At 68.8% G+C, this 44439-nt stretch carries 42 protein-coding genes and 2 pseudogenes (1 of these 44 cut by a window edge); 24 read left to right on the top strand and 20 right to left on the bottom strand.

Annotation, left to right across the window (positions count from 1 at the left end; genetic code table 11):
• Positions 1-88: 88 nt before the first annotated feature.
• Positions 89-826, top strand: a pseudogene (locus tag ACF088_RS34695) (AMP-binding protein); the annotation flags it as partial.
• 101 nt (positions 827-927) lie between these two features.
• Here the strand turns inward: ACF088_RS34695 and ACF088_RS34690 are convergent.
• Both ACF088_RS34690 and ACF088_RS34685 read right to left on the bottom strand, forming a co-directional pair.
• On the bottom strand, positions 928-1332 hold the full coding sequence (locus ACF088_RS34690) for an ATP-binding protein (RefSeq protein ID WP_392379846.1): 405 nt from the start codon (positions 1330-1332) through the stop codon (positions 928-930).
• Positions 1329-1544, bottom strand: coding sequence for a hypothetical protein (locus ACF088_RS34685; protein WP_392379845.1), 216 nt, complete (start codon positions 1542-1544; stop codon positions 1329-1331). Before ACF088_RS34685 ends, ACF088_RS34690 begins: the two co-directional genes overlap by 4 nt.
• 112 nt (positions 1545-1656) lie before the next feature.
• On the opposite strand from ACF088_RS34685, the gene ACF088_RS34680 reads away from it, so the two are divergent.
• Together ACF088_RS34680 and ACF088_RS34675 are read left to right on the top strand one after the other, a co-directional pair.
• Complete coding sequence (locus ACF088_RS34680) at positions 1657-2514, top strand: helix-turn-helix transcriptional regulator (RefSeq protein WP_392379844.1); 858 nt, start codon at positions 1657-1659, stop codon at positions 2512-2514.
• Entirely contained in the window at positions 2495-2710 is a 216-nt protein-coding gene (locus tag ACF088_RS34675; RefSeq protein ID WP_392379843.1) for a DUF397 domain-containing protein, read from the top strand. The genes ACF088_RS34680 and ACF088_RS34675 overlap by 20 nt, the downstream gene beginning before the upstream one ends.
• Positions 2711-2760: 50 nt before the next feature.
• Here the strand turns inward: ACF088_RS34675 and ACF088_RS34670 are convergent, their stop codons facing one another.
• The 5 genes from ACF088_RS34670 to ACF088_RS34650 all read right to left on the bottom strand — a co-directional run bounded on the left by ACF088_RS34670 (position 2761) and on the right by ACF088_RS34650 (position 6209).
• Positions 2761-3072: a hypothetical protein gene (locus ACF088_RS34670; RefSeq protein ID WP_392379842.1), complete on the bottom strand. Its 312-nt coding sequence runs from the start codon at positions 3070-3072 to the stop codon at positions 2761-2763.
• A gap of 17 nt (positions 3073-3089) precedes the next feature.
• Positions 3090-3227: a hypothetical protein gene (locus ACF088_RS34665; protein ID WP_392379841.1), complete on the bottom strand. Its 138-nt coding sequence runs from the start codon at positions 3225-3227 to the stop codon at positions 3090-3092.
• Positions 3228-3464: 237 nt separating this feature from the next.
• Complete coding sequence (locus ACF088_RS34660) at positions 3465-3902, bottom strand: hypothetical protein (RefSeq protein WP_392379840.1); 438 nt, start codon at positions 3900-3902, stop codon at positions 3465-3467.
• Positions 3903-3963: 61 nt separating this feature from the next.
• The gene (locus ACF088_RS34655) at positions 3964-5754 is read right to left on the bottom strand and encodes an alpha/beta hydrolase (RefSeq protein WP_392379839.1); all 1791 of its coding nucleotides are present in this window, start codon (positions 5752-5754) and stop codon (positions 3964-3966) included.
• Positions 5755-5762: 8 nt separating this feature from the next.
• Positions 5763-6209, bottom strand: a complete 447-nt coding sequence (locus ACF088_RS34650) for a hypothetical protein (RefSeq protein WP_392379838.1) — start codon at positions 6207-6209, stop codon at positions 5763-5765.
• A gap of 385 nt (positions 6210-6594) precedes the next feature.
• Here ACF088_RS34650 and ACF088_RS34645 point away from each other — a divergent pair, with 385 nt between their 5' ends.
• The 5 genes from ACF088_RS34645 to ACF088_RS34625 all read left to right on the top strand — a co-directional run bounded on the left by ACF088_RS34645 (position 6595) and on the right by ACF088_RS34625 (position 10457).
• The gene (locus ACF088_RS34645) at positions 6595-7044 is read left to right on the top strand and encodes a hypothetical protein (protein ID WP_392379837.1); all 450 of its coding nucleotides are present in this window, start codon (positions 6595-6597) and stop codon (positions 7042-7044) included.
• Entirely contained in the window at positions 7044-8834 is a 1791-nt protein-coding gene (locus tag ACF088_RS34640) for an alpha/beta hydrolase (RefSeq protein ID WP_392379836.1), read from the top strand. Before ACF088_RS34645 ends, ACF088_RS34640 begins: the two co-directional genes overlap by 1 nt.
• Before the next feature lie 70 nt (positions 8835-8904).
• Positions 8905-9396 (top strand): hypothetical protein, encoded by a 492-nt coding sequence (locus tag ACF088_RS34635; protein ID WP_392379835.1) that lies wholly within the window; start codon positions 8905-8907, stop codon positions 9394-9396.
• Entirely contained in the window at positions 9302-9799 is a 498-nt protein-coding gene (locus tag ACF088_RS34630; protein ID WP_392379834.1) for an alpha/beta hydrolase, read from the top strand. Before ACF088_RS34635 ends, ACF088_RS34630 begins: the two co-directional genes overlap by 95 nt.
• A 61-nt stretch (positions 9800-9860) precedes the next feature.
• Positions 9861-10457 (top strand): hypothetical protein, encoded by a 597-nt coding sequence (locus ACF088_RS34625; protein WP_392379833.1) that lies wholly within the window; start codon positions 9861-9863, stop codon positions 10455-10457.
• 396 nt (positions 10458-10853) lie between these two features.
• Here ACF088_RS34625 and ACF088_RS34620 read toward each other — a convergent pair whose 3' ends face one another.
• From ACF088_RS34620 to mycP (ACF088_RS34610), 3 genes are all read right to left on the bottom strand, one after another.
• Positions 10854-11150, bottom strand: coding sequence for a WXG100 family type VII secretion target (locus ACF088_RS34620; protein WP_328386082.1), 297 nt, complete (start codon positions 11148-11150; stop codon positions 10854-10856).
• 85 nt (positions 11151-11235) lie between these two features.
• Entirely contained in the window at positions 11236-11598 is a 363-nt protein-coding gene (locus ACF088_RS34615) for a WXG100 family type VII secretion target (protein WP_392379832.1), read from the bottom strand.
• 161 nt (positions 11599-11759) lie between these two features.
• Positions 11760-12926, bottom strand: a complete 1167-nt coding sequence (gene mycP / locus ACF088_RS34610; RefSeq protein WP_392379831.1) for a type VII secretion-associated serine protease mycosin — start codon at positions 12924-12926, stop codon at positions 11760-11762.
• 1174 nt (positions 12927-14100) lie between these two features.
• Between mycP (ACF088_RS34610) and ACF088_RS34605 the strand changes: the two genes are divergently transcribed.
• On the top strand, positions 14101-14640 hold the full coding sequence (locus ACF088_RS34605; protein ID WP_392379830.1) for a hypothetical protein: 540 nt from the start codon (positions 14101-14103) through the stop codon (positions 14638-14640).
• A 38-nt stretch (positions 14641-14678) separates the two neighbouring features.
• Here the strand turns inward: ACF088_RS34605 and ACF088_RS34600 are convergent, their stop codons facing one another.
• The 4 genes from ACF088_RS34600 to eccD all read right to left on the bottom strand — a co-directional run bounded on the left by ACF088_RS34600 (position 14679) and on the right by eccD (position 19814).
• The gene (locus tag ACF088_RS34600; RefSeq protein WP_392379829.1) at positions 14679-15161 is read right to left on the bottom strand and encodes a hypothetical protein; all 483 of its coding nucleotides are present in this window, start codon (positions 15159-15161) and stop codon (positions 14679-14681) included.
• Between the two features lie 196 nt (positions 15162-15357).
• Positions 15358-16590: a type VII secretion-associated serine protease mycosin gene (mycP, locus tag ACF088_RS34595; protein WP_392379850.1), complete on the bottom strand. Its 1233-nt coding sequence runs from the start codon at positions 16588-16590 to the stop codon at positions 15358-15360.
• A 69-nt stretch (positions 16591-16659) separates the two neighbouring features.
• Positions 16660-18207 carry a type VII secretion protein EccB gene (gene eccB, locus ACF088_RS34590; RefSeq protein ID WP_392379828.1) on the bottom strand — a complete coding sequence of 516 codons (1548 nt, stop codon included), beginning with the start codon at positions 18205-18207 and terminating at the stop codon, positions 16660-16662.
• Between the two features lie 83 nt (positions 18208-18290).
• A complete protein-coding gene (gene eccD, locus ACF088_RS34585) occupies positions 18291-19814 on the bottom strand; it encodes a type VII secretion integral membrane protein EccD (RefSeq protein ID WP_392379827.1) in 1524 nt (507 codons plus the stop codon).
• A 115-nt stretch (positions 19815-19929) separates the two neighbouring features.
• Here eccD and eccCa point away from each other — a divergent pair, with 115 nt between their 5' ends.
• Entirely contained in the window at positions 19930-23904 is a 3975-nt protein-coding gene (gene eccCa / locus ACF088_RS34580; protein WP_392379826.1) for a type VII secretion protein EccCa, read from the top strand.
• A 368-nt stretch (positions 23905-24272) separates the two neighbouring features.
• On the opposite strand, the gene ACF088_RS34575 is transcribed toward eccCa, so the two are convergent.
• The gene (locus ACF088_RS34575; protein ID WP_003984261.1) at positions 24273-24476 is read right to left on the bottom strand and encodes a cold-shock protein; all 204 of its coding nucleotides are present in this window, start codon (positions 24474-24476) and stop codon (positions 24273-24275) included.
• Positions 24477-24725: 249 nt separating this feature from the next.
• Here ACF088_RS34575 and ACF088_RS34570 point away from each other — a divergent pair, with 249 nt between their 5' ends.
• Entirely contained in the window at positions 24726-25625 is a 900-nt protein-coding gene (locus tag ACF088_RS34570; protein ID WP_392379825.1) for a menaquinone biosynthetic enzyme MqnA/MqnD family protein, read from the top strand.
• Between the two features lie 79 nt (positions 25626-25704).
• On the opposite strand, the gene ACF088_RS34565 is transcribed toward ACF088_RS34570, so the two are convergent.
• Genes ACF088_RS34565 through ACF088_RS34555 form a run of 3 tightly spaced genes read right to left on the bottom strand, consistent with a single transcriptional unit; the run spans position 25705 to position 27105 of the window.
• Entirely contained in the window at positions 25705-26562 is an 858-nt protein-coding gene (locus ACF088_RS34565) for a class I SAM-dependent methyltransferase (RefSeq protein WP_392379824.1), read from the bottom strand.
• A gap of 20 nt (positions 26563-26582) precedes the next feature.
• On the bottom strand, positions 26583-26927 hold the full coding sequence (locus ACF088_RS34560) for a VOC family protein (RefSeq protein WP_392379823.1): 345 nt from the start codon (positions 26925-26927) through the stop codon (positions 26583-26585).
• A complete protein-coding gene (locus ACF088_RS34555; protein ID WP_392379822.1) occupies positions 26917-27105 on the bottom strand; it encodes a CopG family transcriptional regulator in 189 nt (62 codons plus the stop codon). The genes ACF088_RS34560 and ACF088_RS34555 overlap by 11 nt, the downstream gene beginning before the upstream one ends.
• A 237-nt stretch (positions 27106-27342) precedes the next feature.
• On the opposite strand from ACF088_RS34555, the gene ACF088_RS34550 reads away from it, so the two are divergent.
• The 4 genes from ACF088_RS34550 (at position 27343) to ACF088_RS34535 (ending at position 32314) form a co-directional block, all read left to right on the top strand.
• A complete protein-coding gene (locus ACF088_RS34550; RefSeq protein WP_392379821.1) occupies positions 27343-29340 on the top strand; it encodes a serine/threonine-protein kinase in 1998 nt (665 codons plus the stop codon).
• A 280-nt stretch (positions 29341-29620) separates the two neighbouring features.
• The gene (gene mqnC, locus ACF088_RS34545) at positions 29621-30820 is read left to right on the top strand and encodes a cyclic dehypoxanthinyl futalosine synthase (protein ID WP_392379820.1); all 1200 of its coding nucleotides are present in this window, start codon (positions 29621-29623) and stop codon (positions 30818-30820) included.
• A gap of 7 nt (positions 30821-30827) precedes the next feature.
• Complete coding sequence (locus ACF088_RS34540; RefSeq protein ID WP_392379819.1) at positions 30828-31469, top strand: hypothetical protein; 642 nt, start codon at positions 30828-30830, stop codon at positions 31467-31469.
• A gap of 143 nt (positions 31470-31612) precedes the next feature.
• On the top strand, positions 31613-32314 hold the full coding sequence (locus ACF088_RS34535) for a demethylmenaquinone methyltransferase (RefSeq protein ID WP_392379818.1): 702 nt from the start codon (positions 31613-31615) through the stop codon (positions 32312-32314).
• A 129-nt stretch (positions 32315-32443) separates the two neighbouring features.
• On the opposite strand, the gene ACF088_RS34530 is transcribed toward ACF088_RS34535, so the two are convergent.
• Entirely contained in the window at positions 32444-32953 is a 510-nt protein-coding gene (locus ACF088_RS34530; protein ID WP_392379817.1) for a GNAT family N-acetyltransferase, read from the bottom strand.
• Between ACF088_RS34530 and ACF088_RS34525 the strand changes: the two genes are divergently transcribed.
• Positions 32852-34396, top strand: a complete 1545-nt coding sequence (locus tag ACF088_RS34525) for a geranylgeranyl reductase family protein (RefSeq protein ID WP_392379816.1) — start codon at positions 32852-32854, stop codon at positions 34394-34396. The genes ACF088_RS34530 and ACF088_RS34525 overlap by 102 nt on opposite strands.
• Before the next feature lie 320 nt (positions 34397-34716).
• Positions 34717-34809: pseudogene (locus tag ACF088_RS34520) on the top strand (carboxymuconolactone decarboxylase family protein); the annotation flags it as partial.
• A 240-nt stretch (positions 34810-35049) separates the two neighbouring features.
• Here ACF088_RS34520 and ACF088_RS34515 read toward each other — a convergent pair.
• The gene (locus tag ACF088_RS34515; protein ID WP_392379815.1) at positions 35050-35850 is read right to left on the bottom strand and encodes a C40 family peptidase; all 801 of its coding nucleotides are present in this window, start codon (positions 35848-35850) and stop codon (positions 35050-35052) included.
• A gap of 726 nt (positions 35851-36576) precedes the next feature.
• On the opposite strand from ACF088_RS34515, the gene ACF088_RS34510 reads away from it, so the two are divergent.
• The 7 genes in view from ACF088_RS34510 to ACF088_RS34480 are tightly spaced (at most 35 nt apart) and all read left to right on the top strand, a layout consistent with a single transcriptional unit that may run on beyond the window.
• Positions 36577-36936: an NADH-quinone oxidoreductase subunit A gene (locus ACF088_RS34510; protein WP_006604811.1), complete on the top strand. Its 360-nt coding sequence runs from the start codon at positions 36577-36579 to the stop codon at positions 36934-36936.
• Positions 36937-36945: 9 nt separating this feature from the next.
• Positions 36946-37500 carry an NADH-quinone oxidoreductase subunit B family protein gene (locus ACF088_RS34505; protein WP_030074638.1) on the top strand — a complete coding sequence of 185 codons (555 nt, stop codon included), beginning with the start codon at positions 36946-36948 and terminating at the stop codon, positions 37498-37500.
• Complete coding sequence (locus ACF088_RS34500; RefSeq protein WP_392379814.1) at positions 37497-38261, top strand: NADH-quinone oxidoreductase subunit C; 765 nt, start codon at positions 37497-37499, stop codon at positions 38259-38261. Before ACF088_RS34505 ends, ACF088_RS34500 begins: the two co-directional genes overlap by 4 nt.
• Positions 38261-39637 carry an NADH-quinone oxidoreductase subunit D gene (locus ACF088_RS34495; protein ID WP_392379813.1) on the top strand — a complete coding sequence of 459 codons (1377 nt, stop codon included), beginning with the start codon at positions 38261-38263 and terminating at the stop codon, positions 39635-39637. The genes ACF088_RS34500 and ACF088_RS34495 overlap by 1 nt, the downstream gene beginning before the upstream one ends.
• A gap of 35 nt (positions 39638-39672) precedes the next feature.
• Positions 39673-40530 carry an NADH-quinone oxidoreductase subunit NuoE gene (nuoE, locus tag ACF088_RS34490; RefSeq protein WP_392379849.1) on the top strand — a complete coding sequence of 286 codons (858 nt, stop codon included), beginning with the start codon at positions 39673-39675 and terminating at the stop codon, positions 40528-40530.
• Positions 40530-41912, top strand: a complete 1383-nt coding sequence (gene nuoF / locus ACF088_RS34485; RefSeq protein WP_392379812.1) for an NADH-quinone oxidoreductase subunit NuoF — start codon at positions 40530-40532, stop codon at positions 41910-41912. Before nuoE ends, nuoF begins: the two co-directional genes overlap by 1 nt.
• Positions 41909-44439, top strand: the 5' portion of a protein-coding gene (locus ACF088_RS34480; RefSeq protein WP_392379811.1) for an NADH-quinone oxidoreductase subunit G. The gene runs 28 nt beyond the window's last position; 2531 of the gene's 2559 nt are visible here — the first part of the coding sequence; its start codon is at positions 41909-41911; its stop codon lies beyond the right edge, outside the window. Before nuoF ends, ACF088_RS34480 begins: the two co-directional genes overlap by 4 nt.

Below are 44439 nucleotides of genomic sequence, written 5' to 3'. Positions count from 1 at the left end.
CTACGAGAAGACCGCAACCATCTACCTGGCCGGCCTCCACATCGCAGGCATCTTCCTCTGGTCAGCCCGATGATCCAAACGAAACTGCCTAGGCCACCGCCTCGCCGCCTTCTACACCGGCGCCGGCATCGAGATCTTCGAGGGCTACGGGCTGACGGAGACGACGGCCGCGACGACCCTCACCCCACCCCTGCGTCCCCGCATCGGCACGGTCGGCTGGCCACTGCCCGGCAGCGCGGTACGCATCGCCGACGACGGCGAGATCCTGGTCCGCGGCGGGCATGTCTTCTCCGGCTACTGGGACGCCGCCCTCGGCGCGGCCCGTCCCGTCACCGACCAGGGCTGGCTCGCCACCGGCGACCTCGGTGCCCTCGACGCCGACGGCTACCTCACTATCACCGGCCGCAAGAAGGAGATCCTGGTGACGACGGGCGGCAAGAACGTTGCCCCCGCTCCCCTGGAGGACCGCCTCCGCTCGCACCCCCTCGTCGGCAAGTGCCTGGTCGTCGGCGACAACCGTCCCTACATCACCGCCCTGATCACTCTGGAACCGGACGGCCTCGCCCACTGGTGCCAGATGCACAAGAAGCAGAATCTGCCGCTGGAGCGCCTGGTCCACGACGAGACCCTGCTCGCCGACCTCCAGCGCGCCGTCGACGACGCCAACGAACTGGTCTCCCGCGCCGAATCCATCCGCCGGTTCGCCGTCCTCCCGGTGGATTTCACCGAGGAAACCGGGCATCTCACCCCGTCCCTGAAGCTCCGCCGCGCCGCTGTCACCCGCGACTTCGCCAAAGACATAGCCGGCCTTTACGAAAGCAGATGACCCCCGCTCTGGAGCCCGAGCCCTCGGCGCGTCAGACTGGAACCCCGTGTCACCTCTGTGGGGGAGGTGGCACGGGGTCTGACGTGCATTGTCGCGGCGTCCTACGGTCGGCCGACCTCGCACCAGACGGTCTTCCGGCCGTCCTCTTGCCGCACACCCCACCGCAGCGAGACGGCATCCATCAGCGCCAGGCCCCGCCCGCGCTCGTCGTCGCCGCCCGCCCGCAGCAGCACGGGCAGCGCCCGCGCGTCGGGATCGGTGACCTCCACCCGGGTACGGCCGCCGGCCATGCCGCTGATGCGGACGACGACCGGGGTGTCCTCCCCGACATGCCGGATCACGTTTCCCACTATTTCGCTGACACAGAGCTGGACCTCGGCGCACGGCCCGCCCAGGTGCTCGCGCACCGTGCGCCGGAGTACGGGCACTTCCTTGGGCAAGGCGAGCAGCTCCAGCGTGAGCGGCCCGGAAAACGGCCCGGAAAACGGCCCGGAAGACGTGCTCACCGCGCGGCCGCCTTACGAAGCGCCTCGGCCAGCTTGCGGGCGGTGGCCGTATTGCAGTTACCGAGCGCGACGAGCGGGACCGCGTAACTGCCGGCGAACCCCGGCAGGTCGACCCCGAGGGACGGCAGCGTGATCCCGTTCTCCTTGAGCGCGCTCCGCAGCAGCTCGGTGCAGTCCTGCACGTCGTCGTGGTGGTGGAGGGGGCTGGGCATGGGGCGTACGCCTTCCTGTGCGCATGGTGACGAAGTACTCACAGCGTGACGTCACCATGCGTAGCGTGGAAGGGGTTCTGACCCCACTGCGCGAACCGTGGAACGGTGAACCATGCCTGCACGCAAAGACGTTGACGGATCGGCGAGCGTCCCCGCCTTTTACGGCGCCGAGCTGCGCTGGAAGCGGGAGGCGGCGGGCCGCACTCTCCAGGAGACCGCCCACGGCAGCTTCTTCGGGCCGAGCTACCTGAGCGAGATCGAGCGCGCTACGCGGCGGATGCCGCTGGAACTGGCTCGGCACGTGGACCGGGTCTTGGGGACCGATGGGTTCTTCGAGCGGCGATGTGAGGACGTACGGAAGGCGAGGCGTGGTGCGCACGCCGAGTACTTCGCTCCGATTGCGGAGGCGGAGACGCGGGCTCGGGTCATCGAACGGTGGAGCAATGCGCTCATCCCCGGTCTGCTGCAGACCGGGGCGTACGCGCGGGCGGTCATCCACTCCACGCACCCCCTCGACCTGCCGGAGGAGGTCGAGGTGAAGGTCCGGGCCCGGTTGCAGCGGGCCAAGCTCTTCGACGCTCCGAAGAAGCTGGAGTACTGGGTCATCCTCCATGAGTCTCTGGTGCGAGGCGCGGACCCGCTTCTGGCGCCTTCGGAGATGGCCGAACAGCTCGACCAGATCGCCGGCTTGGTACGGCGTCGGCGGGTCTTTCCACAGATTCTGCCGTGTAATGCCCCGACTCGCCCTTTCATGGAACTGTCGCTCATGTTCATGGAGTTCGATGACGAGCCGCCGCTGATGTACACGGAGGGGCCCTACCACGGCCAGACCTTCGACGATCCGGCCCTCGTGCACCAGTACCGGAAGGCATACGATCGGCTCAGGGCCGCCGCACTGCCACCGGAGGCGTCCCTCGCCATCATCGAAGAAGCGGCTGAGGATTATCGAAATGGCCAGCAAAACCCTTGACTTGAGTGCCGCATGTTGGCGGAAGAGCAGCTACAGCAATGGTGACGGCGGCGAATGTCTGGAGGTCGCCGACGACTTCCCCGGCCTCGTCCCCGTACGGGACTCCAAGGTGCCCGAAGGCCCGGCCCTCATCGTTCGCGCCGGCGCCTGGAGCCGTTTCGTCACGGCCGTCAAAGCCGACTCGCTCGGCGTCTGAGGGCGCGCCCGGCAACATCACCCTGCCTCACCCGCACGGGCGCTCGGCTCTCACTGCGGGGGCAGGGCCACAGCCGTCTGCATCTCACACGAGTTGCACCAGAAGGCCCAGCCGTTGGCGTCCACGGATCGCGAGCCGCACGCGAGGCAAGGGTCGCCCACAAAGCTGGCCGCCACCCACGCGCCGGCCATCGCCGCCCGCCGCCCCGCGGTCGCGCACTCATCCGCATAGCAGGGGATACACAACCCGCCCTGCTCGCCGGGAAGTTTCATCGACCGTATCCCGCAGGTCGCGCACGGAAGCCGGCCGACGTACTGCGCGTCCAGGCCGACCGGCTTGCCGTTCCTGCTGAAGGCCGCCATGCCTGCCTCTGCCTCCTCTACGCCAGGACGGTTCCGGTGCCACCGCACCCGGAACACTGCGTGGTGACCGCATCGCCCATCGGCGTCTCCCACTCCACGGTGCCTTGGCCGCCACAGTCGGGGCAGGGCTTCTGCGGGGGCATGTGCTCGCTCATCTTGCCCAAGATAGGCCGCTCCATGTTGTCATGTGAGCACTTTCCGTGATCACTTCGCCCATGGTCGCCGCCCCGGCAGCAGCCGATCTCACGTCGACGCAAGATCGCAGATCGGTAGCGTCATGGGTCATTGTCGACGCGAGGCCGTCCGGGGGAGAGGCCGCGCCAGGCAGCCGACGCTCAGGCCGGCGCCCGCTGCGCTTCCTGCCCCGCTGCCTCGACGGCAGCGTCCAGAGGCTAATCAGGCTTATTGGTCCTGAAGCAAGCGGATTCGACCGTTACCGCAATCAGGGACGTGTGCTTACTGCCTGCTGGCTCCGCCAACAACCGCACCTTGACGGAGAACTCGTTCCCCTTGGAATTCGCGATGATCTCCGGAGTCTTTGCCGGGCTTTTATCCGGTCCGTCCTTCACGATTTTCCAACCATTTTTGGGGAGATTTCCCCTCAGTCGGTCCATGGCTTTTTTCATCTCTGCCACCGGAACGTCGTACAGACTCCAGGGGTGGCTGGCCCTGTACACGTCTCCGGAATACTCTGAACACGGTGCGATCGAGGGGCCAGGCTCGGTTACTTTCCCCCGCAAATCGATGAGCTTTAAGATCTTGTCGGACGAATTTCTGGTCTCTTCTTTGACGTCGGCGAGGTTGCGCAACTTAAGGTTTTCTTCATTCATTTGCGAACATCCTGCCATGAGTCCGCACGTCGCAATGACGCACACTGCTAGTGAAATTTTCCTATTCATGGGTTGTCCTCTCGTACCTCCCAGTGACAACGGCTGCCTGATTTTGCAAGCTAATCGAGTCTTTATCCCAGAACGCACTGTGATCTCCGGCGTCGCTTTCCAAGATGTTCCCGCCGAATTTCCGATCCGTGGGAATGATGCCATTCCCTCCGAGACCCACAGCGGAACCCCCGTACCGGACTGCGATGTCGTCAAGCCCACCCCCCATCGCCCACATGTGTTTGGGGTCGATGCCTAGGTCTGTGGCGCGGGCGGCCTGCATTCCGGGACTTCCCGCGACGAGGACATCACCTGCGGGTATGGTGGTCTGGTTTTGCATGGCAGTCTTGGCGGCGTCGCCGATCAGCGTACTGCCGTAACTGTGCCCGATCGCGGTGGTGTGACCAGCGTCGCCGGTCGAATACTGATGAGCCGTTCTATTACCTTCGAGGAACTGATGCAGCCCTAAGGCGCCCCTGTGTGCGTACTCGTCGACCGTAGCTTGGGCGAGATTGTTAGGGGCATCGTAATCAAGCCAGGTAATGGTCGATATTTCCTCGCCGGGAGTGATTTGATGGCTCTGTTTCCAGAGCCTTTCAGTCCGTCCGAGGTCCGAATGGTCCGCGTTCTCACCGATCGTTTCGATCTTCGTATTGGTGCCGGGCACGTAGATTGCGGTGTGATCGGCCGTGTCGGGGTTTCCGTTGGCAAGAATGATCCTTCCGTCGCCCTCGCCGTCCGGATCGAACCCCAGAAGATATGCCTCGGGCAGGCCGTCTTGTCCAGTCCGGTCGAAGCGGTCCTGAATGGCCCGCATTCCCTTCAGCTTCCCCTCCAGGCGCTCCTTCTCGTGGTGCCAGTCCAGCCATTTCTGGCTGTATTTCATGTCGCCGCGGGCCCCGACGCTCTCGAACTCGGGTGGCTCCGCTTTGGTGAGCGCAGCCAGCCTCACCTCGTACTGGCCACGCGTCTCCGCGAGAACCGTACGGTTGGCCTCGTCGCGTGCATCGGCGGGCAGGCCGTTCATCGCCCCGATGCTCGCGGGATGCAGGGAAATATAGGCATCCCGTTCATCCGCGGACAGGTGCTTCCACCACTCCGCGTTGTCCTGCGGGGCGCCGTGCTTGGGCGGTTCCTTGATGCTGTCCAGATAGTGCTCGGCGGCGTCGCTGACACCACCCGTGTCCTTCTTGGCGTCGACCCAGTCCGCGGCGGATACCGTCAGATCGTCGTCAGCCTTGAGGCTGCGCAGTTTGGGAGCCCACTTCTCGTCGGCCGTCGTGGCTTCTTCGAGGGCTGCGGTGATGCGGTCGGCGTAGGCCTGTGCCCGCGCGAAGTGGGGATTGGGGTCGAAGTTGGCCGCCTGCCGGTTGAGCGCCTTGGCTGTCTCGTCCGTGACGCCGTTCGCCGTGCCACCCGGCGGGGTCTTGCCCCGGTACTCGTCACCCGCTGCCGGGTAGGTGACCGACCCGTCCTTCTCCACGGTGAATTTCTCGCCCTCCGCATCCGCCACTGCAGCATCGAGCTTCTTCTTGGCGGTCTGCAGGTCGGCGGCAAGGGCGTTGAGCGCGGTACTGACGACGCCGCACTCCACCTGGGTGTAATGGAAGTCCTTTGCCAGCGTGCGGAGTTCGGTGAGAGCGGCCTCCGCTGCCTCGCCGGAGAGCGACTCCCGTAACTTGACGTTGATGCGCTGCTCAAGGGCGTCCTTGGCGGAGCTCGCCATATGGCTGGCGGCGCGATATCCGTCCGCGGCGTCCTCGAACTCGGCTGTCTTGAGGTTCTTGAGCGTCGAGTAGTCCATGGCTCAGGTCACTTCCCCTGCTGCCGGCCACCGACAGCGGGCGTGTCCTCGTACTGCTGGGAGAGCTTGCTGAACGAGCCCTTGACGGCTGCGTCGTTCCCGTACAGCTCCCCGCCCGCCTTCTCCATCCGAGCCTGGACTGCGCCGCACCGACCGCTCAGGGCCTCCAAGTACCGCTTCCAGGAGCGGAAGACATCCTGCTGTGCCGCAGCGCTCTGCACTCCGCTGCCGCCGGTGCTCAGATCCTGCTGCTCCTGTTCCAGCTTCGCCAGGGCCTTTTTGATGTCTCCCCGTAACGACTGGACCTCGCGCCCCGCCCTGTTCCACACGGATCGCTTGGACTTCAAGTCGCCGGAGCCGCCATCCGAACCGCCTTCGCCGGCGCTCGCGAGCTGTAATCCGCGCCCTTCGCCGGCCTCCCGCTTGAGCGCGGCCCATTCTTCGTCCCAAGACACAGCGTCCCCCGTCATCATCGCTGGCGATACGGCTGGAAATCCTACGGCGATGGACCACGCGGGACCTGCGTACGGATACTTATGCGCCATAAGGTCGCGCCGGATGGCCGTCACTCCCACGACGAGCAGCGTTGTCACGGCTCTCCGTTCGCCTGCCGCGACGTGGCGGATCGCGTCATCTGCTCTGGTGGCTGGGGTTCCTGGCGCCAGGAAGCGGTCCCATGTCGACAACGCGGAAGGCCGAAAGTGGTGATGTTGCCGACGCGCTGCCCCTTACCAGCGGTGGGGGAATGTGAGTACAGGTACTCACGCACTGTCCCCACCTCCCCTGCTAACTTCACAGCCCGTGTGAGGCCGACGCGTACATGGCTTGTCAGGGGGCGGAGTGACGTTCGAGGCGGAGTGGGCTGAAATCAAGCGGGAGAGTTCGGCCCGTATGAGCCTGGCCAGCGCAGGTGGAGAAGGCTGGAGCCTAGACGGCGGTACAGGGGATCTTCGTTCGTCCCGCCAGGCGTGGAGCAGGGGTGCGCAGGCCGTCGGGTCCCTCCGGGAAAACCTGAAGAGTGCTCTGAGCGCGCTGGAGAGCAGGCACGACGTCGGCGGGAGCGAAGCGGAAGGCCTGCGGAGTATTGCTTCGCATCTCAGCGCCTATCAGTCATGGCAGCGGCGGCTTGATCTGGTGAGCCGTGAATGCAACGAGTTGAAGGACAAGCTGCAGAAGACCGGCGACGCCTTCTACAAGACCGATGCAGCGATCGGCGAAGCCTTCCATGAACAGATGACCGTGCCGGTGAAGAGGCCGGGCGCCGGCACGCACGGCCGGGGGGAATTCTGATGGTGAGCATTTCCGAGCTGCGGAAGATCAAGCCTTCGGAGTTAGAGGAGGCTGCGGACGGGTGGCACAAGGTCAGCAGTGCCGCCGGCGATGCCAAGCGCCGGGTGGACAACGAGATCGTCGGTCGGCTGCAGCGCGATCTGACAGGTAAGGCCCCTACCGCTGCGCTGGATCGGCTGCGACGGCTGAGCCGAAACTTCCACTACACCCAGGTCGAGACCGGCCTGATCCGTACCGCATTGAATGGGCTTGCTTCGGAATTACGTGCGGCACAACGGAAGTTGAACGACGCAGTAGCCGATGCGGAGGCGGAAAAGTTCACGGTCAAGCCGGACGGCACGGTCCATTGGGTGTCTCAGCGAGTGAAGATGCCTTTCAATCCCGAGCAGACCACTCGGGCGGGTGGCCCGAAGGGGGTTCTCGCCTTCGATCCGCAACAGGCTAAGGCTCAGGAATACGCCGACCGAATCGGGGCCGCCATCGCAGACGCCACCGAAGCCGATGCCCACTACTCGCGGACTCTCGACCGGCTCAAGGCGGATAACGACCTCGAAGTCACCGACTCGGACTGGGCCGATGCGCAGCGCGACATGAGCACTCTCCGAAAGTCCTCTGGCAAGTATCTGCAGCGCGACGACATCCCCAAGGGAAAGTCTCCCACGGAGAATATCAAGTGGTGGCAGGGGCTTTCACCAGAAGAACAGGAAGAGTATTCCTCTCTCTTTCCGGCCGAGATCGGAGCTTTGGACGGTCTGCCTGCCACCGTCCGAGATGACGCGAACCGAACCGTCCTGGACGAGAGCCAGGCGCGCATGCGGCTGGAACTGGACCGCCTTGGTCCCGAGCCACCGGAGTATGACCCCGGGGATGGACACTCCGGGCCGTACGTCAGTAAGAAATGGGAGGAGTGGCACAAGAAGCATGATTTCTTGCAGGCCCAGCTCCACGGTATGGCGGCTATCCAGAAACGCTTCGAGCAGACCGGATTCGAGGGTCTTCCGCCTGCCTATCTCCTCGGTTTCGATGCGGAAGGAAAAGGGCGAGCGATCATCGCTACGGGAAACCCTGACACCGCCAAGCACACTGCGGTATACGTACCGGGTACCGGGGCAAGGCTGGCAGGCGCACAAGGCGATATCGGTCGGATGACTGATCTTTGGTACGACAGCCAGCAGTTTGCGGGTGGGGACGAGTTGTCCACGATAACCTGGATCGGCTATGACTCCCCTCGTAGCGCCTTTCCCGGTGACAAAGGCGACGCGGTACCCGAAGCGTCATCAGTGGACTGGGCAAATGATGCGGCCCCTCATCTGAATCGCTTCATGGAGGGGTTGCACACGGCACAAGGGGGGCCCGATGCCAGTCACACCACGCTGATCGGTCACAGCTATGGTTCAACTGTCATCGGTGATGCCTCACTCGGAGGCCCAATGGCCACGGACGACATCCTGGTCGCCGGCAGTCCCGGAATGCTGGTTCCCGAAGCAGAAGACCTCGGAATCGGCAAGGAACATGTCTGGTCGGAGGCCGCATCATCCGACAAGGACCAGGTTCCCCTGGGAGGGAAGATCGCCGGCCTGGGCGGCTGGAAGTGGGGAGCGCAGTACTGGCATGGCCTCCCCTACTCCTACGGCCCCCAGGAAGTCGTGCCGTCGGACGAGGCGTTCGGAGCTCATCGCATGTCCACTGATTCACCGGACCACAGCGGATATTGGAGGCGCGGCTCGGCCAGCCTGTGGAATCAGGCGGCTGTTGCCACTGGAAACTATGACAGGGTCAAATATGACTAGCCTGCGCACAGTGGGGTCGCGTAACCGTCTTCGCTCCCTTCCGCGACTTTTTGCGGTAGCCACCGCGCTCTTGACCATCACGATGACGGGATGTTCTGGCATGCACGACGATCGGGATGAGGCCTCTGTGCGAGATGTCCCCCTCGCTGAAGAAGACGGAAGGAGCCTCTCCAGCGAGATTTACGCCATGATGGGACTGAAGAACGCCAAGAGCACCGAGCCGGGCCCTCATGCTGCTTTGTGCGAAGGGGAGGATCCTGAGCGTTACTACATGGTCCGTCATGCCTGGGCAGTTCATGGCGTCCCTTTCGCGGACTTGGAACAGGCAATGGAACGGCTCAAGAAGGAGATGCCTGAAAAGGGCTGGAAGATTGTCAAGTATGGCCCGGATTCCAGTCCTGCCAAGACTCTGGAGCTCATGGCAGATTCAACGGAGAAGAAGTTTTCTGTGGCGATCCATCTCCTCGATGAGCGGAAGAAGAGTCGAGAATCCCGGATCGCTGTCAGCCTGGCGTCCACCTGCTATGAGGTCCCCGCCGGGAAAACCGTCACGGAGCGGTGACCTGGCCGCCAAGCATGATGATGGCACGCCCGCATTCAATGGATTCATTGATGGCCTCAAGGCGTCACGCGAATCAGGGACCGGCGGACACCTCACTGTGATTGGTCACTCCTATGGCTCCACCCTTATCTTATCCGCGGCCCGTAAAGGGGAATTGAATGCCGATGACGTAGTTTTCGGTGGGAGTCCCGGTGTTCGAGTGGGCGAAACGCTGGACCTGGACGTTCCCCAGGGACATGTGTGGAATGAAGAGGCAGACGGTGACCCTGTTCCAGATGTGGGTAAATGGGGTCATGGTGGAAGTCAATGGGAAATTGGAGGTGGCGCTCTCATTATGTCTAACGGGGATCTCTTCGGGGGCAACCAGATGATCGCTGATGCTACGGGGCGTGGCGACTATTGATAGTTCGGAAAGCATCCTACGGAGAGCCTTCAGAATCAGACAGTCGTTATACTTGGCCAGTATGAAGAGGTCAAGCATGCCCGTTAATATTCTCCCGATTCGACCGAAGCGCGCCAAGTGTTTTTTCGCCGTGCTGTCCGTGGAGGCCTGGATCATCTTGACGGGATGTTCAAGCGTGAAAGACTCCGGAAGCGAACCTGACTCCGTGCCGGATGCTCGCAATATCTCTGAAGTGAGGGGAGAGGCTCGAGAGATCTCAAGCGTCGTCCTCGATGTGATCGATCTGAAAGGCCAAGTGAGTAAACCCGGTCCGGGAGTCTTATCCTGTGCAGACAAGGATTCGGATAAGTCCTATGCGATCCACCATCCCTGGTCTCTTACGGGCGTCCCGGTCGAGGGAATGAAGAAGGCTATGGAACGCCTCAGGAACAACCTCCCGGGGAAAGGCTGGAGGATTGCCAGTTACGGCCCTGACGTAAGTCCCAGCAAGAGTATTGAGCTCGTGGCTGACTCCACGAAAAAGAAGTTCTCAATCCGCATCCGGCTCCTCGACCGAACCAAGAGAGCCGACCCCGGTTCTCTCAAAGCGCTGATCTCCGTGGACTTGACTTCGGCATGCTTCCAGGTGTCCAAGGGCAAGGCTGTGGATGAGTACTGATCGCCCGCCCGGTGATCCGCAGCCCACTCGTCGTAAGCGGGCCAACCGCCGAGTGGACCATGGAAGTGTGGGAGGTCAGACAGGAAGCCGTTTCAGCCTGCAGGGGCCATGTCGTTGGCGCGGGTGCTCCTCACCCGGTCGATGTACATCTGCCGGCAGCGCACTCATATCACGTCTCGTCGCTTCGACATTCGCGGCGCGGGTGTATTGGGCAAGTGCCACCAGTGCCGAGGCGGGCGTACGGCGGCGGCACCTCAACGGTGCCCGAGCGCGTCATTGGAGCCGCGCGCGGCTAAATCCATCTGCTCCCATGCTTCCGGGTTTGTTCTCAAATGGCAGTTGGGGTGGGCGTACATTCGCTGCACGCCCACCCCAAGTCACCTGGGCTGCTGATCGCTACTGGAAGAACCCAGCAGCCCGGCGGTCCGTCGCCCGGTAGTCCGCGCTGCCGGAGCGGATCTTGGTTGCGACCTCGTGCAGGGTGCTCTGGATGTGGCTCGCGCGGCTGTTCCACTGCCGTTCCGCGGCCTGGAAGGCCTGGTGGGCCTCGCCTTCCCAGGAGTTGGAGACGCGCTTGACCGCGCCCCAGATCCTGTCGAGCTCGGCCTGAAGTTCCTTGGCGGAACGCTCGATGTCGGCGGCGGTCTGCTCTACCGCGCCGTATGTCACCCGAAGGTTCTCGTCGCCGGCCATTTCTCCCCCACTGCTGGTGGCTGATTGGTGGATGTCGCTTTACCCGGAAGCCTGCTGTCAGGTGCAGGTGTGCAGGCGCAGGTGCTCAGTAGTTGCTGATGCCGCTGGTGGAGCCGGTGTCGAGCTGGCCGCCGGACGCGCCGCCGTTGACGTCGATGCCGCGGAAGCTGGAGAGCACCTCGGAGTCGTTGGACCGGCTGGTGGTGCCGGTCTGGGCGATGGTGTCGTTGATGCTGTCGAGCATGCGGCGCAGGGCGGCGTGGTCCTCGTTGAGGGCGTTCTGGGCCTGCTTGAAGGCGCTGGCGCCCTGGCCGGTCCACGCCGACTCGACTGCGGAGATGGCGTTGATCAGCGTCCGCAGCTGGGACGACATCGCCTGACTGCCGCTCTGGATCTCGTTCTTGAGCTTTTCGATCTCCGCATAGGTAAGTGCGGTATTCCCTGCCATGATCCACCTTCCCCCATGAGTGGGTTACAGAAGAGCTGAGTGAGTAGGTCTTGGTGTTCAGCTCGGATTGTTGGCCGTATCTCGTGAGATGCGGGTTTCTGCGCTGGTTGCTCGTGGCGTGAGCAGCCAGAGTCCAGGTCGTTCTGGTGTGTTCGCCCCCGTTACGTCCGCTGTCGCCGGACGTAGATCAGTCCGCCGGCTGCCAGGGCGGCGACTGCTGCGGCCAGTCCGGCAGTGAGGGGCCAGGGCAGTGAGCTGTCCGGGTGGTCGGCCGGTTTCTGCGCGGCGTCGGCTGCTGAGTTGTCTGCCTTCGACTGCGGGGTCTTGGGCGGTGCGGAGGTTCCGCGGGCGGCAAGCAGCGGGTTGACGTCGGCGGGGCCGGGATCGCCCTCCTTGTCCAGCAGCACCTTCCGGGGGCGGACGATGCCGTAGCCGAGGTATTGGCTGGGGACCTTGCCGTCCTCCGGCTTGCCGGCGGTCTCCATCATGACCCGCAGAACCTGGTTGTTCGTCCAGGTGGGGTGGGCGGACCAGATCAGGGCGGCGGAGGCCGAGGCGATGGCGGTGGCGTCGCTGGTGCCCCATGTGGTGCAGTCCAGCAGCCTTTTCGTGCAGCGCGTGGGAACGTCGACTCCGGGGGCTGTCAGCGCCACTTGTGGCCCGTACACCGAGAAATCTGCTGCCTTCAACGACCTGTTCACGGCTCCGACACCGACTACCCCGGGGAGGCTTGAGGGGTAGTCGGCGATGTTGTCTTCGGCGCCGTGGTTTCCGGTCGCTGCGAAGATCAGGGCACCTTTTTTGCCGGCATGGTCGATCGCCGGCTGCAGATCGGCCTTGGCTGCCTCGCCGGCTGGTCCGCCCAGTGAGATGTTGATGACCTTCGCGCCGTGATCCGCCGCATAGCGGATGGACTTCGCCATGGCGACACTGCCGTTGGCCCCGAGGCTTCGCAGCGGAAGAATCTTCGATTCCGGTGCAAGGCCCCAGGTGCCGTCCCCACTCCGTCTGCCGGCGATGAGCATCGCCATACTCGTGCCGTGGCCTTGCCCGTCATAGTTGGCGCCACGCTGAGTTGCTGAGAAATCCTTCCCTGGCATCAGCTGGCCGCGCAATTCGGGTACGGAGCTGTCCACACCGCTGTCGATCACCGCGACGGTGACGCCTTCTCCCGTACTCGTCTGCCACATGCGCTCGGCTTGCATCGCATCCAGATACCACTGGCGCGATCTCTTGTCCGCCGCAGAGGCATCTGGTGCGAATAACCCGAGGAACAGCGTGCTGAGGCAGAGAACCAGCGATAAGCACAGTTGGTTCTTCGATCGCATGCGAATTCCCGCACGAGTCACGGTGCGGTGCCTCCTACTCTGTTGCGCGACGGTGCCGGGGCTATTCGATCACTGGGGGCACAACTGAAGGGAGTTGCGCAGTCCACGTCTCGCCGTCTTCCTGGAGGAAGGCCGGCCTTTCACCTGAAGCGCCTTTCCTGCGCCGGGACGACGGGGATCCTGACACGGGCAGCATGCCGCTGGACGGGGTCGTGGTGCCCCGTGCCAGGCCAGATCCACCCGATGTGAAGTCGCTCGCCCTGCCGGTCGATGTCGGTGCTCGTCCGCCTGCCCGCCCCGGCTCGGACGTCGAGCTGCGTGCTGCAGCCGGTCCCTGGGCCACGCCCCCAGAGCTGCTCCTGCCAATGGCGGAGCCATACGTCCCGGAGCGGTGCTCCTCGCCTGCCACCACTCCACCTGGTCCTGTGCCCATGGTGCCGCCGGGCTCGTAGGCCATGCGGCGGCCCGGAAGGTTCGGTACACGTTGCCCTGTGCTGCTGCCCGCGCTTCCTGAATAGCCCCCGGCCGGCCCTCGCGTCAGGGAACCGCGTTCCTCGCCTATGACTGATCCACGGGGCTTGCTCATGGGCTCTCCATGCGGAGAGGCAAGGCGCTGGCCAGAGTTGACCGGGCCTTCCTGCGTGGTCCCATTACCCGTCCGTCCGGAGCCGACCGGCCGGGGGGTGGTCACACCATGTTCTTCACCCATGACGGTCCCTGCCGGAAGCTGCGGCCGTCCGACGGTGGTGCCGCCACGCCGTGCGGCTCCACGGTTGATGCCTTCTCCTGCCGCACGGTCGTAAGGGCCGGGCGTTGCGGCTCGGCGGTCGGCCACTGGCCCCGAGCCGCGTCCGGCCCTTCCAGGCTTGTCCGGAACCGTGACTGTGCCGGGGCGCGATACGGGACCGGACGGGACAGGGCCAGGAAGGGGGCCGTCTGTGCCGCTGGGAGGCTGAGCCGGAGTGCTGCCCTCATGATGTGGCGCTGAGCGGTGCGAGATGACGGGCGCGGTGGAATCGACGGTCGTACCCACCTGTCGCTCCTGCTGTGCACGATCGGCAGTTGGCTGCGATGGCCCCGTGTGTTGCCCCCCGCTGTCGTTGCCGGGCACCGGGGCGGTGCTGCCGACGCCCGTTGCTGGTGTAGGCCTCCGGTCGGTCACCGGGTCCAATATGTGGCCCGCGTCCTCCGGCTCCGGCACAAACCCGGAAGCCGGCCGGAAGTTGGGCGCCTCCTGCCGTGCGATCTTTTCCTGGGCCGTTCGGTAGTAAGACGCCAGCCGGTTCATCTCGGCGAGGGCAGCTTCCCTGTCCGGGTCTTTGGTGAGGGCGGTGACCCCGTTGGCCTTTCCGGTGTCCGTCTCTACGAAATTCCGCAGCTCGGGAGGCTTGGGCATCAGTTTGGCCTGGCCCAGTGCGGTGGCGGCATCGACCATGGCTTCGCCGGTGTTCTTGGCGTAGTGGACCAGTTTGCGGCTTTGCGTGGCGGTGTCTCTGGTCCAGTCGGTGAAAGCTTGGGCGCCCTCGCCTTTCCAGTGGGCCTGGGTCTGTTGGGCGTAGGCCTGGAGGTCATCGGTGATTCTGGCGATCTCATTGCCGGCGTCGACCAGGTCGGTTCCCATCACGATGATGTGCAGGTGGTCGGCGTCGGCCACCATGTCGTAGAGGGCCTGATGGGACGCGTTCTCGAAGTTGGTGCAGCCCACAATGCCTAAGTCGGCGGTGTTCCCTGCCATGTCCGTTCCCCCTTGCCTCAGATGCCGTCGGAGCCCGCGGACCGGCCGTCGCCCAGTTCCGGACCGGGGGTTTCGGCGGGCTGGTGGTGGGGCTGTGGTGCCTTGTAGAGGCCTTGGGTACGACGTTGGATCGCGGACAGGCGGTTCCGGACGTCGGCATCCACTGCTTCGTAGTCCCGGCCGATGAACTCGGTTCCGAGGCTCAGCGCCTCGATCTGTTCGCCGAATACTTTGGAGAATGTTTCGAGTTGGGCCAGCACTTTTTCGTAGGTGTCCGCGATGCCCTGCGCCTCGGCGAAACCCTGGCCGAAGGAAGACGGAGCAATCTTGCGATGGCTGAGCGCACGGTGATCCGCATTTGAGCCCTTGAGCTGGTCCAGCAGGTCATCCACGCGCTGTTTCAGCTGCTTCAGCTTCTTGGGATCGACCTCGAACGACCCGCCGCCCGGGCCGGCGCCCGCCCCGTTCACCTGCACGCCTGTGCGCTCGTCAGACCCCACAGTGACTCCCCCCGTAAGTCAGAAACTTCAGGAGTCACTCTAGTCACCGCCTCTGACAACGGAGGGTGGTGTTTCGCCGGTACCGTTCAGAATTCGCCAATGAGGGGAACCTTCACCGTGAGTCCCGAGGCGAAGGCAATGGCAGCCGGTTTCGAGATCATGTGGTCTTATTCCGGGGAAACCTGAGTACGGCTACTCATTGACTTTGTCCGGCAGCGGGCACAGTCGGCGGGGCGGAAGCCGCCGCGCGGCTGCGCATGTCCCGTCGGACGACCGCCACTCCCACGATGACCGCGACCGCAACGCCCCCGGCCCCCAATCCGTATGTCGCATATCGCTCCCTCCGATCCTGCGGAGTCTCACCGTCCACCGGGGTGGCCGGGTCCGGGGGAGCGGCCCGGGGCGGGCCGTCGTCCGCGCTCGCGTGGTCGAGGGGGTGGTCGTCCTCGGTCAGGGCGCGTACCGGGTCGACGACGCCCCAGCCCACGAAGCTGTCGCGGCCGTTGACGGAGCGCTCGGCGGTCTGCTCGATCTGGGCGACGATCTGGTACTCCTTCCAGTCGGGGTGCTTGGCCCGCAGGAGGGCCGCGATGCCGGCGACGTAAGGAGCCGAGAAGCTGGTGCCGTTGTCGACGCACTGGCCGCCCTTGGGGACGGTGGAGACCATGTCCACCCCGGGAGCGGCGACGCCGATGAAGTCGCCGCTCTGGGAGAAGGCCGCACGCTCGTTGTTGCGGTCGGAGGAGGCGACGGCCAGGACGCCCGGGTACGACGCCGGATAGGTCTTCTTGAGGCGGCCGTCGACGCCGTCGTTGCCGGCGGAGGCCACCACGACGATGTTCTTCCGCCGTGCCTCGCGGACCGCCTGGGCGAGGCGGGAGTCCGCCGGGACGGGCTGGGTCGTGTCCTGGGAGATATTGATGATGTCGGCCTTCGCGGCCACGGCCGCTTGGATGGCCGCGGCCAGCGTGCCGACGTTTCCGGTGCCCTTCTCGTCGTTCTGGCGGAGGGGGATGATGGTCGCCTCGGGGGCCAGGCCGACGAAGCCGGTGCCGGGGCGCGGGCGGGCCGCGATGATGCCCGCGACCTTGGTGCCGTGGCCCACCGGATCGTAGGTGCCGTCCTTGGGCGCCCGGGGATCCGCGCCTTCGCCCTTGCCGAGGAAGTCGCGGCCGCTCTTGGCCTCGACGGCGGCGGTGAGCTGCGGGTTGGTGCGGTCGACGCCTGTGTCGATCACCGCGACCCGGACCGGCTGGCCGTGTGCGTCACGGCCCTTGGTGCCCTGCCACAGGCGGTCGAAGACGATCCGCTGCAGGGCCCACGGCCGCTCCTTGATCTGCTGCTTCATGGGGAAGGTGCAGGCGCCGTTCCCCTCCGGTACCGGAGGGGTGTCCCCCGGTCCTGCGGCCGTCGCCGGGGCGGCGGCCATCGCCACGAGCAGCGCGCCCGTGCCCCAGGCCGCGGTTGTCTTCCTCCGCACCGTGGTGACTCCGTTTCCCTACGAGCCCTGTGGCTGCCGTGCGGCGTTGGTGTCCAGCCGAGGGCCCATCGGCAGGAACTGCGACCAGTTCGCCGGGACGCGCACGGGCTTGAGTCCCTTGTAACCGAGCAGCATTTGCGCCCGGTACGTCTCCTGCTGCGGCGCGGTCCGGCTCTGCCCGGTGTCCTTGGCGTCCGCGCCGATGCCGGAGGGCTTGGTGGTGCTGTCGTTGTTCGTCTGTACGCCGTACCGCAGGCCGGTGTCCGTCACCAGGAAGCGCCCTCCCGATGCCCCGTCTCCGGCCTGGATCTGCTGGTAGAACAGCCCGGTTCCGGGCGTCACATAGGCGCTGGTCCCCCCGTTGACGACCGGCTGGGGATAGTCGGTTCCGGCCCAGGTGCTGAGCCGGGTGCCGCCGGCCGGGGACACGTGGCGCAGCACGCTGCAGACCGTGTTCCGCCGGCCCGGTGCCGCAGCGGTATTGGCTTGCACGGCGGTCGGCTGCGGCCACTTCTTCTCCGCGAAGAGGTTCCCGCTCTCCGGGGTGAAGGACTGTGCGTTCACCTCCGTGGGCTCGTTGTGCTGCTGCAGTCGGCCGGTCTGCGGGGAGAACAGCAGCAGCCGTGCGACGAAGTCCGACACCGGCCGGACCTCACCGGGCAGCACGACGTACTGCTGTGCTCCGGAGCCGGTCGTGGCGCGGAGCACCCTGCCGACCTGGTCCTCGCGGGGGCCCAGGCCCTTGATGCCGGCCCGCTGGCCGACGGACTGCGGAAGGGAGGGGAAGCCGATCGGCGTGCCGTCGTGGAAGGTGGCCAGCCAGTCCTTGGTGACCTGTTGGGGCTGGCGGCTCCCCACCAGCGCGCGCAGCAGCAGTTCGGATTCCTTTCCGGAGCCGCCGCCGTCGACGAGGTACTTGGTGCCCTGGGGGTCGATCAGATAGCGGGCGCCGGACGCGCCGGTCTCCTGGACGTAGAGCACCTGGCCGCCGTGCAGCCGGCCCGGGCCCTCCACCTTGTGCTCGTCGCGGGCCGCGAAGAGGAACGTGGCCTTCTGCACGGCCTTGCCGTTGCTGCCCGGCTGCTCGCACACCGCCCAGCGCTTGCTCTTCTGTGCTTCCGGGGCCTCGGGGATGCGGTCCGGGGCGTACGGGATGCCCAGGGTCGGGCCGTGCGGGATCTTCCCGCTGTCGAGTTCGTGCTCATCGACCTTGAGGACGTTGAACTGTTCGGTCTTCAGCAGCAGCCGGGCGGAGGCCATGTTGAGGACGGGGTGGAGCTGTGGTTTGCCGTCCGTGGTGAGCACGACGTAGAGGGTGGCCGACTGGCTGCCCAGGAGGACGTGTTCGCCCGGTGTGTTCCAGCCCTTGGGGGCCTGCGGCCGGAACATGCCCCAGGCGCCGAAGCCCGCGAGCACGAGCGCGGCGATGACCAGGCCGGGAAGCACGGCGCGCAGCGGATTCGGGGCGCCCTCGTCGGTACGGTCCGGGGAGGGCTGCAGGAAGGCCGCCACGAGTCGTTTCTTGGCGAAGGTGTAGCCGTTGAGCTCGTCCCGCCGTGATGCCATGCTGCTGAGTTCCCCCTGAGACCGTTACCCGAGTGCCGGCCGTGTGTGCGTGCGGCCACGACCGTCCTTGCCGACGTTCCGCGTCACCCGCTGGTCATGCTGCGCGCCCGGCCGTACAGGTCCAGGACCGCCAGACACAGCGGCATCAGGGACAGCAGGAGCAGTCCGTCGGTGAGATCGAGCGCGCGCCCCCAGAAGGGCGTGAGCCCGCGCTTCGGCACGGTCAGCGCCACCAGGGTCAGCAGCGCCACCCCGCCCGCCAGGGCGAGCGCCAGCCAGATGGTGCGGATGTCGAGCCGGGCACGGTCGCCCGCGACGAAGTCGGTGAGCGCGCCGGCCGGCGGAGCGAAGGCCATCCCCAGGACGAGCAGCGCCAGCGCGCCGAACCCCGCGATGATCACGCAGGCAACCTGGGCGGTGTAGCGGAAGAGCCGGGCGCGCAGCAGCGTGGCCAGGCCGGCGGCGAGGGTGAGCAGACGTCCCCATGCCGATTCCGACAGGCCGAGGACGGCCGCGGCCGCGATGACCACTGCACAGCAGCCGCCCAGCAGCCCCAGCAGCAGTTCATGGCCGCGGCGCGCCTGTGCGGCGATGCCGTCCACGTCCACGAGGTCCTCGGCGGGCATCGCCTCGTCCGGCCCGGCGCCCGCCTCCCGCTCGGCCAGGCTGCGCGGTGTGGCGTAGCCGATGGGGAGCCTGGCCAGACGCGTGGCGAGGGCGGGAAGAAAGGCCATCAGGCCGATGGCCACCGGGAGGCAGACGGCCGCGGCGCGGGCGGCCGGGGCCTCGGTGACGAGGGCGAGGAAGGACGAGAGGGTGCCGGCGGCCGTCACGAGCGTGGCCCCGATGAACGGGGCATCGCCCTTCGGCGACAGCGCGACCAGCGCGACGGACACGACGAGCGCGGCGATGCAGCCCAGCAGGAATTGCAGCCGCCCGGCCCCTTGGCCGGCGTCGGGGCCGACGATCCCCGAGCCCGCGCACCACACGACCGGTAACGCTCCGAGGCCCAGCGCGACGGCCGACGGCTGGTCCCGGTAGACACGGGCGCGGACGCCGGCGAACGCGGCCACCAGCAGCCCGGCGACGGCGGCGATCACGCCGGGCAGGCTGTGCATGTCGTGGCGTAAGGGATCGGCGTACCACAGCACGAACCCCACGAGGGCCAGCAGCACGCCCACTCCCACCAGGCCGGCGCCGCGCAGCATGCCGTCGTTCCACAGGCGCCGGTCCCGGGCGACCGCGGAGGCCACGGCGTCGGACACCTCGTCGTAGACGGCCGGCGGCAGGGACTGTGCGAAGGGCCGGAGATGCAGCATCTCGCCGTCGACGACCCGCTGGTCGGCGAGCGAGCGGGAGCTGTCCAGCGCGCTGCCGTCGCTCCGGAAGAGGTAGTAGCCGGTCGGCGCGTCCGCGGGCTGGGTCTGACGGGTCAGCCGCAGTACTTCCGGATAGATGTCGGAGACGGCGATGTTCTCGGGCAGTGCCACATCGATACGGCTGTCGGGCGCGACCACGGTCACCCTGCGGAAACCGGTCCCCACGCTCGTGCGCAATTCTTCCCCCTGTCCGCCGCCCGGGCCCGAGCCCGGCCGACCGTGACACATGATCCTTCCCCATTGGCCACATTAGTCGGCAGTAGGATCGTCCGATGCGGAAGGCGCCGTCGCCAGGGGGGTGAGCGGTACGGAGATTTCCCTTCCGCCGAGGGATGGGTGCGCGGTGAGCCAGATTGTCGTCAAGCGTCCGCCGCGGGCGCTTCCGCCCGTGGTCCCCACGGACGAGTTACGCCTCGAATCGCCGCCGGAACTCCCGCGTGGCCAGCAGGAGGGCGTGCTGATGCAGCTCCTGCCGATGATCGGCATGGGCTCGTCGGTGGTGTTCTTCTTCATGCCGGGCATGCCGGGTTTCATGCGCATCATGGGTGCGCTGATGCTCGCCTCGACGCTCGGCATGGTGATCGCACAGGTCGTCCGCTACCGCCGGGGCACCCAGGGAGAGATGGCGCAAAGTCGTCGTGACTACCTGAAGTATCTGGCGCAGACCCGGCGCCACATCCGCCGTACGGCAGCGTCGCAGCGCAACGCCCAGCACTACCTCCATCCCGCTCCCGACCAGCTGTGGGCGGTGGTCGCCGAAGGCCGCCGGGTCTGGGAACGGCGGATCGGTGACGCCGACTTCGGCCAGGCCCGCATCGGCCTGGGGACCCAGCAGCTCGCCACCCCGCTCATCGCTCCCGACACCGCCCCCGTCGACGAACTCGAACCGCTCACCGCGGGTGTCATGCAGCGCTTCCTCACCGCCCACGGCTCACTCCAGCACATGCCGGTCGCGGTCTCGATGCGGGCCTTCTACCACCTCACCGTCTCCGGCGACCCGGAGTCCGCCCAGGGCGCCGCACGGGCCCTGATCGGCCAACTCGTCACGCTGCACTCGCCGCAGGACCTCATGGTCGCCGTGGTCGCGTCCCCCGGTGCCCTCGCCCGGTGGGACTGGACCAAGTGGCTGCCGCACGCCCAGCTGCCCCACGGTGTGGACGGGGCCGGCACCAAGCGCCTCTTCGGCGACGACCTCGCCGAACTCGAAACCCTCCTGGGCGACCAGCTGGCAGACCGCCCGCGCTTCAGCCGGGAGGCACCGCCGCTGCTGGACCGGCCGCACCTCGTGGTCGTCCTGGACGGCGGGATGGTCCCCCCGGACTCCGCCTTCGCCGCCCCCGAGGGCCTGCAGGGCGTCACCGTCGTCGAGGTCGTCCCGGGGGAACTCGACGAACCGCGCGGCGGCCTGTCCGTCCGGGTCCATCCCGCCCGCCTCCGGCTGGAATCCGCCGTCTCCGTCTACGACGGCACTCCCGACACGCTCTCCCTCGAACGCGCCGACACCCTCGCCCGCCGGCTCGCCCCGTTACGGATCGAGGGCACCGACGACGACGAGCCGCTGCTCGCCAACCTCGACTTCACCGATCTGCTCGACCTCGGCGACCCCGCCTCGGTGGACACCGCCCGCACCTGGCGCCCCCGCTCCCAGGCCGAACGCCTCCGTGTCCCCCTCGGCATCGACGAGGCCGGACGGCCGGTCATGCTCGACCTCAAGGAGGCCGCCCAGAACGGCATGGGCCCGCACGGCCTGTGCGTCGGCGCCACCGGCTCCGGAAAGTCCGAACTCCTGCGCACCCTCGTCCTGGGCCTGGCCGTCACCCATTCCTCGGAGACCCTGAACTTTGTGCTGGCGGACTTCAAGGGCGGCGCCACCTTCGCCGGGATGTCGGCTCTTCCGCATGTCGCCGCGGTCATCACCAACCTCGCCGACGACCTCTCCCTGGTCGACCGGATGGGCGACTCCCTCCGCGGTGAACTCCAGCGCCGCCAGGAACTCCTGCGTCAGGAGGGCAACTTCGCCAATATTCACGACTACGAAAAGGCCCGCGCCGCCGGACAGGCGCTGGAGCCGCTCTCCTCACTCGTCATCGTCATCGACGAGTTCAGCGAACTGCTGACCGCGAAGCCCGACTTCATCGAGATGTTCATCCAGATCGGCCGCATCGGCCGCTCCCTGGGCGTCCATCTGCTCCTGGCCTCCCAGCGCCTGGAGGAAGGCCGGCTGCGCGGTCTGGACACCTACCTCTCGTACCGCATCGGCCTGCGTACCTTCTCCGGTGCCGAATCCCGGGTCGCCCTCGGCGTCCCCGACGCCTATCACCTCCCCTCCGTCCCCGGCTCGGGCTATCTCAAGTTCGGCACGGACGAGATGACCCGCTTCAAGGCCGCCTACGTCTCCGGTCCCGCTCTCCAGGGCGCCGCCGCCACGGACGAGGGCCCGCGCCCCGTCCCGCGGACCGCCGCCCTCTTCCAGGCCCCGCCCGTCCCGCTCGCCGAAGCCACCCCGGAGCCGGACACCGCCCTCGGCACGGGCACCGCCCTCGGCACGGGCACCGGGCCCGCACCGGGCGACGGGCTCGCCGACACCGTCCTGGACGTGATCGTCGGCCGTCTGGAAGGGCAGGGCCCCGCCGCCCACCAGGTCTGGCTCCCGCCCCTGGACAAGGCCCCCGCCCTCGACCAGCTGCTGCCCGCCCTGGCGACCACGCCCGAACGCGGCCTGCACGCAGGGGCCGCTCGCGCCACCGGCCAACTGGCCGTTCCCCTCGGCCTGGTCGACAAGCCCTTCGAGCAGCGCCGCGAAGTCCTCACACACGACTTCTCCGGAGCCACGGGCCATCTGCTGATCGTCGGCGGCCCCCAGTCCGGCAAGTCCACCCTGCTGCGCACCCTCATCGGCGCGTTCGCGCTCACCCACACCGCCCGTGAGGTCCAGTTCTACGGACTCGACTTCGGCGGCGGCGCGTTGAGCTCGATGGCGGATCTCCCGCACGTCGGGTCCGTCGCCTCCCGTCTCGACCCCGAGCGCATCCGCCGTACCGTCGCGGAGGTGGCGGGCATCCTGGCGCAGCGGGAAGAGTTCTTCCGCGGCCACGGCATCGACACCATCGCCACCTACCGCCGCCGGCGCGCCGAGGGCGGGTTCCCCGACCAGCCCTGGGGCGATGTCTTTCTCCTCATCGACGGCTGGGGCCCCTTCAAGGACGAGTACGAGCTGCTCGAACCGGTCGTCACGGACCTCGCCGCCCGTGGTCTCGGCTTCGGCATCCACGTCGTCCTCACCGCCTCGCGGCACATGGAGGTGCGCGCCGCCCTCAAGGACCAGCTGCTCGGGCGCCTCGAACTGCGTCTCGCGGACCCCTTCGACTCCGAGTTCGACCGCAAGGCCGCCGCCAATGTCCCCTCCGGCGTCCCCGGCCGCGGCCAGATCCCCGCCAAGCTCCACTTCATGGCGGCCCTCCCGCGCACCGATTCGGCCGGCGCCGGCACCGAACTCGCCGACGCCACGGCCGCCTTCGTCCGGGCGGTCGCGGAAGCCTGGCAGGGCCCGCAGGCACCCGCGGTCCGCCTCCTGCCCCGTAAGGTCCCCGCCGGCCACCTCCCGAAGGGCTCCGCCCATCCGGACCGCGGCATCCCCATCGGCATCGGCGAGACCACCCTCGAACCGGTCCATGTCGACTTCGAGACCGATCCCTTCCTGCTGGTCTTCGGCGAGAGCGAATCCGGCAAGACCGCGGCCCTGCGCCACCTCGCCCACAAGATCTCCGAGCGGTACACGTCCGACGAGGCGAAGATCGTCGTCGGTGACTACCGCCGCACCCTGCTCAGCGCCGTCTCCCCCGGCCATCTCCTCGAATACGCCGCCACCGACTCGGCGCTCACTGGCCATATGGAGGCCCTCGCCGGCCTCATGGAACGCCGCCGGCCGGGCCCCGAGGTCACCCCCCAGCAGCTCCGCGACCGCAGCTGGTGGACCGGCCCCCGCTTCTTCGTGATCATCGACGACTACGACCTGGTCACCTCGTCCGCCGGCAACCCGCTGTCCGTCCTCACCGACCACCTCCCCTTCGCCCGCGACGCCGGCATCCACTTCCTCATCGCCCGCACCACCGCCGGGGTCTCCCGCGCCCTCTTCGAGCCCTTCCTCCAGCGCATCAAGGAACTCGGCGCCCAGGGCCTGATCCTCTCCGGCGATCCGCAGGAAGGGGACATCCTCGGCACCACCCGTCCCCACCCCCTGCCCGCGGGCCGCGCCCACTTCGTCTCCCGCAAGCGGGGCACGCCCTTGGTGCAGCTGGGCTGGCTGCCTGATCAATAGGCTGAGCACCGGCTGAGCGCCGGCTCGTCAGCAGCTGCTGCTCGGTAGGCAGCACGCACGGTAGGCCGATCGGTAGGCGGATCCGTAGGCAGAACGCGCGGGCGGGCCGGACCGGTATTCCGTCGCCTTGGAGGTGCACCCGGTCCGCCGCCGAGAGGGCACGCCGGGCCGGGGTGCGCAATGCCTCGGAATTCCGTATTGCGCCCGCCATTCGAGTGTGTCAGGTACCCGACGGTAAATGTTCGGACAGTTGCCCTTTACCTCACGGCAAACAAAAGGCAGGAGCCCCGCTCGCCACCGAAGTGGCGGAGCGAGGCTCCTTGGGTACTGCTTAGGGGCGACCTGGAAGGAATTCCGGGCCGGGCAACTTAGACCGGCGTAACGTTCTCCGCCTGCGGACCCTTCGGGCCCTGCGTGACGTCGAAGTTCACCTGCTGGTTCTCCTCCAGGGAGCGGAAGCCAGAGGCGTTGATCGCCGAGTAGTGGACGAAGACATCCGGGCCGCCGCCGTCCTGGGCGATGAAGCCGAAGCCCTTTTCAGCGTTGAACCACTTGACGGTTCCGGTAGCCATAAGCCCTCCTTGGGCCAAAGGGTTGCCCTGCTCCAGAACCTGCAAAGAAGTCTGAAACTACAAGAGCCTGCGGGGTCACATGCTCCGCAGGCTCTGTACTGCAAGGGAAACCAAACTGCAACTTGCGCTGAGCGTAGCATGTGCTGCTCCTGAGGCGGAAGAGCCAAAGATCACGTTTAACCGATGGCACTAACGTCCATACGCCGCCCCGCCGCTCTCCCCCTGGGGACACAGGTCTAGCCTCCGCATGTGGACAATTCAACCTTCGGAGACGCACCCGCGGGAGCCGACGCCGGCCGCCGTCGCAGCCGGCCGCGAGTGGGCCACATCCAGTTCCTGAACTGCCTGCCCCTGTACTGGGGCCTCGCCCGTACGGGCACCCTGCTCGATCTGGACCTCACCAAGGACACGCCGGAGAAGCTCAGCGAGCAGCTGGTCCGCGGGGAGCTCGACATCGCGCCGGTCACCCTCGTGGAATTCCTGCGTGCCGCCGACGACCTCGTCGCCTTCCCGGACCTCGCGGTGGGCTGCGACGGCCCGGTGATGTCGTGCGTGATCGTCTCGCAGAAGCCGCTGGACCAGCTCGACGGTGCCCGGGTCGCCCTCGGCTCGACCTCGCGTACGTCCGTACGGCTGGCCCAGCTGCTGCTGGCCGAGAAGATCGGTGTGCGGCCGGACTACTACACGTGCCCCCCGGACCTCGGCCTGATGATGCAGGACGCGGACGCAGCGGTGCTGATCGGTGACGCCGCGCTGCGCGCCAATCTGCACGACGGGCCGCGGCTGGGCCTGGAGGTGCACGACCTCGGCCAGATGTGGAAGGACTGGACGGGCCTGCCGTTCGTCTTCGCCGTCTGGGCGACCCGGCGCGAGTACCTGGAGCGCGAGCCGGCCGTGGTGCGCAAGGTGCACGAGGCGTTTCTTGCCTCGCGCGATCTGTCGCTGGAGGAGGTCGCCAAGGTTGCCGAGCAGGCGGCCCGCTGGGAGACCTTCGACGAGCCGGTCCTGGAGCGGTACTTCACCACGCTCGACTTCCGCTTCGGGCCCGAGCAACTGGGCGGTGTCACGGAATTCGCCCGGCGGGTCGGGCCGACGACCGGGTTCCCGGCCGATGTGAAGGTGTCGCTGCTGGAGCGGCCGGCCGGGTAGCGGGGGCTACCGGAGCACCGGTGTCCTGCTGCCACAGCGCCGCCTGGCCCAGCCCCGGCGGCGCTGCCGTAAGCGCAGGTCAGATGGTTGCCAGCAGGAAATCTTCGCCGCTGGACGGGCGGAGGCCGTCGGTGCGGTCAGCGAAGTAGCGCTCGGCGAGCACGTCTCCGGGTAGGTGCCGGGCGTCCTCCAGGCCGGCTTCGCGGGCCAGCGCCAGCATGTCCTGCGGGGCGTAGAAGCTGACGAACGGTGTTCCGGATGCTTGCGCTCCTTCCGTGCTCGCCCGGAGGCCGGGCCGGTCGGATGCGTCAACGAGGTCGGCCGGCAGCAGGAAGGTCATGGCGAGTGTCGATCCCGGCGCGAGGGCGGCGATCTGGCGCAGGGTGGCCGCGGTCGCGTCCTCGGTGAGGTACATGCTGACGCCGGTGGAGACGATGACCGCCGGACGGTGCGGGGCGAACCCGGCGGCGGCGAGTTGCTCCCACCACGACTCGCCCGCCTCGAAGTCGACCGGCACCAGGTGCAGCCACTCGGGGATGCCGTAGCCGAGTTCCACCAGGCGCCGGCGCTTGAAGGCCTGGGTCTGCGGCTGGTCGACCTCGAAGAGCTGCAGGCGGGAGGCGATCTCCGGTCTGCGCTGGGCGAAGGTGTCCAGGCCGGCCCCCAGCATGACGTACTGGGTGACGCCGTGCTCGGCCCGCTGGACGACCAGGTCCTCGATGAAGCGGGCGCGAGCCACCATGGCTGCCCGGAAGGCGCTGGTGGCCTCGGGGGCCATGTCCGGGCGGTGTGGCCAATCGGCGTCGGGGGCCACCAGCCGCAGGCCGACCTCGTCCTCCAGCACGTGGGGCGCCGCATCGACCCGGACGTGCATCGCCCGCCAGAGCGCGCAGCGTACGGCGGTGTTGTCCGGTGCCCCGGTGGCGTCGTCCTTCATGGTGCCGCCTTCCCTCGCGGTCAGTTCCCGGCGGGAGCCTGGAGGTTCCACAGGCGCCCGTCGGGGTCACGGACGGTCGCCTGCCTGGTCCCGAAGTGGGTGTCCTCGAACGGCGTGACCACCTCGACGTCCGGACCGGGGCGGAACGCCTCGGCATCCGGCACCTTCAGCACGACCTGCCTCTCGGGCTTGTGGTCCTCGGGCACCTCGGCGATGAACACGTACGCGCCATGACCATTGCGGAGCAGGCCGGAGTTGTGGTCGGTCGAGAAGTCCAGCTCGAAGCCCAGGGCCTGGAAGAACCTCGCCGACTTCCCCCAGTTGTGCGTCTCCAGGAAGACGGCCTCGATGCCTTCAGTCGCCATTTCCGCTCTCCTTTCCGGTCGTCCGATCATGCGCGCCGGGATCGTCGAGGTAGGCGCGCAGCGCGTCGGCGACCAATGCCGACAAAGACCTGCCCGAGTCGATGGCGTGGTACTTGACCTGCTTGATCAGCGTGACCGGCAGATAGACGTTGAACTGCTTGACTTCCTCATCACCCACGATCGGAAGCTAGCATGCTAGCAATCTAGTGTCGAGGGGTGGGGCGGCCGCCACGAGGCGGGCAGGCGGGTGGGGGAGGGGTGACGGGGTGAGGGGCGAGGGGGAGCTCGGTGGCGCGAGTGCGGCGGGCCGGTGCTTGGCAACCCGGAGGCGTGGCGCGGGCCTTGTGCGGAGCGCTGGGGGGGACCGGCAGGCCCGGGTCATAAGCTGGGTGCGCCGTATCGAGGGGGAGGCGCCATGGAGGCGTTGGCAGCGGATGATCCACGGGTTCTGGGCGGGTACCGGCTGCTGGGCCGGCTCGGCGCGGGCGGGATGGGCCGGGTCTACCTCGGGCGCAGTGCGGGCGGGCGCACCGTCGCGGTGAAGGCCGTCCATGCGCATTTCGCCGCGGACGACCAGTTCCGTGCGCGGTTCCGGCGCGAGATCGAGTCGGCGCGGCGGGTGGGCGGCGCCTGGACCGCGCCGGTGCTGGACGCCGACCCGGACGCGGCCGTGCCCTGGGTCGCCACCGGCTACGTCGCAGGCCCCTCGCTCGCACAGGCCGTTGCCGACTTCGGACCGCTGGCGGAGCACTCCGTACGGGCGCTGGGCGCCGGGCTGGCCGAGGCGCTGGCCGCGGTGCATGCGCTCGGGCTGGTGCACCGGGACGTCAAGCCGTCCAATGTGCTGCTGACGCTGGACGGGCCGCTGCTGATCGACTTCGGGATCGCGCGGGCCATGGCGGGCACCGCGTCGCTGACCTCCACCGGGGTCTCGGTGGGGTCGCCCGGCTATATGGCGCCCGAGCAGATCCTGGGCAAGGGGGCCGCGGGCGCCGCGGATGTCTTCTCGCTCGGTGCGGTGCTGGCTTTTGCGGCGACCGGTCTGAGTCCGTTCTCGGGTGATTCCTCCGCTGCCCTGCTCTACAAGGTCGTGCACGAGGAGCCCGAGTTGGGCTCCCGGCTCACCGGTGACCTGCGGGAGTCGGTGGCCGGCGCCCTCGCCAAGAACCCCGCGGACCGGCCCGCTCCGGAGGCGTTGGCGGCCCGACTCGCGGGGGAGGGGAGCGGGGGCGCGGCGGGTCTGGTGCGGGCCGGGTGGCTGCCCGGCCCGCTGGTCGAGCGGGTCAGCCGGCAGGCGGTGGAGCTGCTGAATCTGGATGCGGGGGAGGGGACGGCGGCCGGGGGCGCGGCCGGGATGGCGACGGGGGCGGGGACCGGGGCGGGTGCCGGTGGGGCGGGAGTGCCGCCGGGCGGGGCGGGAGTGCCGCCGGGTGGGGCGTTCGGGCCGCCGGATCCCTCGTACGGGGCGGCGGATTCCTCGTACGGGTCGTACGGGGCGCCGGACCCGTCGTACGGGACGGCGTCCGGGCTGGTGCCGTTCGAGAGTCCGCTTCCGGGCGGGCCGGCCGGGCCGCCCGTTCAGCCGCCGGGCGCCGCCGGCCTCCCCGGTCGGCCGCCCGGCCCTCCGCCGCAGCCGCCGTCCTGGCCGGTGGCCGGCGCTGCGGCGTCCTCCGCGGCAGCCGGCCACGGGCATCCCGCCACGGCCGGCGGCCACCACCCCTCGACGGCCGGTGCCGGCCACCCCGAGGCCCCCGGCCCGGACCGTCCGCCGGCCGCCTCCGGCATCGCCGACCTGCCCACCGGGGCGCCGCCGGCCGCCCCCGAGGAGCGGCGGATCGCGCTGTCCGCCGCGGTCGGCGGCCCGGGCCGGCCGCGGCGGATGAGCTGCACGCTGGTGCTGTCGGTGGCCGGTGCGCTCGCCGCCGCGACGACGGCCGGGTTCGTCTTCCACCTGATGCCGGGTGGGGGCGGCGACACGAACAGCGGGGCGCAGACGGGCGGCAAGCCGCCGGCCGGCGGCGCGCCGACGCCCCGGCCCACCGGCCCGGGGGACGCGGCCGGTCCTGCCGCGGTGGCCAAGGCCTTCCTCGGCACCTGGACGGGCAGCGTCACCACGGTGCACGGCATCCCCAACGGCACGATCACCAGCGTCATCAAGCCCGGCGGCAAGGGCGACTACGTCATTCACACCACCTACGACGCGGTGCTGGTGAAGTGTCGGGCCAAGGCGAAGCTGGAGTCGGCCACGGAGCGGCGGCTGGTGCTCATGGAACAGCCGGACGGCAAGCAGGGGCCCGGCTGTACGGGCAACAAGTCCCGTGTGACGTACACGCTCGGCAAGGGCGGGACGCTCGGCTTCGCCTCACAGGACGACGCGGGCGGCACGCCGAAGGCGACGTTGACCAAGCGCTGACGCATGGCCGGGACACGGGACAGCCGGGAAAGCAGGGACAGGCACGGGACCACGGGAGAGCCGGGACAGGCAGGGGCCGCCGCAACGAGGCGCTGTCCGGTCTCCGATCCCCGGGTGCCGTCCCGGCTCCGGCCCCCGGTCGCTCTCCGGTCGCTCTCCGGTCGCTCTCCGGTCGTCGGCCGGCGCCGGCGGACAGCGCGGCTGACCGGCGGCGAGGCTGTCGTACCCCTGACGTACGCTGGTTCAGTTCGTGATGCCCGCCTGCGAAAGGGACGCCCCGGTGACCGAGAACGCCGACCTCCAGTCCGTACTCGACCGCGCCGCACAGGGCGGCCGCATCACGCCAGAGGAAGCGCTCGACCTGTACCGCTCCGCTCCGCTGCATGCGCTGGGCCAGGCCGCCGACGCGGTGCGCCGCCGCCGCTACGCCGGCACCGAGCACATCGCGACGTACATCATCGAGCGCAACATCAACTACACCAACGTCTGCGTGACGGCCTGCAGGTTCTGCGCCTTCTACGCCGCGCCCAAGGACACCGCCAAGGGCTGGACCCGCGACCTCGACGACATCCTGCGCCGCTGCGCGGAGACCGTCGAACTGGGCGGCACCCAGATCATGTTCCAGGGCGGCCACCACCCGGACTTCGGCGTCGAGTACTACGAAGAGCACTTCTCCGCCATCAAGAAGGCGTTCCCGCAGCTGGTCATCCACTCCCTCGGTGCCTCCGAGATCGAGCACATGGCCCGGATCTCCAAGGTGTCGGCCGAGGAGGCGATCTCGCGTATCCACGCCGCCGGCCTGGACTCCTTCGCGGGCGCCGGCGCCGAACTCCTGCCCGCCCGCCCCCGTAAGGCCATCGCTCCCCTGAAGGAGTCCGGCGAGCGCTGGCTGGAGATCATGGAGGCGGCCCACCAGCTGGGTGTCGAGTCCACCTCCACCATGCTCATGGGCACGGGCGAGACCAACGCCGAGCGGATCGAGCATCTGCGGATGATCCGGGACGTCCAGGACCGTACGGGCGGCTTCCGCGCCTTCATCCCGTACACCTACCAGCCGGAGAACAACCACCTGAAGGGCCAGACGCAGGCCACCCTCTTCGAGTACCTGCGCATGATCGCCATCGGCCGGATCTTCCTCGACAACGTCGCGCACATCCAGGGTTCGTGGCTGACCACCGGCAAGGAGATCGGCCAGATGTCGCTGCACTACGGCGCCGACGACCTGGGCTCGATCATGCTGGAGGAGAACGTCGTCTCCTCCGCCGGAGCCAAGCACCGCTCCAACCGCATGGAGATCATCGACCTGATCCGCAAGGCGGACCGGGTCCCGGCGCAGCGCGCGACCACCTACGAGCACCTGGTCGTGCACGACGACCCGGCCGACGACCCGGTCGACGACAAGGTCGTCTCGCATCTGTCGTCGACGGCGATCGAGGGCGGTACGGCGCATCCGGAGCTGAAGCTCGTCGAGGCCAACTGAGGCTGCCGTGCTGACGATTCACCGGGTGCGTGCGGTCCGCCCGGTCGTGGACCGTCCGGGACACGACGGCCCGGACGATGACCGTCCGGGCCGTGACCGCCTGGACGACGACCACCAGGACGGCGACCGCCTGGACGGCGACCACCCGGCCGGCGCCGGGTACGCGGTTGTCGTCTCGGGCGACCGGATCGCCGCCCTCGGGCCGTACGACGAGCTGTTCGCGGAGTACGGCGCGCGGGCCCGGGGCCGGGAGTGGGACGGCGTGCTGACGCCCGGCCGCTACGAACCGGAGGGCGCCGCCCTGCTGGAGGCCGCCTATCACCCCGACCCGCGCGAGGCGGACGCCCTCGGCAGCGAGCCGGTCACCGGCGAGGCGCTCGCCGCCCTCGACATGACCGAGACCCGCTGGGGCGGCAGTGCCCGGCGCGGACTGCAACGCCTGATGGCCGCCGGGACCACGGCGCTGACCGGGCCGTTCCGCCGCCCGGCGGTCCGCACCGCCGTGGAGCGCTCCGGTCTGCAGGAGCTGGACGGGCGCATCCCCCGTGCCCTGGTCGTCGGCGCCGCTGCCCACTTCGCCGTCTTCGCCGAGGACGGCAGCTGTCTGGCCACCGCACTCCACGGCCGCCTCGTCTTCCGTCGCCGCTGACACCGCCACGCGTGGCTGACACCGTCGCACGCCGCTGACACCGCCGCTCGCGGCTGACACCGCCACCCGCCGCTGACACGCCACCCGCCGATCAAGCCGTGCCCGGTGCGGGCGCCGGCCCCGGCACGGTGGACAATGGCCGGGTGACCCGAGCATCCCTGGACAAGCAGCCGCACGAAGTCGCCGCGATGTTCGACGACGTGGCGGCACGGTACGACCTCACCAACGACGTGCTCTCCCTGGGGCAGGCGCGGCTGTGGCGCAAGGAGGTGGACCGTGCGGTGGACGCCCGGCCCGCCGAGCGGGTGCTCGACCTCGCGGCCGGTACGGGTACCTCCTCGCTGCCGTTCGCGCGCACCGGCGCGTACGTCGTGCCGTGCGACTTCTCCGTCGGCATGCTGGGGGAGGGCAAGAAGCGGCATCCGTGGCTGCCGTTCACGGCCGGTGACGGCACCCGGCTGCCGTTCGCGGACGGGGTGTTCGACGCCGTCACCATCTCTTTCGGGCTGCGCAACATCCAGGACACCGATGCCGCGCTGGCCGAGCTGTACCGGGTCACCAAGCCCGGCGGCCGGGTCGTGATCTGCGAGTTCAGCGAGCCGACCTGGGCGCCGTTCCGGACCGTCTACACCGAGTACCTGATGCGTGCGCTGCCGCCGGTCGCCCGCGCGGTCAGCAGCAACCCGGACGCCTATGTCTATCTCGCCGAGTCCATCCGCACCTGGCCGAACCAGCCCGAACTCGCCGCCCGGCTGCAGGGCGTGGGCTGGACCGAGGTGGCCTGGCGCAATCTGACCGGCGGCATCGTGGCGCTGCACCGGGGGCGCAAGCCGGCCGGCGGCTGACGGCCGACGGCCGGGGCCACTTCCAGGAGTCTCCGGGTCCCCGGACGGCAGGAGGGCCCGGCGCGCGCGATGCCCAGCGCGCATCGGCCCCTTCGTCCTGCGGACCAGCCCCTTCGTCCTGCGTCCCGCTCACACGTCCAGCCGGTGGCAGTACGCCGTCCGCTTCCCCAGCGGCGTGATCACCGTCTCCGCGCGCCGCATCCCCAGCCGCCGGGTCACCGCGATCGACCGCTCGTTGCGCGCATCCACCAGGGAGACGACATGGCGGATTCCCGCCGCGCGGACGGATGCCAGCGCCGCCTGCGCCGCGGCCGTGGCGTAGCCCTTGCCCCAGTACGCGCGGCCGAGCCGCCAGCCGATCTCGATCTCGCCCGCCGGGCCCCAGTCCCACGGCCACGGCTGTGCGCCGGTGAAGCCGAGGACCGCGCCGTCCGCCGGGTCCAGCAGCGTGAACAGGCAGAATCCCCGCTCCGCGTGGTGCCTGCGCTGGCGCGCGGTGAGCTCCTCGTAGGCGGAGATTTCGGCCGGTGCACCGCCGTGGAATTCCATGACGTCCGGGTCGTTGAAGACCCGGTGCCAGTTCATCGCGTCCTCCTCGGTGGGCACGCGCAGTTCGACGGCGGGGAGCGCCCGGTCCACGGGCGGTGTGTTCACAAAGTTCACGGCGCAACCCTTCAGGTGCTGCTCACCACGGCCCCCATAGACTGCACGTGCCCGGTGCCGGTCGGCACCCGAAAATCCAGATATCGACTTCCGGGAGACAGCACCGTGACCGAGTCCGCGTCCGTGACCGATTCCGTGACCAGCGCCCGCTCGGAGCACAGCGCGGACGTGATCGTCGTCGGTGCCGGGCCCGCCGGCTCGGCGACCGCCTACCACCTCGCCAAGTCCGGTCTGGACGTGCTCCTTCTGGAGAAGACCGCGTTCCCGCGCGAGAAGGTCTGCGGTGACGGGCTGACGCCGCGCGCCACCAAGCAGCTGGTCGCGATGGGGATCGACATCTCCGAAGAGGCGGGCTGGCTGCGCAACAAGGGCCTGCGGATCATCGGCGGCGGCTCCCGCCTGCAGCTCGACTGGCCGGAGCTGGCCTCGTACCCCGACTACGGGCTGGTGCGTAAGCGCGACGACTTCGACGAGCAGCTGGCCCGGCAGGCGCAGAAGGCCGGCGCCCGGCTCCACGAGCGCTGCAATGTGGGGGCGCCGATCGTCAACGAGCTGACCGGCCACATCACCGGCGTGCACGCCAAGCTCGGCGAGGAGAAGACCCCGGTCACCTTCCACGCCCCGCTCGTGGTCGCCGCCGACGGCAACTCCACCCGGCTCTCGCTGGCCATGGGCCTGCACCGGCGCGAGGACCGCCCCATGGGCGTGGCCGTGCGGACGTACTTCACCTCGCCCCGGCACGACGACGACTACCTGGAGTCCTGGCTGGAGCTGTGGGACCGCCGCGGTGCCCAGGACCGGCTGCTGCCCGGCTACGGCTGGATCTTCGGCATGGGCGACGGGACCAGCAACGTCGGCCTCGGCATCCTCAACTCCAGCTCCGCCTTCAAGGAGCTGGACTGGCGCGAGATCCTCAAGGCGTGGTGCGCCTCGATGCCCGCCGACTGGGGCTACACCCCGGAGAACATGACCGGCCCGATCCGCGGCGCCGCGCTCCCGATGGCCTTCAACCGCCAGCCGCACTACACCAAGGGCCTGCTGCTGGTCGGTGACGCGGGCGGGCTGGTCAACCCGTTCAACGGCGAGGGCATCGCCTACGCCATGGAGTCCGGCGCGATCGCCGCCGAGGTCATCGTGCAGGCGCACGCCCGCGCCACGTACGCGCAGCGCGAACTGGCCCTGCAGCGCTACCCGAAGATCCTCAAGGACACCTACGGCGGCTACTACTCGCTGGGCCGCGCCTTTGTGAAGCTGATCGGCAACCCCAAGGTCATGAAGATCGCCACCCAGCGCGGTCTGACCCACCCGCTGCTGATGCGCTTCACCCTCAAGATGCTCGCCAACCTCACCGACCCCACGGGCGGCGATGCGATGGACCGCATCATCAACGGTCTGAGCAAGGTCGCGCCGAAGGCCTGACGGCCGGGCGTCGGGCCTTCACGGGGCTCCGGCACCGCCGGCACCGGGCGGGAGCCCGGGCGCCGGCCCCTGGTGAGTGCTCCACGGGCGGTTCGGGAAACATCCCGGGCCGCCCTGTCGTTCATGGGCCGCCCTGCCCCGCCCTGTCACCTTCTCCGGCCGGGATCCGTCAGCGCAGTAGCGACGCGATTCCTTGAGGAGACAGTGCTGGACGCACCAATGAAGAACCCCGCGGTGGTCCTCCCCGGTGCCCCGCAGCCCCTCCTCGACGTGGTCGGGGCCACCCGTCGGGGCGGGGTGCCGGAGCCACGCCGGAGCCGGTGCACCTGCGGGCGAGCCAGATCAACGGCGGCGGCTGCTGCGTCGACGGGGATGTGAAGAGCGCCCGGAAGGCGGGCGTGAGCGAGGAGCAGCTGTTCGCGGTCGTGCCCTGGCGGGAGCCGCCGTACTTCTCGGACGCCGAGCGCGCAGCCGGCGGGCGCGGACTGGTGACCGGCGGCCCGCCCAGGGCTCTCCGGCAGGCAGGCAGGCAGGCGGGCACGGGGCAGAACGGGCCACGACGCGGACGGCCGGGAGACCCACGCGCCGAAGGGCCGTCCCTCCCGAGCGGCGAGAGGGACGGCCCTCATGGGGGCACTGAGGGTGCGGTGGCCTTAGAGGACGCGCACCGCGCCGGTCGGCATGTCGTAGTCGAGCGGGCGCTCGACGATGCCGGTGCTGGAGTTCTGGGCGCCGATGAACTTGCCGCCGCCGACGTAGACGCCGACGTGGTAGGCGCTGCCCGCGCTGCCCCAGTACAGGATGTCGCCGACCTGGAGGTTGTCCAGGCCGACCTGGGTGCCGGCGGTGGACTGGTCCTGCGACACCCGCGGCAGGTCGATACCGACCTGCTTGAACGCGGCCTGGGTCAGGCCGGAGCAGTCGTACGCGGAGGAGCCGGTGGCGCCGAGCACGTACGCCTTGCCGAGCTGTGCCTTCAGGAAGCTGACGAGGGTGGCGGTGCTGCCGGTGGCGCTGGACGACGACGGGGCGGACAGCGTCGAACGCTCGGAGGAGCGCGAGGCACGGGCCTGCGCGGCCTCCTCGGCCTTGCGGGCCTTCTCAGCCTTCTTCTTCGCCTCGGCCTTGGCCTTCTTCACGGCCTCGGCCTTGTCCTTCTCGGCGGCCTTGGAGGCCCTGGAGAAGGCGTTGTCCTGGAGAGCCTGACGCTCGTAGTTGAACGCGACCTGCTCGGCAGTGTCGGCGCTCTTCGCGGCGCTGGTGGCCAGCGCCGTCGTGATCGTCGGCATCTCCTGGGTTTCGGAGACGGGCTTTTCCGCGGCGCTGGCCGGCACGGTGGCGCCGGTCACCGCAAGGGTGAGGAAGCCACCGGTCACGCCCGCGCGCAGCGCCCGCGAGGACGCGGAAGGACGACGGGGCTTCCGGTGGCTGGGTATGAGTGCGTTCGGGGACATGGGAATAACGGCTATCAGGAGCCACAGGTTGCTGCCAAGAAAGGTGCAGTGCGCCACACTTGACGTGTACGCGGCGAATAAAGCGGACTTTTAGCCGCCCGGCGGGCCGCCGACGGGATGTCCGGATTTCGCGATCATGTTCCTACGCATGGCATTTGCTGCTCGATGCGGGGGCGGCGGGCGCCTATCACTTCCCCATCCGCCACGCCAAGGCTTCCCGGGCGTCAAGGACTTAGTGCTGGAAATAGCGTGGGATAGGTCACTCTTGAGTGTCCGTTATGTTCCTGTGACCTGGCGTCGGCCGGACGCTCGTGAATCGAAGCACGTACCGATGATCACGGTCCGGTCACGAGCGGATCACGCCTACGGGCCGCCCTCGTATAGCAGTTGGCCGCGCCCGGCGCCAATTTGCCTGTAGCGCCCCCTGCTTGATAGTGGCAACCCCGCCCTGACCAGCGGTAACCCAGGTGAATGTCACCTCTCGTGATCACTCGCGCGCTTCGCGTATGAAGATCACCGCTCATCCGACTTCATGATCCTTCGCCGGGTGGTGGAGATCACAAAGGCGTTGTTCACTCCCGTGTCGCAGATCACAGACCAGCGGGCATAAGATGCTGGCGGTTCGGGCTTGTGAACTGCCTCACATATGCACGATCTCCATGGGGCAGCCGGAAGGGCCCGAGCGGACCGCCATCCAGTCATCGTCGACTGAAGGGAGCGAGGACGGTGAACGCTTACGCGCCCATCCTCGTACTGGGAGCCCTCGGGGCAGGCTTTGCGATCTTCTCCGTCGTGATGGCCACCCTCGTCGGGCCCAGGCGCTACAACCGGGCCAAGCTCGAGGCGTACGAGTGCGGAATCGAGCCGACGCCACATCCGTCCGGTGGCGGTCGCTTCCCGATCAAGTACTACCTGACGGCGATGCTCTTCATCGTCTTCGACATCGAGATCGTCTTCCTCTACCCCTGGGCCGTCACCTTCGACGCCCTGGGGCTGTTCGGGCTCGTCGAGATGCTGCTCTTCGCGCTCACCGTCTTCGTCGCCTACGCCTATGTCTGGCGTCGTGGCGGCCTGGAATGGGACTAGGGGTCACACATGGGACTTGAAGAGAAGCTGCCCAGCGGCTTTTTGCTGACCACTGTCGAACAGGCCGCGGGCTGGGTGCGCAAATCATCGGTCTTCCCCGCGACCTTCGGGCTGGCCTGCTGCGCCATCGAGATGATGACGACCGGCGCCGGGCGCTACGACCTGGCCCGCTTCGGCATGGAGGTCTTCCGCGGCTCCCCGCGGCAGGCGGATCTGATGATCGTGGCCGGCCGGGTGAGCCAGAAGATGGCTCCCGTTCTGCGGCAGGTCTACGACCAGATGCCGGACCCGAAGTGGGTGATTTCCATGGGGGTTTGCGCCTCATCGGGTGGAATGTTCAATAACTACGCGATCGTGCAGGGCGTCGACCACATCGTTCCCGTCGACATCTATTTGCCGGGCTGCCCGCCGCGTCCCGAGATGCTGATGGACGCCATCCTCAAGCTGCATCAGAAGATCCAGAACACCAAGCTCGGGGTCAATCAGCAGCAGGCCGCCCGCGAGGCGGAGGAAGCGGCGCTCAAGGCGCTCCCGCTGATCGAGATGAAGGGGCTGCTGCGATGAGCGAGCAGAAGAACCCCGGCGAGCCGAACGGCGAGAACGGCACGGACGAGGCCGTTCCCGCGCAGCGCGACGACACCGGCGAGGCGATCGGCACCCGCCGCGGCATGTTCGGTGCCAACAACGGCGGCGACACCAGCGGCTACGGCGGCCTGGTACGGACCGTCCGGCTGCCCGGCGCGAGCACGCGGCCTTACGGCGGGCCCCGCGGCGAGGACAGCTACGGAGAGTTCGACGAGATCGCCGACGAGCTGGAGGGCGCCCTCGACGAACAGGGCCTGGTCCCCGAGAACGTCATCGAGAGGACGGTCGTCGACCGCGCCGAGCTGACCTTCCACATCGAGCGCGGCTACCTGCCGACGGTCGCCAGGACCCTGCGCGACGATCCGGCGCTGCGCTTCGAGCTGTGTACGGGCGTGAGCGGAGTGCACTTCCCCGGCGACAAGGGCCGCGAGCTGCACGCCGTCTACCACCTGCGCTCGATCACTCACAACCGGCTGATCCGGCTGGAGGTCTCCGCCCCGGACGCCGACCCGCATGTGCCCTCGCTGGTGGAGGTCTATCCGACCAACGACTGGCACGAGCGCGAGACCTACGACTTCTTCGGAATCGTTTTCGACGGCCACCCGGCGCTGACCCGGATCATGATGCCCGACGACTGGCAGGGCTTCCCGCAGCGCAAGGACTACCCGCTCGGCGGCATCCCCGTCGAGTACAAGGGCGCCCAGATTCCGGCTCCCGACCAGCGGAGGTCGTACAGCTGATGACTACTGCACCGCACTCCCACTCCCCGAACGGCCACCGCACCTCCAGCGACTTCGACACGACGGAGTCCCTGGCCCGGGAGACCACCGAGGGCACCGTCTACAACGTCTCCGGTGGCGACTGGGACGAGATCGCGGCCGCCGCCGTGAAGTCCGACGACGAGCGGATCATCGTCAACATGGGGCCGCAGCACCCCTCCACCCACGGCGTGCTCCGGCTGATCCTGGAGATCGACGGGGAGACCGTCACCGAGGCCCGCTGCGGCATCGGCTATCTGCACACCGGCATCGAGAAGAACCTCGAATTCCGGACCTGGACGCAGGGCACCACCTTCGTCACACGGATGGATTACCTCACCCCCTTCTTCAACGAGACGGCCTACTGCCTGGCCGTGGAGAAGCTGCTGGGGATCACCGACCAGATCCCCGACCGGGCCACCGTCATCCGCGTGCTGCTGATGGAGCTCAACCGGATGTCCTCCCACCTGGTGGCGATCGCCACCGGCGGGATGGAGCTGGGCGCCACCACGATCATGATTTACGGCTTCCGCGACCGTGAGCTCATCCTCGATCTCTACGAGCTGATCACCGGCCTGCGGATGAACCACGCCTACATCCGGCCCGGCGGCCTCGCACAGGACCTGCCGCCGGGCGCGGTCGACCAGGTGCGCGAGTTCGTGAAGAAGATGCGCAAGAACATCGGCGAGTACGACAAGCTCGCCACCGGCAACCCGGTCTTCAAGGGCCGCATGGAAGGCATCGGCTATCTCGACCTGGCCGGCTGCATGGCCACCGGCGCCACCGGGCCCATCGTGCGCTCCGCCGGACTGCCGCACGACCTGCGCAAGACCCAGCCGTACTGCGGTTACGAGACCTACGACTTCGAGGTGCCGACCGCCGACACCTGCGACTCCTACGGCCGGTTCCTGATCCGGCTGGAGGAGATGCGCCAGTCGCTGCGGATCGTCGAGCAGTGCCTGGACCGGCTGGAGCCCGGGCCGGTGATGGTCGCGGACAAGAAGATCGCCTGGCCCGCCCAGCTGGCCCTGGGGCCGGACGGCCTGGGCAACTCCCTCGACCACATCAAGAAGATCATGGGCACCTCGATGGAGGCCCTGATCCACCACTTCAAGCTGGTGACCGAGGGCTTCCGGGTTCCGCCGGGACAGACCTACGCCGCCGTCGAGTCACCCAAGGGCGAGCTGGGCGTGCATGCGGTCAGCGACGGCGGCACCCGCCCCTACCGGGTGCACTTCCGCGACCCGTCCTTCACCAACCTCCAGGCCATGGCGGCGATGTGCGAAGGCGGCCAGGTCGCCGACGTCATCGTCGCCGTCGCGTCCATCGACCCCGTGATGGGAGGCGTCGACCGGTGAACGCCACTCCGGCAAACCATGACGTGCAGCTGGGAATGCCCGCACTCCCCGCCCCCGACTATCCGGTGGACGTACGGGCCCGGCTGGAAGCGGACGCCAAGGAGGTGATCGCCCGCTACCCCGGCGCGCGCTCGGCGCTGCTGCCGCTGCTGCACCTCGTCCAGGCCGAGGAAGGGCATGTCACCCGCACCGGCATCCGCTTCTGCGCCGAGCTGCTCGACCTCACCACCGCCGAGGTCACCGCGGTCTCGACCTTCTACTCCATGTACCGCCGCAAGGCGAGCGGCGACTACCAGGTCGGGGTCTGCACCAACACGCTGTGCGCGGTGATGGGCGGCGACGCCATCTTCGAGGACCTCAAGGAGTACCTCGGCGTCGGCAACGGCGAGACCACCGAGGACGGCGCCGTCACCCTGGAACACATCGAGTGCAACGCGGCCTGCGACTTCGCACCGGTCGTGATGGTCAACTGGGAGTTCTTCGACAACCAGACGCCGCAGTCGGCCCGGCAGCTGGTCGACGACCTGCGGGCCGGCCGGAGCGCCCGGCCCACCCGCGGCGCACCGCTGTGCACCTTCCAGGAGACCTCCCGGATGCTCGCCGGATTCCCGGACGAGCGGCCGGGCGCCGTCGAGGCCACCGGCGGAGCGGGCCCCGCCTCGCTGATCGGGCTGCGGCTCGCCAAGGGCGAGGCCGTCCCCGGCCGCGGCGCCGACCACGTGATCGCGCCGCGCACCGCCCAGACCGCCGACGCAACCGGTGGCGAACCCCCGTCCGGCCACCCCGCCGAGGAGCCGCCCCCGGGGCACCCCAGTTCGCACGACGCACCGCAGCAGACCTCGGCCTCCGATGACCAGCACCCGGCCGGTCCCACAGCAGAGGAGGGGGAGTGATGACCGTGGCTGCCGAACACGGGGGTGCCTCCCGGCCGGAGGCCGGCGGGGAGACCAACCCCGAGAAGCTTCTGACGCCCGTCCTGTCCGCCTTCTGGGACCAGCCCCGGCCCTGGACGCTGGAGACCTACCGCCGGCACGAGGGGTACGAGGGCCTGCGCAAGGCGCTCGCGATGCCCCCGGACGACGTCATCGCCTACGTCAAGGACTCCGGGCTGCGCGGCCGCGGCGGCGCGGGCTTCCCGACCGGGATGAAGTGGCAGTTCATCCCGCAGGGCGACGGCAAACCGCACTACCTGGTCGTCAACGCCGACGAGTCGGAGCCCGGGACCTGCAAGGACATCCCGCTCCTCTTCGCGAACCCGCACTCCCTCATCGAGGGGATCGTGATCGCCTGCCATGCGATCCGCTCGCACCACGCCTTCATCTATCTGCGCGGCGAGGTCGTCCCCGTCCTGCGGCGGCTGCACGAAGCCGTGCGCGAGGCCTATGCGGCGGGCTACCTCGGGAAGAACATCCTCGGCTCGGGACTCGACCTGGACGTGATCGTGCACGCGGGCGCGGGCGCGTACATCTGCGGTGAGGAAACCGCGCTGCTCGATTCCCTGGAGGGCCGTCGCGGACAGCCCCGGCTGCGTCCCCCCTTCCCGGCGGTGGCCGGCCTGTACGCCTGCCCCACTGTCGTGAACAACGTCGAGTCCATCGCGTCGGTTCCCGCGATCATGAACCGGGGCAAGGACTGGTTCCGGTCGATGGGCAGCGAGAAGTCCCCGGGCTTCACGCTCTACTCGCTCAGCGGTCATGTCACCCGCCCCGGCCAGTACGAAGCCCCGTTGGGCGTCACCCTGCGCCAGCTGCTGGACATGAGCGGCGGAATGCGCCGCGGCCACCGGCTGAAGTTCTGGACGCCGGGCGGCTCCTCGACGCCGATGTTCACCGACGAGCACCTCGATGTCCCCCTGGACTACGAGGGCGTCGGCGCGGCCGGCTCGATGCTCGGCACCAAGGCGCTGCAGTGCTTCGACGAGACCACCTGCGTGGTCCGCGCGGTCACCCGCTGGACCGAGTTCTACGCACACGAGTCGTGCGGCAAGTGCACGCCCTGCCGCGAAGGGACCTACTGGCTGGTGCAGTTGCTGCGTGACATCGAGGCCGGCAAGGGCCGGATGGACGACCTCGACAAGCTGAACGACATCGCCGACAACATCAACGGCAAGTCCTTCTGCGCCCTCGGCGACGGCGCCGCCTCGCCGATCTTCTCCTCGCTGAAGTACTTCCGCGAGGAGTACGAGCAGCACATCACCGGCAGGGGCTGCCCCTTCGACCCGGCCAAGTCGACCCTCTGGGGCGACAACGACGCTCACCTGGGGGTGAAGGCATGACCGTTACCACAACGGGGTCCAACAGCGGCTCCGCCGCGGGCCCCTCGGGGGGCGGCGGGGCGGCGATCCCGCCGGAGGACCTCGTCACCCTGACGATCGACGGCATCGAGATCTCCGTCCCCAAGGGGACGCTGGTCATCCGTGCCGCCGAGCTTCTCGGAATCGAGATCCCGCGCTTCTGCGACCACCCACTGCTGGACCCGGCGGGCGCCTGCCGGCAGTGCATCGTCGAGGTCGAGGGCCAGCGCAAGCCGATGGCCTCCTGCACCATCACCTGCACCGACGGCATGGTCGTGAAGTCGCAGCTCACCTCGCCGGTGGCCGAGAAGGCCCAGCGCGGCGTGATGGAGCTGCTGCTGATCAACCACCCGCTGGACTGCCCGGTCTGCGACAAGGGCGGCGAGTGCCCGCTGCAGAACCAGGCGATGCAGGTCGGCGACCCGGAGTCGCGCTTCGAGGGCAAGAAGCGCACCTTCGCCAAGCCGGTGCCGATCTCCACGCAGGTGCTGCTGGACCGCGAGCGGTGTGTGCTGTGCGCGCGCTGCACCCGCTTCAGCAACCAGATCGCCGGCGACCCGATGATCGAGCTGGTGGAGCGCGGCGCCCTCCAGCAGGTCGGGACCGGAGAGGGCGACCCCTTCCAGTCGTACTTCTCCGGCAACACCATCCAGATCTGCCCGGTCGGCGCGCTCACCTCCGCCGCGTACCGCTTCCGCTCCCGTCCCTTCGACCTGGTCTCGTCGCCGTCGGTGTGCGAACACTGCGCGGGCGGCTGTGCGACCCGTACCGACCACCGGCGCGGCAAGGTCATGCGGCGGCTGGCGGCGAACGACCCCGAGGTCAACGAGGAGTGGATCTGCGACAAGGGGCGGTTCGCCTTCCGGTACGCGCAGCAGCGCGACCGGCTGGAGCAGCCCCTGGTGCGCAACCCGGAGTCCGGTGAACTGGAGCCGGCGAACTGGCCCGAGGCCCTGGCGGCGGCGGCCCGTGGGCTGTCCGTGGCCAAGGGCCGCACCGGAGTCCTCACCGGCGGCCGGCTGACCGTCGAGGACGCCTACGCCTACGCCAAGTTCGCCCGGATCGCGCTGCACACCAACGACATCGACTTCCGGGCGCGGGTACACAGCGCCGAGGAGGCCGACTTCCTGGCGTCCCACGTCGCCGGGCGCGGCCGGGACCTTGAGGGCACCTCCCGGACGGAGTCCGGGGGAGGCAGCGACGTCACGTACACCGCGCTGGAGCAGGCGCCGGCCGTCCTGCTGGCCGGTATCGAGGCCGAGGAGGAGGCGCCCGGCGTCTTCCTGCGGCTGCGCAAGGCGCACCGTACGAGCGGACAGCGCACCTTCGGGCTGGCCGGTCACGCCTCGCGCGGGCTGATCAAGGCCGGCGGCACGCTGCTGCCGGCCGCGCCCGGTACCGAGACCGAATGGCTGGATGCGCTCGCGGGCGGCGTCGGGCTGGAGGGTGAGGGGCAGGCCGCGGCCGAGGCGCTGCGGGCCGACGGCGCGGTGATCGTCGTCGGTGAGCGGCTGGCGGCGGTGCCCGGCGCCCTGACCTCCGCCGTCCGCGCCGCCCGGGCCACCGGCGCCCGTCTGGTGTGGATCCCCCGGCGGGCGGGCGAACGCGGCGCCGTCGAGGCGGGCGCCCTGCCCGGTCTGCTGCCCGGTGGCCGGCCGGCCACCGACCCGCGGGCCCGCGACGAGGTCGCGGCCGTCTGGGGCGTGGCCGCGCTGCCGCACCGGCACGGCCGGGACACCGGCCAGATCATCGAGGCCGCGGCGACCGGCGAGCTCGGCGCCCTGCTGGTGGCGGGCGTCGAGGTCGCCGACCTGCCGGACCCGGCCCGTGCGCTGGCCGCCCTGGACGAGGTCGGCTTCCTGGTCAGCCTGGAGCTGCGGCCCTCGCAGGTCACCGACCGGGCGGATGTGGTCCTCCCGGTGGCGGCCGTGGTCGAGAAGGCCGGCACGTTCCTCAACTGGGAAGGCCGGGCGCGGCTGTTCGAGGCCGCCCTCAAACCGGACCAGCTGACCCGCCGGCACCTGCTGTCGGATGCCCGGGTGCTGCACATGCTCGCCGATGCCCTCGACGTCCATCTGGCGCTGCCGGACATCCGCTCGGTGCGCCGCGAACTGGACCGGCTCGGCGGCTGGGACGGCCCCCACGCGGGCGAGCCCCAGGAGAGCGGACGCCCGCTGCCCCGCCCCGACAGCGGCGAGGCCGTCCTCGCCGGACACCGGCTCCTCCTGGACCAGGGGCTGCTCCAGGAGGGCGACGAGGCGCTGGCCGGCACCCGGCACGCCGCCGTTGCCCGGCTGTCGCAGAGCACCGCGCAGGAGACCGGGGTCAAGGACGGTGACCTGCTGGCGGTCACCGGACCGGCCGGCTCGGTCCACCTGCCGCTCCACGTCACGCCGATGCCCGACCGGGTGGTGTGGCTGCCGCTCAACTCGACGGGCGGTGGCGTCGCCGCCGACACCGGGGCGCAACCCGGTGACCTGGTGAAGATCTCCGCCGTCCCGGGCACCCC

It is taken from the genome of Streptomyces sp. NPDC015125 (assembly GCF_043080045.1).
Classification (GTDB): domain Bacteria; phylum Actinomycetota; class Actinomycetes; order Streptomycetales; family Streptomycetaceae; genus Streptomyces.
Note: the sequence above shows the minus strand (reverse complement) of the source record. Positions and strands in the feature narration are given on the sequence as shown.

What these genes read in the sequence shown, in the direction of transcription:
- ACF088_RS34615 (WP_392379832.1), bottom strand. Translation starts at nt 11,598, where the DNA reads ATGGCAGGGAATACCGCACTTACCTATGCGGAGATCGAAAAGCTCAAG.
- nuoE (WP_392379849.1), top strand. Translation starts at nt 39,673, where the DNA reads ATGCCCGCACTCCCCGCCCCCGACTATCCGGTGGACGTACGGGCCCGG.
- ACF088_RS34685 (WP_392379845.1), bottom strand. Translation starts at nt 1,544, where the DNA reads ATGCCCAGCCCCCTCCACCACCACGACGACGTGCAGGACTGCACCGAG.
- ACF088_RS34640 (WP_392379836.1), top strand. Translation starts at nt 7,044, where the DNA reads ATGGTGAGCATTTCCGAGCTGCGGAAGATCAAGCCTTCGGAGTTAGAG.
- mycP (WP_392379850.1), bottom strand. Translation starts at nt 16,590, where the DNA reads ATGGCCGCCGCCCCGGCGACGGCCGCAGGACCGGGGGACACCCCTCCG.
- eccB (WP_392379828.1), bottom strand. Translation starts at nt 18,207, where the DNA reads ATGGCATCACGGCGGGACGAGCTCAACGGCTACACCTTCGCCAAGAAA.
- ACF088_RS34660 (WP_392379840.1), bottom strand. Translation starts at nt 3,902, where the DNA reads ATGAATGAAGAAAACCTTAAGTTGCGCAACCTCGCCGACGTCAAAGAA.
- ACF088_RS34565 (WP_392379824.1), bottom strand. Translation starts at nt 26,562, where the DNA reads ATGAAGGACGACGCCACCGGGGCACCGGACAACACCGCCGTACGCTGC.
- ACF088_RS34675 (WP_392379843.1), top strand. Translation starts at nt 2,495, where the DNA reads ATGGCCAGCAAAACCCTTGACTTGAGTGCCGCATGTTGGCGGAAGAGC.
- ACF088_RS34665 (WP_392379841.1), bottom strand. Translation starts at nt 3,227, where the DNA reads ATGAGCGAGCACATGCCCCCGCAGAAGCCCTGCCCCGACTGTGGCGGC.
- ACF088_RS34670 (WP_392379842.1), bottom strand. Translation starts at nt 3,072, where the DNA reads ATGGCGGCCTTCAGCAGGAACGGCAAGCCGGTCGGCCTGGACGCGCAG.
- ACF088_RS34550 (WP_392379821.1), top strand. Translation starts at nt 27,343, where the DNA reads ATGGAGGCGTTGGCAGCGGATGATCCACGGGTTCTGGGCGGGTACCGG.
- nuoF (WP_392379812.1), top strand. Translation starts at nt 40,530, where the DNA reads ATGACCGTGGCTGCCGAACACGGGGGTGCCTCCCGGCCGGAGGCCGGC.
- eccD (WP_392379827.1), bottom strand. Translation starts at nt 19,814, where the DNA reads ATGTGTCACGGTCGGCCGGGCTCGGGCCCGGGCGGCGGACAGGGGGAA.
- mycP (WP_392379831.1), bottom strand. Translation starts at nt 12,926, where the DNA reads ATGCGATCGAAGAACCAACTGTGCTTATCGCTGGTTCTCTGCCTCAGC.
- ACF088_RS34630 (WP_392379834.1), top strand. Translation starts at nt 9,302, where the DNA reads ATGAGCGGAAGAAGAGTCGAGAATCCCGGATCGCTGTCAGCCTGGCGT.
- ACF088_RS34500 (WP_392379814.1), top strand. Translation starts at nt 37,497, where the DNA reads ATGAGCGAGCAGAAGAACCCCGGCGAGCCGAACGGCGAGAACGGCACG.
- ACF088_RS34575 (WP_003984261.1), bottom strand. Translation starts at nt 24,476, where the DNA reads ATGGCTACCGGAACCGTCAAGTGGTTCAACGCTGAAAAGGGCTTCGGC.
- ACF088_RS34625 (WP_392379833.1), top strand. Translation starts at nt 9,861, where the DNA reads ATGAAGAGGTCAAGCATGCCCGTTAATATTCTCCCGATTCGACCGAAG.
- ACF088_RS34560 (WP_392379823.1), bottom strand. Translation starts at nt 26,927, where the DNA reads ATGGCGACTGAAGGCATCGAGGCCGTCTTCCTGGAGACGCACAACTGG.
- ACF088_RS34680 (WP_392379844.1), top strand. Translation starts at nt 1,657, where the DNA reads ATGCCTGCACGCAAAGACGTTGACGGATCGGCGAGCGTCCCCGCCTTT.
- ACF088_RS34620 (WP_328386082.1), bottom strand. Translation starts at nt 11,150, where the DNA reads ATGGCCGGCGACGAGAACCTTCGGGTGACATACGGCGCGGTAGAGCAG.
- ACF088_RS34505 (WP_030074638.1), top strand. Translation starts at nt 36,946, where the DNA reads ATGGGACTTGAAGAGAAGCTGCCCAGCGGCTTTTTGCTGACCACTGTC.
- ACF088_RS34495 (WP_392379813.1), top strand. Translation starts at nt 38,261, where the DNA reads ATGACTACTGCACCGCACTCCCACTCCCCGAACGGCCACCGCACCTCC.
- ACF088_RS34515 (WP_392379815.1), bottom strand. Translation starts at nt 35,850, where the DNA reads ATGTCCCCGAACGCACTCATACCCAGCCACCGGAAGCCCCGTCGTCCT.
- ACF088_RS34655 (WP_392379839.1), bottom strand. Translation starts at nt 5,754, where the DNA reads ATGGACTACTCGACGCTCAAGAACCTCAAGACAGCCGAGTTCGAGGAC.